This is a genomic window from Superficieibacter sp. 1612_C1, from assembly GCF_015234305.1.
Lineage (GTDB): Bacteria > Pseudomonadota > Gammaproteobacteria > Enterobacterales > Enterobacteriaceae > Superficieibacter.
The window spans coordinates 749,479-804,795 of the sequence record NZ_JADGMI010000002.1 but is presented as its reverse complement, the minus strand read 5'-3'; the positions used below and the strand labels follow the sequence as shown (position 1 = coordinate 804,795).

Genomic DNA, 55,317 nt, shown 5'->3' with positions numbered 1-55,317 from the left:
GTAATGTGCTGCTGCCGGGCATTTTAAAGCGCGATCTGCCGCATCGCGCGGCGAGCCTGACCGGGTTATATGCCCTGACCATGGGCCTTGCCGCCGCGCTGGGGTCGGCAGTCATGATCCCTCTGGCACAACCGCTTCACGCCGGGTGGCACCATGCGCTGCTGAGCACGTTACTGCTCCCGCTCATCGCATTAGCCGTCTGGCTACCGCAATTATCGTGTCATACGCCGCGGCCTGCGGCGCAGCACAGCGAGCATCGCCGTCACGCATCCGGGGTCTGGCGCGCGGCACTGGCCTGGCAGGTCTCCCTCTTTTTCGGCCTTAACTCGTTTATTTACTACATCATTGTTTCCTGGCTACCTGCGATGCTGGAAAACCTCGGCTTTAGTACGGCAGAAGCCGGATCGCTGCATGGCGTTCTGCAACTGGCGGCGGCCATCCCCGGCTTTTTTATCGGATCGCTGCTCGGCCGACTGCGAGATCAGCGCGTGCCGGGGGTAGGTTTTGCCCTGATCGGGGCGATCGGTCTGGGCGGGCTGCTGCTGGTGCCATCGCTGGCAACATTATGGGTGGTGCTGATTGGGATAAGCACCGGCGCAGGCGTAATCCTCGGCCTCGCCTTTATCAGCCTGCGATCCAGTAATGCGGTACAGGCGGCGACGCTCTCCGGGATGGCGCAGTGCGTGGGTTATCTGCTGGCAGCTGGCGGGCCGCCACTGGTGGGCCTGCTGCACGACAGTCTGGGTGGCTGGAAACTGCCGCTGACTGGCTGCACCGTGCTGGCACTGGTACTGGCGGTGCTCGGCTATCTGGCCGGCAGAGCGCGTCATCTGCCGCTTGTGGACGCGGTAACGCCTGAGCAACACGCGTAGTGCAATGTGAGTGGTTATAAGAGATGCGCGCACCGACGCCATCCATATGACTGATGTTTTGGGAGGTGCTCTGTTATCCGACTGGCTCTCCCTTTTTTCATGCTATACCCTTTCCCGCCGCTATTTTTGCTGCTGGCGGAAACGCGCAACTTTGGCCCGGTTGCCGCACAGCGCCATACTGCACCAGCGGCGGCGATGTGATTTGGTGCGATCGTAAAACCACAGCGTACAGTCGGGATGCTCGCAGGTCCTGATGAACTCAAAATCGGCTTCAGCGAGCAAAGAGGCCGCCAGTTCCGCCACTGGTCCCAGCAAATGCGCCGCACTGTGGCCAGGATAGATTTTCACTATCTCTACGCTATTACCGCTGCCGCTACGCAGTTGTTTACAGGCGGGGATCGCGGCCAGGAAATCATTTAAGCCCTCTGGCTGCAATGTTTCCCCTGCTTTCTTCTGCGCCACCAGAGTACGAATCGTCTCCCGTAGTCGTCGCGCCTGTTGCAGTAACTCTCCCGCGGTCCACGATGCTGTCTCAACCGGACTCGCCAGACCTGCACGGGTAAGCCAGGCCATCACATCCTCGTCTGACTGCCACATGTCCTGCGGCTGGCCGTTTACCTGCATGACCGTATTCAGAAAATCCAGCGCACCATGATCCGCCAGAAATAAAGGGGTGTGGTCAGAAGCCATAGAACACCTCAACGATAAAAACACTTTCACTCATGGTAGCTGAAACGTGCGCCGTTGTAACCATTAAAAAACAATTTGACTGGTTACTTATTTTGCGCATACTCACAGTGTGTAACCGATTAAGGTTATTTTAACAGTTACAGCCTGGAGGCATTGATGACTATCAACATTCATTATCCGGTTCGCTATCAATTTGCCGAGGCCGACGGCGTGCGCGTGTTTTACCGGGAAGCAGGCGATCCCTCGCTACCTGTGCTGCTGCTGGTCCACGGATTTGCCAGTTCTTCCCATCAGTTCCGCGAGCTGATCCCGCTGCTGGCCGATAAATTCCATCTGATAGCCCCCGACCTGCCGGGATTTGGTTTTACCGAGGTGCCGGATGAGCGCGATTATCCCTATTCCTTTGACTCCCTCGGCCAGACGTTGACCGCGTTTGTTGATGCGCTGGACCTGAAGCGTTATGCGCTTTACGTGTTTGATTACGGTGCGCCCGCCGGGCTGCGTCTGGCCCTGAATTATCCTGAGCGGGTCAGCGGTCTGATTTCGCAAAACGGTAACGCATATCTTGAAGGGCTGGGTGACGCGTGGGCTCCGGTACGCGCCTACTGGGACGATCCGTCGCAGGAGAATCGTCAGGTGGTTAACGATGCGGTGTTAAACATGGAAGGAATTCGCTGGCAGTATCTGCATGGCGTGCAGGATCCGCAGATGGTCGCGCCGGAAACCTGGCATCTGGACACGCTGCTGATGGAGCGGCCGGGCAACAGAGCGATCCAGCTGGATCTGTTCCTCGACTATGCCAACAACTTAACGCGCTACCCGGATTTTCAGGCCTTTTTCCGCGCCAGACAGTTGCCGACGCTGGTGATCTGGGGCAAACACGATCCGTTCTTCATTCCACCCGGCGCTAAAGCCTGGCAACGTGATAATCCGCATGCGGTGGTGGAGCTACTGGATACCGGTCATTTTGCGCTGGAAACGCATGTGGGCTATATCGCTAAACGCATTCGTGAAGTCATTGGCGAGGCGGTGCAATAAGATAAAACCGCCGCGCGATGATAGTGCGCGCGGCGGTTCTATTAATCCTGTGCCGGTGCGGTAGCGACATCAACCCGCACCCGCATTCCTGTCAGCGCTCCCGCGACCAGCATCACTACGCCCGCCGCAATAAAGACGCCGGTAATGCCGCTAAAGCTGAACATCATTCCGCCCCCGGCGGCACCGGCGGCAATGGCGGACTGTACCGATGCCACAACCATTCCGCCGGCACTCTCGGCCCGGTCAGGCACGGCGCGCGTTACCCAGTTTGACCAGGCCACCGGAATACCGCCGAACGCCAGCCCCCACAGCGCAACCAGCAAGGTCTGTACGGCCACGGAGTCAGGGAACATCACCAACGCCAGCGCCGCCAGACCCACCAGCGCGGGCATCAATGCCATCGTGCCGCGGGCGCTGCGTTCAAGCAGCCAACCCGCGAGCAGCGTCCCGCAAAAATTAGCCACCCCGAACCCCAGCAGCATAAGCGCTATACCATTACCGTCCATGCTGGTGGTGCTCTCCAGAAAAGGACGAATATAGGTAAACAAGGCAAAGTGACCGGCATGCGCCAGGATACAGGCGAACATCCCCATCGCAATGCCGGGACGCAGTAACACCTCAATAATGGTTCGCAGCCGCGCAGGCTTACCGGGCACCAGCGACGGTAAGGTGAAGAACTGAACCGCCAGCGTTATCGCGCCCACGGCGGCCGAGGCGATAAACGCGCTGCGCCAGCCGTACAATCCGCCCATATAACTGCCGAGCGGTACGGCGACGACGGTGCCTACCGCCACGCCGCTGAAGATGATGGATAGTGCGCGTGGCAGCAGTGCCGACGGCACCAGCCGCATCGCCACGGCCGCCGCCATGCTCCAGAAACCACCAAGGGCAATACCCAGCAGCACGCGCATCAGCAGCAGCACCGCCAGGCTGGAGGACCAGGCGACCAGCAGGTTTGAGGCGATCATCAGGGTGGTAAAAATCAGCAGCACCGTCCGGCGGTCAATGCCGCGGGTGAGCCCCGGCACCAGCAATCCGGCAAACAGCGCCACCGCGGCGGTGACGGTAACGGCCTGCCCCGCCAGCGCCTCAGAAACGCCAAGCTCCGCCGCCATCGGCGTTAATAAGCTGGCGGGCAGATACTCGGCGGTCAATAAACCAAATACCCCCATCGCCAGAGAAAATACCGCCATCCAGGCCGGTGTGGTGGGCGCAACGTGCTCGGGTGAAGGCGCGCGGCTATCGCAAACAGTGTGACTCATCGTAAACATCCTGAAAAAAGGGAGAGGTGAAATTCTGGAGACTAAACGCCGGATGGTCTATGATGACAAACCCGTTATTTTTGACCGAAACACCTGAAATGAGCCAATCTCCCTCTTTTGCCCTGTCTTCCGAACTCATTAGCGAATTGTTAACGGGGATGCGCCTGCGCGGCGTGCAGTACCGGCGCGTAGTGACCGGTCAGGCGTTCGGACTTCATTTCCCGGCCAAAACCGGACACGCATACTTCCATTTTCTCGCGGCCGGTTCCGTAGTGCTGCGCATGCAGGATGGTCAGCTGCACGCGCTACACGCAGGGAACGCGGTGTTTCTGCCCAAAGGATCGACGCACCAGCTTCTGTCGCATCCCGGGGCGTCGGTGCAGCGTCTGGAAAGTCTCGATGCCGCGCCGCTGGGCGAGACGGTGTGCGCGGTAAAGACCTGTGCAAAAGCTGACCCGGCATCGGGAGCCGTTTTCTTTTACGGCTGTATGGAGTTCGATCTGGGGGGCATGCAGGGGCTGGGTCCGCTGATGCCGGATCTTATGCTGGTTGATACCACTGGCGGCCGCTACCCCGGCCTGGTGCCGATTCTGGAGTCGATGCAGCGGGAGATGTGCTCCTCGCGCGTTGGCTTTGCCGGGATCCTCGCCCGGCTGGCCGATGTGGTGGCGGCAATGATTGTCCGTGGCTGGGTGGAGTGCGGCTGCGACAACGCCTCGGGGCTGGTGGCCGCCCTGCGCGATCCGCGGCTGGCGCGTGCCATTCTGGCGCTGCACCGTGAACCGGGCCGCGACTGGAGGGTGAGCGAGCTGGCAGCGGAATGCCATATTTCGCGCTCGGTGTTTGCCGACCGCTTCCAGACCACCATCGGCACCTCTCCGTTACGCTATGCGACCCAATTACGTATGCACCTTGCAAGCCAGTGGCTCACCGAACATCGTCTGCCGATTGATATCGTGGCACAGCGCCTGGGCTACACCTCGCAGGCCGCATTCAGTCGGGCGTTTAAACGGGTTACCGGGCAGCCGCCGGGAGCCAGCCGCCTGAAATCATCGCCGCTGGCTGCCGGAAGCGACTAGAAGCCAACCGCCTGCCCGTCGCGGCGGCTGTCGCTGGCGACCACGTAGCCTTCGCTGCGGTCATCGGACAGTCGCCATATAAACTGCCCGGAGCCGAAATCCATATACGGATCGTGGGTAGATTTAAACCTGTGTCCTCGCGCGGCCAACTCTTGCATTACGGCGGGATCAAATCGCGCTTCCAGATCCAGCGTAAAATCACGGTTAACCTTCCAGCGCGGCGCATCGCACGCGGCCTGCGGTTGCTGCTGATAATCAAGCATTCGTACCAACGTTTGCACATGCCCTTGCGGCTGCATATCGCCCCCCATTACGCCGAAGCTCATTTGTGGCTGCCCGTTTTTGGTCAGGAAGCCCGGAATAATGGTATGAAACGGACGCTTTCCTGGCGCAACGACATTCGCCGAACGCGGGTCGCTGGAGAAACCCGCGCCCCTGTTTTGCAAACTGATCCCAAACTCCGGCACCACTACGCCTGACCCAAATCCCATATAATTGGACTGGATAAACGAGACCATCATTCCGCTCTCGTCGGCAGTGGTCAGGTAAACGGTGCCTCCGCTGCGTGGCATTCCGGCCAGCGGCTGGCTGGCATGCCGCAGATCAATGAGTTTTGCCCGTTCACTCAGATAGCTATCGTCCAGCATCTGTTCTGGCGTTACATCCATTGACCGGGGGTCGGCAACGTAGCGGTAAACATCAGCAAATGCCAGTTTCATGGCTTCGATTTGCAAATGCTGAGAGGTGACGCTGTCACATTCATGGCTTTTGAGATCGAATTTTTCGAGAATGCCAAGCGCGATTAACGCCGCGATCCCCTGTCCGTTAGGCGGCAATTCATGAACCTCGTACCCCCGATAGTTACGCGAAACAGGGGTTACCCACTCTGGCTGATAGCGGGCAAAATCCTCCCCCGAGAGTGGGATGTCACTCTGCGCGGCAAAGCGCACGATAGCCCCGGCGATTTCTCCTTCATAAAAGGCGCGAGCGCCCTGGTCCGCCAGTAGTCGTAAGGTGCGTGCTGCCTCCGGCATCACAAATTTTTCCCCGACCACAGGAGCGCGGCCATGGGGCATAAAGGTGCGGGCAAAACCTGGCTGATCGTTGAGAATGGGCACCGCCGCCTGCCATTTTCGTGCCACCATCGGCGCTATTGTGACGCCGCGCTCGGCAATATCGATGGCGGTGTCCAGCAAGCGGGAAAAAGGTAATTTGCCAAAACGTTGATGCAGCGCCCCCCACGCGGCAACCGCGCCGGGAATGGTAACACTGTCCCAGCCGCGCTCCGGTCGCCGGGCATGGCCACGTTCATCAAGACCATACCGTCGGGCAAACCATCCGCTATCCCAGTGCGAAGGGGCTGTGCCCGAGGCATTCAGCCCGTGAAGCTGATGTCCGTCCCAGACCATCGCAAAGGCATCGCTGCCCAGGCCGTTAGAGACCGGCTCAACGACGGTTAATGTCGCTGCCGCCGCAATCGCCGCATCGACTGCATTTCCTCCGCTGATAAGGATCTGATTTCCCGCCTGCGCCGCCAGTGGATGCGAGGTTGCGACAGCATTACGGGCAAATAACGGCGTTCGGGTGGTTGGGTAAGGGTTCTCCCAGTTAAATGTCATGCGGCGTCTCCTGTGGTTTTTTCAGCAAGCGACTTTATGGCCTGCGCGCGTAACGCGTGGCGGTCGACTTTGTTGGTGCCCGCCAGAGGAAATCGCTCAACCAACCAGACAAACCGGGGATGCAAATAGGCCGGTCCGTGCTGTAGCGTCCAGGTTTTTATCGCCTTCGGGTCAGGAAAATGCCCCTCACGCGGGATCACCCAGGCTACCGGCTTACTGCCTTTGATCTCATCAGGTACTGCCACCACGCACGCCTGCTGGACGTCGGGATGTTGTTCAAGCAACCGCTCGACTTCGCCGGGATAAATATTCTCCCCGCCGCAAACAAACATATCGTCCCGTCGCCCGACAAAGGTATAAAAACCCTGCTCATCACGGTTAAAAACATCGCCACTGATGTAGTAGCCATCATCGGTAAACGGGCTGGCAACATCCGGTCGCTGGTGATATCCCTGCATCAGGGCCGGACTTTTGATCTCCAGCACGCCATGATCGCCAGGTTTCCCCTGTTCATCGCGCAGGCGCAGGGAGACCGCCGGATGCGCGTAACCATTCGACGATAACGGCGTCTCAAGTCCCTGCGGATGTGAACCAAAGACAATCGGCCCGCCTTCAGTCGTACCGTAGGCATTAATAATCCGTGCCTGCGGCCAAATCTGGCGGATCTGCTGGAACAAGCCCTCATTGACCGGTGCCGACCCCATCCGTACCACCCTTACCGAAGAAAGATCGTGTTGGGCGAGCAGCGTTTTTTCTTTCATCATCATGGCGATCATCGGCGGCACCGCGGTCAGCCAGGTACAACGGTAGCGAGCAATAGCCGCAACGTAGTCATGCACCTGAAACTGCGGCAGCAGTACGGTGGTTACGCCGCTGGCGAGGGTCAGCAGCGCCAGCGCGAGAGCGTTCATATGGTAAAACGGTGCGGCAATCAGTACCCGCTGGCCGGTTAATTCATCAGCGGCCAGACGCGTCTCCACTACCCAGCGATGGCTGGCGTGGGTCAGGCGCACGCCTTTTGGCATCCCGGTAGAGCCGGAGGTATATAGCAGCATCGCCAGGCTGTCTGCCTGTGGCTGAAAGACGGTGAAATCGGAGGCGGGAGGAAGCGCGTTTATGGTTTCAAACTCCCACTTTGGACCGGAAAATGCGAGGTTGTCCAGGTGCTCACGTTCGCCTGTCACCAGCCGGGCATCGCAATCGGCAAGCAGTTTATCCAGCATCGCTGGCGGAAATTTTATGCTCACCGGCACGGCCACCAGGCCAGCACGCAAGATACCTAAAAAGGCGGCCATATAGGCTATTGAGTTGCGTCCCAGCAGCGCCACGCGTTCGCCCGGTTGATAGCCCTGCTGACGTAACGCGGCCCCTACCGCATCGGCCTGGGCATCCAGCTCCGCAAAGGTAATAGTTTGCGCGCCGCCTTCTGTTGAATAGATAAATGCCGGTTGTGAATTGTGACGGGCCGTCAAGGGTAACGAACCAAGGTTGATAAGGGTCATAGCCTGAACTCAAGTAAAGTGTGGATCGCCGGAACGGCGATAAGTAACCGCTCCGCAGTATGAACGTGCGGCAACCCGGCATTTTCTGCGGCCTGGACAAGTGTCACCGGGTTACCGCCGCGAAAGGTCATTGCCGCAAACTGGCTGCGCCGCGTCTCATCCCGCCCCGGTAGCCCGGCGGAATAGCGGGACCACTGCTCCGGGGTGAGTATCCGGAGCACAAATCCGGGGGCCAGCGGGCCGAGACGCTGCCACGCCTGTTGCTCCTGTTCAGGGTTCTGCGCCACCAGCGTCAGGCTCTCAATCCCTTCCACGCCATTAGCATGCTGTAGCCATGGGTCACGCCATAACCACTGCGGGGTGTGATGCTGACAGAAATAGACTCTTCCAGCCGCGAAACTACCCGGAGCCAGGCGCACGGTGCTGAAACGCGCTTCGCCGCGCTCGCCGTCCGCTTCCACCTCGCGGGAGAAATGCTGCACCGGCTGTACGGAAAACCCTCGTTCTGCCAGTTGCCGGGCGGTGCTTTCCGCCTCGTTGCTGCGAAAGACCAGACCGTCAATGCCGCGCGGGCTGTCGAGCAGTTCCTGGCGAACCGTCGCGCTATGAGGTGGCAGGCCAATCAACTCCAGATAGTGATCGTTGAACATCACCAGTTGGTTCATCGATCCCAGAGAATGATGACTCTCCGGCGTCAGGGTAAATCCCATCGCGGCGAATAGCTCGCGGGTGGGCGTCAGATCAAAATGGTTGTTAATCACCAGGTGATCGAGAACCTGTGGCATGTTGATCTCCTCAGGCTGCGGGCATGGCGTACAGGCCGCGTCCGCTCGCCACGAGGCGGTTTTCCGCGTCATAGACCCAGGCTTCCGCACTGGAAACCTGTTTACCGACTTTGATGACTTTGCCTTTAACGCGCAGATCACCGCGCGCCGCACGATGGTAATCGACACGGATATCCAGCGTCGGCACGCCCTTGCCGGTCCAGGCCACCAGCGCCCAATCGGCGGTCAGATCCACCAGCGCGGCGAGGATACCGCCGTGAATGTAGCCGCCCGCCGGATTCACCACCCACTCGTCACGAAAGCGGGCGCGCAGGGTAATTTCCCCCTCAGCCACCGCCTCAACCTCCAGTCCGAGCCACTGGTGATACGGCCCTTTCAGTAGTTTTTCCTGCACCTCTGCGGCGTTTAATCGTGTTTCGCTCATCGCGGTCTCCTTAAGGGGTAACAATCACTTTGCCCAACACTTCCCGGTCTCGGATCAGGCGCAACCCTTCCGTTGCCTGTTCCAGCGGCACTTCCCGGTCAATCAACGGTACGATGTCGCCGTCGGCCACCAGGTGCAATAAGGCTTCAAGATCTTCCTGATAAAAACTATTGGAGCCTTTAATGTTCAGCTCAAAACTCCAGACGTAGCGCAGATCTTCCGCCGGGTCGTAGCCCGCCGTCGCCCCACAGACCAACAGGGTGCCGCCACGCTTCAGGCATTTCAGCGACGGACGCCAGGTGTCACCGCCGGTGAAGTTAATCACCACGTCCACGCCCCCCTCATAGGTTCGACGCTGCGGCTTGCCGTAGCGGTTAATAGCCCAGCGCGAGAAATCTTCCTCCCGGTAATTGACTACGTGATCTGCCCCCAGCGCGGCCAGGGCCTCACCTTTCTCCGCACTGCCTGCACAGGCGATCACTTCAGCCCCCAGTTTTTTTGCCAGTACGACGCAGGCGGTACCCACCCCGCCGCTGGCACCGAGGATCAGTACCCTGTCACCTTTCCTGATCGTGTTATGGGTAACCAGCATCCGGTGCGCGGTGCCGTAAGCGACCGGGAGCGCAGCAGCCTGGGAAAAACTCACCGCCTCCGGCAGCGGGATCAATTGCGTGGCGTCAACCAGTGCATATTCAGCCATGCCGCCGTCGGTCATTTCTCCCATCAGGCCCACGCCGGGTTTGAGTGGATTCACCAGTACGCGATCGCCCTTTTTCCAGCCCGTCACGTTATCCGCCACGTCATCGACGATCCCGGCTAAATCGAGACCCGGCACCACCGGCAGCGGCACTTTGATGCCCGGCATGCCGTTAACGGTGAATACGTCGTGGTAGTTAAAAGACGAGGCTTTGACGCGAATAATCACATGCCCGGCCTGCAACGTCGGACGTGGCTTATCCGTCACTACGGACAGATTGTCCAGGCTGCCGTGTTCGTTAAGCTGTAGCGCTTTCATGGTATGGCTCACGGTTATCTCCGGTTATTTGATGGATTGGGCCGCGCGGTACGCGGAATCGTTATACAGACTGTCGGGTACGTCGCCTTGTACCGTCCCGCTGGCGACAAACACCTGGTGCTGGCGCTTGAGGGTGGCGATATCAGCAGCCTCAAAGGTGATGCGGTTCATGCTGTCCCAACGGCTGAAATAGACTTCGGCGTCATGCTGCGGAAGATTGGCGTTTTTTTGCAGCAGCGAAATCACCTCCTGCGGGTGAGATTTCCCCCACGCCAGCGTGTCGCGCAGTGCGGCAATCACCCGGGCGACGGTCTCAGGATGCTCATCAATCAGTTGACTGCGTACCGCGCCGACGCCGATATACGGTACCGCGTCGCTGTGAGTCAGCTTTTTCCATTCGTCGGCAAAGCTGCCAAGCGGGGTCACTTTTAGTTCTTCAAGCTGTGCGATAGTCAACGAACGTAGCGCAGCCGCATCCACCTGTTTCTGCACCAGGAACTGTGCCAGACGCGACTCGTTACCGCCGATCAACTGGAACTCGTTCGCGCCGATGTGGTGATTGTTCTGCAACAGCGTAGAGGCGATCACCGCCACCGAGGATCCAGCAGGCGACATACCGATCTTCTTGCCTTTAAGCTGATCGAGCGAGGTGATCGGCGAGCCTTGCGGCACCACAAACTGCACGTCGGCAGGCTGAGTGGCAGCAAAGATTTTGATGGGCACGCCTTGTGCCGCACTGCTGAAGACGCCTGCCAGCGGTGCGCCAAAAGCAAGATCGATAGAGCCAGAAGCCAGCGCTTTAATCGGCGCGTTAACGTCCGGGAAGTGAACAAACTCAGCGTCAATGCCGCGTTTTGCTAAAAAGTCTTTATTTTCCAGCACGGTACCGTAGCCGAGGCTGACGCCACTGCTCCAGTAGCCGATGCGAACCTTTTCTGCCGCCGCCGTATGCAAGGCAAAGAGCGCCCCGGCAGCCAGGATGGCCGCCTTTAACCCGTTTTTCATACTGTTAGTCCTGTGTGAGTGATTTCCAGCGAAAAAGATGACGCTCCAGCGGCTTAAGTAGCCCACCCTCCAGCAGCAGCATCAATGAGACAAGCAGTAGCGTCCATGCAAAGACCTGATCGGTCTGTACTAAATCCCCGGCCTGACGCAGTCGGTAACCAATGCCGTCCGACGCGCCCAGAGTTTCCGCCACCAGTGACACGCGCCAGCCAAAGCCAAATGCCAGTCGCGCGCCGGAAAAGAAATACGGCAGGATGGTAGGCAGATAAATTTTGATTAGCGTTTGCAGGCGGCTCATGCGAAAACTGCGTGCCAGTTCAACGTATTGTCGCTCGACGGTTTGCGCCCCCTGCCAGACGTTGGTGAGGATCAACGGCATGGCGGTCATAAACACTACGAAAATGGTGGTGGCGTTAGAGATGCCAAACCAGATGATGGCGAAGATGGCCCAAATTGCAGAGGAGACGGTGTTAAATACCGCCAGCAACGGCTCAAAAAACTGCGCCAGTCGACGGCTTGCGCCCAGTGCTAACCCGGCGAGCGTCCCCACCAGCGTCGCCAGCAGAAATCCGCTGAATACACGCGAAAAGGTCACGCCGATATCCTGTAGCAGCGTTTGATTTCGCCATAGCGCCAGCACCGCCTGAAAGGTTTTTTCCGGCCCCGGCAGCACGAAGGCAGGCATATTGTGCGCGGCCAACAGCCACAGCAGGAAGAAGATCCCCAGCAGGATCAGCCGCTGAATAATCAGCGAGCCTTTTTTACGCAGCAAATGCATCTAGACCTCCAGTCGCAGCAGGCGAACTTTTTCCGCAACGTCCCGTCCGGTAGGCAGCCGCGGACGTGGCAGCGAGAGTGCCACGCTCTGTTTTATGCGTCCCGGATTGGGTTGTAAAATGACGATCCGGTCGGCGAGGATCACCGCCTCTTCGACGTCATGGGTCACAATTACCACCGTCATTTTTTTCAGCGCGCAGATGCGCAGCAGTTCACCATGCATCGCGCTGCGGGTTTGCGGATCGAGCCGTGAGAACGGTTCATCCATCAGCAATATTTGCGGTTCGGCGACCAGACTGCGGGCCAGCGCGATACGGCTGCGCATTCCGCCGGAAAGCTGGTGCGGCCATTTCGCAGCGACGTTTTCCATTCCCACCAGTTGCAGTGCGGATTCCACTCGTTGCTGCCGTTCCCGTCGCGTGAGCGACGTGTTTTCCAGCGCAAAGTTGACGTTCTGGCGCACCGTCCGCCACGGCAGCAGGCGGTCCTCCTGAAAGAGATACGCCACGTCGTGCCACTGGCTGAAGCGGGCGATATTCTCCCCCTGGAGGGTGATGTCGCCCCCATCAGCGGGCAACAGCCCGGAAATAATATTCAGCAGCGTGCTTTTCCCGCCGCCTGACGCTCCGAGCAGCGCCACAATTTCGCCAGGCCACACTTGCAGAGAGATATTCTCCAGCACGGTCTGACCTTCAAAGCGTTTGTTAACGCCTGCAAGCTGGATCACCGGCGCGACGGGAGTTGGTGACTCGTTTAACAGTGGTGCGCTCATCAGCCGGGACTCCTGTTCTGGATGGGCAGCAGCGTGCCGCCGGAGGTTAAGGTGGCGTAGATTTTTTCCAGGGTCATCGCCTGGAAGGTCTCAATATGCCGACGGGCGATAAATTCCACCCGCTTGCGGTCCTGATCTTCAAACGCCTGGATCATGGCGTTGTGATCGTGGCGAATTTCCGGCTTGGTTTGCTGAACATTAAAGCCCAGCGCCACCAGCCGCGACATTTCATCCATCAGCGTGGAGAGCGTGCGCAGCAGATGCTGATTCCCCGCCGCTTCAGCAATCGCCAGATGAAAACGTTTATTGGCATTCATAAAGACGTCGATCCGCGTGGAGAGCGGAGCGGCCACTTCGACCCGGCAGTCAGCTTCAAGTCGCTTAAGCAGGTCGATATTCACCTTCCCTACCGCCAGCCGTGCCGCCAGCGGTTCAAGCTGGGCGCGGAGGGTAAAGATCTCTTCCACATCCTGAAGGGTGATTGGTGCGATGCGATAGCCTTTGCGCGGCCGGGACTCGATCAGATACTCATGACTTAACCGCGCCAGCGCCAGACGGCAGGTGCTTTTCCCCAGCAAGTAGCGCTCCATCAGCTCAGATTCTGTTACCAGCGCGCCCGGCATCATTCGGCAGGTCAGAATGTCGCGGCGGATAGTCTGGTACGCCCGATCGCTCAATGATAAAGACTGCGTCATTCCTTCCCTCTCAGCGGATCACGTGGCATCTGTGGGCATCCCACCGCCTGACGTTGATGTTCTTAGTGGGGCCATTCTAGGATCGGTTTCGCGCGGAATTCTAATAACAAAAACAGCAATCGAATGCGCAAATTTGTCTGTTCTGGGATGCTCACTATCCTGGTGAGAGGGGTTCACTACAGACTGAAACGTCGGCTCAATAATGCATCCGTCCAGCATTGACGCAGGGTTGCAGCGAGAGGGGCGGCGAATCATTGATCGTGTGGTTTCACGGTAAAAGATGCGCCAAAAGACGGTTATGGGGTAAGCAGCTCAGTTGACACATTTTGCTCATATCAATAGCGAGAAATGTTCGTTCTGCTGAAGACAGGCATGCTCTAACCTGGCCGTTTTCACACGGTCAAGGATTTACCATGCGCTTAACCTCGTTGTTACTTACTGTCGGTGTTATCGGCGTCGCACACGCACAGACGCCGGATGACGTGACGGTGGCCTTAGCCATTCCTCCTGCTGTTCACGATGGCGCACCTTATGCGGCTGCGGAAGAGTTGGGACTGTTTAAAGAGCAGAATCTCGCCGTCAAGGTACTGGTTTTTCAGGGGGCGGGCGCGCTGCTGCCACAGGTTGCCAGTAAACGCGTGACGTTTGGCTATCCAGTGGCAGAGCCCGTTATCTCCAGCTATTTCAATGGCAAAAATCCGTTGCCGCTGCGCTATTTTTATAACGGAACGCCCGCTCAGACGATGGAATATACCGTACTGGCCGACTCGCCAGTTAAAACGCTGACCGATTTAAAAGGAAAAACCATCGGCGTAGGTGCCCTCACCTGGGGCACTTTGCCTGGCAGTCGTGCAGCGCTGCGAGTAGCCGGGCTGGAACCCGGCAAAAACGTGCAATTCGTCGCCGTCGGCGTGCTGGGTTCTGGCTTCCAGGCCTTACGCAGTCATCAGGTTGACGCCCTGAATTACAACAATAGCTGGGGCGATATCTTTGAACTCACCGGCACCAAAATTCGCCGCATCCCCTACCCTGATGTGTTCCAGGAAGCGCCGGGTAATGGTTTTATCGCCCATCAGGATACTTTCAAAGAACATCCCGACCTGATCCGCCGTTTTGGCCGTGCTTACACCGAGGCGCAGTACGTCTGCGAAATTAACCCCGGTTACTGCGTGCGCGCCTTCTGGCGACAGCATCCGGAAAGCAAACCAGCGGATGCCGACGGCAAAGGCTTTACCGAAGCCAAAACGCTGCTCACTAACCGCCTCCAGCGCACGCTCTACCGCGCGGACGGTACCCGCCGTCAGCCCGGCGAGTACGATCTGGCGGTGATCCGCAATGCCATCGCAGCAATGGCAAAGGCGGGAGAATTCCCCAGCGCTGAGGTGCCGGTCGAGAAAATTTTCTCTAATGACTTTGTCCCGGCATTTGACGATTTTGATAAACAAGCCCTGCGTGCCAGGGCGGAGGCAGCCAGGTGAGCCCGGTCATTAAGGTTGATGTAATCGACGGGTTAATAGACCAGCCGCGTCGTTTTCATGCCCACCAGTTAACCCCGGGCCTCGCCCGCCTGACGGCGTCGCTGGACCATCCTGACGGTAGCCGCTGGCAGAGTAGCGCCGCCTTTTTGGTGGGGGAAGACGGCACCCTGGATCCTGATACTGCGCTGCCGCTGGAGGGCGACTGGGCGGAAAGCGAGCCGATGGCACCGATCTGGGCGCTGCGCCGGATCACGCCACCGGTGGACCCGACCTTCAGTGATACTCTTCAGCCACGACACGTTACGCTGACCATCACTGACGCCGCAGGACAGACGGCGAATACAGTCATCATCCAGCGATTTCTGGCGGCGGGCGTCATCCGCCGCGAAGTGCGTGCTAACGGGCTCTCCGGTACGCTGTTTATTCCCTCAGGCGACGGCCCTCACCCGCTGGTGATCGTGTTAAACGGTTCCGGAGGGGGAACGCCCGAGCAGCGGGCGGCGCTGCTGGCGGCTCACGGCTATCTCGGTTTTGCGCTGGCATATTTTAAGGCCCCCGGTCGGCCGGAGACTATTTCCGCCACGCCGCTGGAATATTTCGCCACCGCGCTGGACTGGGCCTATGAAACGCTGCACCCCCGTCGTGGCTTTATCGCTGTGGCCGGACATTCGCGCGGCGGTGAACTGGCGCTGCTACTGGGAGCCACCTTCCCGGATCGCATTTCTGCGGTGATTGGCTACGTCCCCAGTGCGGTGATCCACGGCACGCTGCGGGCGGGCCGCCCGGATGAACCTCGTGATGCCACTGCCTGGACGTGGCGCGGTCAGCCGCTGCGCAATATCTGGCAGGATAACCCACATGCCGACTGGCACGCCTTCGATCACCCCGCACAGCCTGGCGTACATATTCGCCAGGCCCCGGCGTTTGTTAATGTCGAACGGGATGCGCACAGTCTGGCAGCGGCGCGTATTCCGGTGGAGCGTATTGCCGGGCCGGTACTGCTGATCTCCGGCACGGACGATGGCTTCTGGCCCTCTGACGTTTACTGCCAACGGATTAACGCAGAGCTGACCGCGCGCCAGCATCGCTGGCCGGTAATACATCAGCAAAACGATCGTAGCGGGCATGCCATCGGTTTTCCTTTTGTTCCCACTACCGAAATTGCCAGGGTCCATCCGGTCGCCGGCGTGGTCATTGACGGTGGCGGAACGCCGGTCGCTAATGCCCGTGCTAATCGCCAAAGCTGGGCGCAGGTACTCGACTTTCTCGCTGACGCCGTCGCTGCCCATCGGGAGGAAACATGAGTGCCGCCCTCGAACTGCGCGGGGTCGGCCTGACCTATGCGACCCGGCGGGGTGAAATCGATGCTCTTAATGGTGTGGATTTACAGGTGGGCGATGGGGAGTTTGTTGCGTTGCTGGGGCCTTCCGGCTGTGGGAAATCCACCGTGCTTAAGCTTGCCGCCGGGCTGATAAACGCCACCCGTGGCGAGGTGTTACTGGCCTCACAGCCCGTTAACGGTCCAGGCCGCGATGCGGGTGTGGTGTTTCAGAAACCTAACCTGCTGCCGTGGAAAAGCGTGCTGGATAACATTCTTCTTCCTGCACGCACGCTGGGAATGCCACTCAAACCGGCGAAAGTCCGCGCCCGCCAGCTGCTCGATCTGGTGGGGCTGGCCGAGTTTGCAGGGGATTACCCTTTTGAGTTGTCGGGCGGGATGCAGCAGCGGGTGGGCATAGCCCGAATGCTGCTACACGATCCGCAGCTTTTATTGATGGATGAACCTTTTGCCGCGCTGGATGCGCTCTCGCGGGAGGCGCTAACGCTGGAGCTACAGCGCATCTGGGGGCAGCAACGTAAATCCGTGCTGTTCATTACTCACAGCATTCAGGAGGCGGTATTTCTCGCCGACCGGGTGCTGGTGATGTCGCCACGCCCTGGACGCATCGTTGAGGAACTGACCGTTCCGCTGGCGCGCCCACGAACCCTTGAAACGCTGGCCGATCCGCAATTTATGGCCCTGTGCCAGCATTTACGGAGGTATTTTACCCATGCGTAGATTTCTGCCGCTGCTGTATCCTGTTATTAGCCTCGTCGTATTGCTGCTGATCTGGGATGGCTGCGTGCGTTTTTTCGCCATTCCGGATTATTTGTTGCCCTCTCCGGCGGCGGTCTGGCAGGCGCTGCTTAATGGCTTTCGCGACGGTAGCCTGTGGCCGCATATCGCCACCACGCTGGGTGAAACGCTGAGCGGCTATGTGATCGGCAGCCTGCTGGCAATTGTGCTTGGCGTGACGCTGGCGGAGTCCCGCACCTTTGAGCAATTTGTTTATCCGCTGCTGATTGCCCTTCAGGCCACCCCAAAAGTGGCGCTGGGGCCGATCATTCTGGTGTGGTTCGGCTTTGGCATGCTGTCGAAAATCGTGCTGGTAACGCTAGTCTGTTTCTTTCCGCTGTTTGTCAATACCGTGAACGGCATTCGTCGTGCCGATGTCGACCTGCTGGATGCCTGCCGCGCGTTTTCGGCGTCGCGCATTTATCTGCTGTTTCACGTTAAGCTTCCCTCAGCGGCGGGAGAGATTTTTGCCGGGCTACAGATTGGTGTGGCGCTGGCGTTAATCGGGGCGGTGGTGGCGGAATTTTTGTCGGCACAGAGCGGGCTCGGCTATCTGATCGCCTCAAGCTCGGTCAGTATGAGTCTGTCGACCATGTTTGCTGGCGTCGTATTGCTGGCACTGATTGGCTTATGCGGCGCACAGACGGTGCGCTGGCTTCAGCAGCGGGTCGTATTCTGGGAGAGTGGCGCGACGGTACGTCACCGGCGACGCAAAATGCCAGGTGGCGAATAGTTTTTAGCGCTATTTTGCGGCGCGAAAATGTCTGCTGCGCCGCAAAATGCCACATTCGTCGCCCGTATTGTCCGATATTCGTCTAAGGTTTTCAGATGGTTGATTGCAGCGGATCCGCTGATCGCCTGGCCTAAGGAGAATAATCGATGACAATACCTGCTACGCGCCGCCCTTCTGTGCTGGCGCTGAACATTGCCCTCGGCACGCTGCTGTTCGCTGCCGGATCCGCACTGGCGGATGATGCGGTCAAACAACCGCCAGATATCCTGCTCGGCCCGCTTTTTACCGATGTGCAGAGCGCCAAACTGTTCCCCGATCAGAAGACCTTTGCCGATGCGATACCGAAAGGCGATCCGCTGATGATCCTCGCCGATTACCGGATGCAGCGCAGCCAGAAAGGTTTTGATCTGCGCCACTTTGTAGACGTGAACTTTACGCTGCCGGGCGAAGGCGACAAGTACGTGCCGCCTGCGGGCCAGAGTCTGCGCGCACATATCGACGACCTGTGGCCAGTGCTGACCCGCACCACCGATCGCGCGAGCAAGTGGGATTCCCTGCTACCGCTGCCCAAATCCTATGTGGTCCCCGGCGGGCGCTTCCGCGAGGTCTATTACTGGGACAGCTACTTCACCATGCTGGGTCTGGCAGAGAGCGGTCACTGGGATAAAATCGAGGATATGATCGCCAACTTCGCTTATGAAATTGACAACTTCGGCCATATTCCGAACGGCAACCGCAGCTACTATCTCAGCCGCTCGCAGCCGCCGTTCTTTGCGTTTATGGTGGAGTTGCTGGCCGATCACAAAGGCGATGAGGTGTTAAAACAGTATCTGCCGCAGCTGGAAAAAGAGCACAACTACTGGATGGAAGGCGCGGATTCGCTGGCCGCCGGGCAAAGCAATAAACGGGTGGTTAAGCTGGACGATGGCGCAGTGCTCAATCGCTACTGGGATGAGCGCGACGCGCCGCGTACTGAATCGTGGCTCGACGATGTGACCACCGCGAAAAATACGCCGAATCGTCCGGCGACCGAGGTTTATCGCGATCTGCGTGCCGGGGCGGCTTCCGGCTGGGACTTCAGCTCCCGCTGGATGGACGATCCGAATAAGCTCGGCACCCTGCGCACCACCAGCATCGTGCCGGTGGATTTGAACTCGCTGATGTTCAAGATGGAGAAAGTACTGGCCCGTGCCAGTAAAGCCGCCGGCGATAGCGCCAAAGCCAGTCAGTATGACGCCGAGGCCAGCGCGCGCCAGCGGGCGATGGAAACTTACCTGTGGAACGATAAAGAGGGCTGGTACGCCGATTACGATCTGAAAACGAAGAAGGTGCGTAATCAGCTTACTGCCGCCGCCCTCTTCCCGCTGTACGTGAATGCGGCGGCGAACGATCGGGCGGATAAAGTTGCCACCGCCACCGCATCACAGTTGCTGAAACCCGGCGGTATTACCACCACCACCGTCAATACCGGACAGCAGTGGGATGCGCCGAACGGCTGGGCCCCGCTCCAGTGGGTTGCGACCGAAGGTCTGCAAAATTACGGTCATGAAAAAGTGGCGATGGATGTCACCTGGCGCTTCCTGACCAACGTTCAGCACACTTACGACAGGGAGAAGAAGCTGGTGGAAAAATATGATGTCAGCTCCACGGGTACTGGCGGTGGCGGTGGCGAGTATCCGCTTCAGGATGGCTTCGGCTGGACTAACGGCGTAACGCTGAAAATGCTCGACCTGGTCTGTCCAAAAGAAAAACCCTGCGACAACGTACCTTCCTCTCGTCCTCAGGCGGCAAATGACGATGCACTGACCCAAAAACAGGCGCAGTAATCGCTCTGGCCCACTACCTGTTCTGGTAGTGGGTCCTCTCTTGCGTCATTAAATTTCCTTTTCTGATACCGACTTAATGCTGAATCCCTTGATTTGGCAAGGCTTTCTGCGCCTAAAACGCTTGAATACAGAAACGATAACAATAATAATTCGCATTCCATTGTTACGATTTTACACAACCCCGGAATGTGCGATGACCCGATTGATTGCTAAACGCTCCACGCTGGCCTGCGCCCTGGCGCTGGCGCTGCCCCCTCTTGCGCTGGCGGAAGAAACGGTGGTGGTGACCGCCGCTCCCGTTGAGTCTGCCGTTGCGCCAACCAAAGGCTACACCGCGAAAACCTCGCGCGGCTCCACTAAAACGGATGAACCGCTGATTACCACCGCTCAGTCGGTCTCGGTGGTCACGCGTCAGCAGATGGACGATCAAGGTGCCAATACCATCAGTCAGGCACTCAATTATACGCCGGGGGTGTACTCCAATTTTAGCGGCGGCGCGACCCGCTTTGATACCGTATCACTGCGCGGCTTCCACGGCGGCGACGTGGATAACCTGTTCCTCGACGGCATGCGCCTGATGAGCGACGGCGGCAGCCATAACGTGATTCAGATCGACCCGTGGTTTATTGAGCGCGTGGATGTGGTGAAAGGCCCGTCGTCGGCGCTGTATGGCCAGAGCGTGCCGGGCGGGCTGGTGAATTTGACCTCTAAGCGCCCGCAGTTTACGTCAGAGGGCCATTTCCGCCTGAGCGGAGGCACGCAGAATACCAAAGGCGGCGCGTTTGATTATACCGATGCCATCAACGACCAGTGGGCATACCGCATTATCGGCATGACCCGCACCAGCGATACCCAGTACGACCATACTCGCGAAGAGCGTTATGCCATCTCGCCTTCCCTGCTGTGGCAGCCGGACACCGACACCAGCCTGCTGCTGCGTGCGTATCTGCAAAAAGATCCGTCCGCCGGCTATCACGGCTCGCTGCCGCTGGACGGTACGCGCTACGCGCACAACGGTCGCAAACTGTCGAACAGCACCAATGAAGGCGATCCGGGCGATGGCTATAAGCGCCGCGAGCAGATTTACAGCATGGAGTTTGACCACCAGTTTGATGATATCTGGTCGGTGCATTCCAGCGGCAGCTACACCCACTCCAACGTCTCGCTGGATCAGGTCTACCAGGTCGGCTGGATCGACGGTACAGACAATCTGGCGCGCGGTTACAGTGGCTCGCGCGGATCGCTGGACGCCTGGTCTACCGACAACCGTGTTCAGGCTGATTTCACCACCGGTGAGGTGGCACACACCGTCGTCCTCGGCGGAGAATATCACCGCTTCCGCAATGATTTGTGGACCGGCGCTGGCGACGCCGCCGCGCTGAACCCGTATACCGGCTATACGCCGCAAACCGGACACACCATTACCTACAGCGACTATAACAACCGCCGTTACTATCAGACCGGGGCGTATCTACAGGATGAGATGGTGTGGAACCGCTGGCATCTTGACTTATCCGGGCGCTTCGACCGCATCGTGTCTGAGCAGATCAGCGACAGCAACGGCACCAAAAGCCGTCGCTCGGACGATCATGTCAGCACGCGCGCATCACTGCTTTATGCCTTCGAAAACGGTTTATCACCGTATATCAGCTATAGCGAAGCCATCACCCCGGCAACGCTGGCGGGTGCCGACGGTACGCTGCTCAAACCCACGACCGCCGAGCAGTATGAAGCCGGTCTGAAGTTCCAGCCGCCGGGTACGTCCGATCTGTATAGCGTGGCGATTTATGATTTAACGCAGAAAGATGTGGCAACCCGCGATATTAACATCGCCACCGCGACCTTTATTCCGGCCGGTAAGGTGCATTCGCAGGGCGTGGAGCTGGAAGCACGTAATCAACTCACCCCTGAGCTGAGCACCATTGCGTCGTACACCTGGAACCGTCTGCGCTTCCAGGACTCACTCGACGGCAACGACGGGAATATGCCGCAGCTGACGCCGGATCAGATGGCCTCGTTCTGGGCGCACTATCAGTTTGCGGGCGGGATCAGTGTCGGCACCGGCGTGCGTTATATCGGTAAGCAGTGGGCCGACGATCAGAATACCGAGCGTCTGCCATCAACGACCCTGCTGGATGCGTCGGTGCGAGCCGATCTGGGCGCATGGACGCCATCCCTGAAAGGGGCGTTTGTCCAGGTCAACGCTAACAACCTGACCGATCGTGACTATGTTGCGGGCTGTTATGGTACGGGAAACTGCTATGTGGGAGCGGAACGTAGCGTGATTGCGACGGTAGGTTACGACTTTTGATGAATGTGCCGGGCAGCAGAAGCTGCCCGGCGAAAACGGCAATGCAGGTTATCGGCGTACCATACGGAAGATAGCCAGGACCACAATGGCACCCACCACCGCGACCATAAAGCTACCCAGGTTAAAGCCGCTTACCGGGCCACCAATACCAAACAGCGTACTCAGCCAGCCACCGACCACCGCACCAATAATCCCGAGGATACAGGTGAGGAAGAAACCACCACCATCGCGTCCCGGCATGATCAGTTTGGCAATAATACCTGCGATAAGTCCAAATACGATCCAGGCAATAATACCCATTAGTCCATCCTCCTGTAAGTCACACAAAATGCAGGTGTTGTTTCCCTGCGCTAACGTTTCAAGTATAGGTAGATCCTGATAAAAGTGCGGCGAAGGAGAAAATTTTTCTCACTGGCAAAAAAATAAATCGCTGCTATGAAGTTCTGCCGCCAGCCGCCGATACTTCAGCAAAGAAATATCATCAGGGAATTATTGAGCGTGACTCATCACAGTGAACAATTTCTTAAACAGAACCCGCTGGCGGTACTGGGCGTGCTGCGCGATCTGCATAAGCAGCAGATTCCGATCCGCGTGTGCTGGGCGTCCGGACAGTTTATCAGTCGCATTCTGGACGTGACGCAGGAACAGCTGATCATCGATTTCGGCAGCCAGGATTATGAAAATAGCGCCGTTCAGCGCGCGCAGAATATTGAGATCACCGCCGAAACCCAGGGCGCGAAGGTGGAATTTCACCTGCCCGCGCTGCGTAGCGCCGCCTGGCAGCAGCTTCCGGCGTTCGTCACCCCCCTGCCGCCGTCGCTGTGGTTTTTGCAGCGCCGGGAATATTTTCGCATCAGCGCACCGCTACATCCGGCCTATTTCTGTCACGCAAAACTTGCCGATAACAGTGTCATTCGCTTCCGTTTATACGATTTGTCGCTGGGCGGGATGGGCGCATTAATGGACAACGCGCCGCCGGACAGTTTGCAGCCAGGCGCGCGTCTGTCACAAATTGAACTGGATATGGGTGAATGGGGGCGTTTTCATTTTGATGTGCAGCTGATTGCCATTACCGAGCGCAAGGTGGTGGACGGCAAGAATGAAACCATCAGCACGCCGCGCCTGAGTTTTCGCTTCCTTAACGTCAACCCGGCGGCGGAACGCGAGCTCCAGCGGATTATTTTCTCGCTGGAGCGCGAGGCGCGCGAACGCGCCAAAAAAGTCCGCTGATTACATGGCGTCCATCGCTTTCTGTACCTTCCAGATGTAGCGCGGAGCCTGCGGCGATGGATGCTTGTCGGCAACGTGCTCAACAAATTCGTCCGGGCTTAAATCGTTAATCTCTTCAATCGCTTCTTTGCGATCGGACGAAAAGGTTCTGAGCAATGCGCCTGCCCCGTTGGCATACGCCACCACCAGCGCGTATTGCATGGTTTCCGGATTTTTGATGCCCGCCAGCGCGCCGTGTTCCAGAATGCTCAAATAGGCGGTGCCCATGGAGATATTGCGTTCCGGATTTTTCAGCTCGCTGGTGGACGGCTGCCCACTCCAGCCCATATGGCGATACACGTCACGCCCCGACGTTGAGGCTTTAAGCTGCATCAATCCTACGGCATTAGATTTGCTGACTACCGTCGGATTACCGCCGGATTCGATGGCGATAATCGCCGTAATCAGCCGCGGGCTGACACCCCACGCCTCACCCGCTTTCTGGCTTATCGGCATCCATTGCATTGCCCGTTTCACCGGCACTTCAGGGTTCCACGGCGGGTTGGTATAATCCTGTTTTGACGAACATCCGGCCAGTAATACAATCAAAAAAGCAAACCATCTTAATTTCACGCATCAATCCTTTTATACCTGCGATCCGCCGCTGCGGATGACAACGGTTGGGGTTAAATGCATGATAACCGTTTCATTCCCAGCAAGGAAATGCCATGTCTCTGATTCATCTTATTGCCCCCTCCGGCTATTGCATTAACCAGGCTGCTGCCGCACGCGGCGTTGAACGTCTCGAAGCCGCCGGGCATCAGGTGGAAAATCGTGAGGCTATTCTGCGCCGCGAGCAGCGTTTTGCTGGTACGGAGCAGGCCAGACTGGCGGATATTAACAGTCTGGCGACCCTTGAAGGGCAAAACCGGATCGTGATGGCGGTACGCGGTGGCTACGGGGCCAGCCGTCTGCTGGAGGATATCGACTGGTCAGCCCTGGTCGCACGCCAGCAGCAGGATCCGCTGTTGATTTGTGGCCACAGTGATTTCACCGCCATTCAGATGGGCCTGCTGGCGGCCGGTAACGTGATCACCTTCAGCGGCCCGATGCTGGCCGGCAATTTCGGGGCTGAAACGCTGGACGCGTTTACCGAATACCATTTCTGGCAGGCGCTGCGTAATCCTGTCTTTACGCTTGAGTGGAGCAGCGACGGCCCGGATTGTCAGGCGTCGGGTATACTGTGGGGCGGCAATCTGGCGATGCTGGTCTCACTTATCGGCACCCCCTGGCTGCCCACGATTGAAAATGGCATTCTGGTGGTCGAAGACATTAACGAACATCCGTTCCGCGTTGAGCGTATGCTGCTCCAGCTTCATTATGCGGGCGTCCTTAACCGCCAGCAGGCCATCGTGCTCGGCAGTTTTAGCGGCGTTGCCGCCAATGACTATGACGCCGGTTACGATCTCCAGAGTATGTGCCGCTATTTACGTTCGCGCCTTCGCGTGCCCGTCATTAGCGGTCTGGATTTTGGTCATGAGCCGCGCACCGTGACGTTACCGCTGGGGGCACAAGCGACGCTGGTTCAACACGGGGCAACCTCGACGCTGACGGTAAGCGGTCATCCGGTGCTAAATACCTAAAAAAAATCCATTCATGGCACGTATTAGTCTCATCGAATTCTTGCAAATATGGTAACTTTTTTGTAAAGACCATTCACGAAGATGAGGAGTACGTGAACTTTGGACGCCACGGCGATAATTAGTCTGTTCATTCTGGGTTCGGTGTTAATCACCAGTAGCATTTTATTGAGTTCATTTTCGTCGCGTCTTGGTATTCCTATCCTGGTTATCTTTCTGGCTATCGGCATGCTGGCAGGTGTCGATGGCATTGGCGGCATTCCCTTCGATAACTATCCGCTGGCCTATATGATCAGTAACCTGGCGCTGGCGGTGATCCTGCTTGATGGCGGGATGCGTACCCAGGCCAGTTCGTTTCGCGTGGCGCTGGGCCCGGCCATTTCGCTGGCGACGGTCGGCGTGTTGATCACCTCCGGGCTGACGGGCATGATGGCGGCGTGGCTGTTTCAGCTCAATATGATTGAAGGTCTGCTGATCGGCGCGATTGTCGGCTCGACCGATGCGGCGGCAGTGTTTTCGCTGCTTGGCGGTAAGGGGCTTAATGAGCGTGTGGGGTCGACGCTGGAGATTGAATCCGGCAGTAACGATCCGATGGCGGTGTTTTTAACCATCACTCTGATTGAGATGATCCAGCAGCATGAAACCGCGCTGAGCTGGATGTTCGTGGTGCATATTATTCAGCAGTTCGGGCTGGGTATTGTGATTGGGCTTTCCGGCGGTTATCTGTTACAGCAGATGATTAACCGTATTAGCCTGCCTGGCGGATTGTACCCGCTGCTGGCGCTGAGCGGCGGGATCCTGGTGTTTGCCCTGACCACCTCCCTTGACGGCAGCGGCATTCTGGCGGTGTATCTGTGCGGATTCTGGCTGGGGAATCGTCCTATCCGCAACCGCTTTGGCATTCTGCAAAACTTTGATGGTCTGGCCTGGCTGTCGCAGATTGGCATGTTCCTGGTGCTGGGCCTGCTGGTGACGCCATCGGATCTGCTGCCCATTGCCGTGCTGGCGCTGATTTTGTCGGCATGGATGATTTTCGTCGCTCGCCCGCTGTCGGTGTTCGCCTCCCTGCTGCCGTTTCGCGGGTTTAATCTGCGCGAGCGTATTTTTATCAGCTGGGTGGGCCTGCGCGGCGCGGTGCCGATTATTCTGGCCGTATTCCCGATGATGGCGGGTCTGGAAAACGCGCGGCTGTTTTTTAACGTCGCTTTCTTCGTGGTGCTGATTTCGCTGCTGTTACAGGGAACGTCGCTCGGCTGGGCCGCGAAAAAGGCCAAAGTGGTGGTGCCTCCCGTCGGCTGGCCGGAATCGCGTGTCGGGCTGGATATTCACCCGGATAATCCGTGGGAGCAGTTTATTTATCAACTTAGCGCCGATCAGTGGTGCGTCGGTGCCGCCCTGCGCGATCTGCATATGCCGCGTGAAACGCGCATCGCCGCGCTGTTTCGCGACAATGCGCTGCTGCATCCGACCGGCAGCACGCGGCTGCGGGAAAACGATGTGCTGTGCGTGATTGGCCGCGAGCGCGATCTCCCGGCGCTCGGTAAATTATTCAGCCATTCACCGCCGGTATCGCTCGATCAGCGTTTCTTTGGCGACTTTATCCTTGAAGCCAGCGCCAAATTCGCCGATGTGGCGATGATTTATGGGCTGGAAGGCGGGGAAGAGTTCCGTGATAGCCAGCAGTCGCTGGGTGAGATTGTGCAGCGTCTGCTCGGTGCTGCGCCGGTGGTGGGCGATCAGGTGGAATTTGCGGGGATGGTGTGGACGGTGGCGGAAAAAGAAGATAACGACGTGCGCAAAGTCGGCGTGCGCGTGGCGGAAGATGAATCGGTAGGATGACATGCCGCTAGCGGCCAGAGACACTGGCTATTGTGGGCGCTATGCCGGGAGGCGGCTTCGCCTTGCCCGGCCTACGGTAAAGGTTGATTCTGGCATTAAGAGCGTAGGCCCGGTAAGCGCAGCGCCACCGGGCATGAGGTACGGCGTTGGCTATTGTGGGCGTTATGCCGCGAGGCGGCTTCGCCTTGCCCGGCCTACGGTAAAGGTTGATTCTGGCATTAAGAGTGTAGGCCCGGTAAGCGCAGCGCCACCGGGCATGAGGTACGGTGTTGGCTATTGTGGGCGCTATGCCGGGAGGAGGCTTCGCCTTGCCCGGCCTACAGTAAAGGTTGATTCTGGCATTAAGATTGTAGGCCCGGTAAGCGCAGCGCCACCGGGCATGAGGTACGGCGTTGGCTATTGTGGGCATCATGCCGGGAGGCGGCTTCGCCTTGCCCGGCCTACGGTAAAGGTTGATTCTGGCATTAAGATTGTAGGCCCGGTAAGCGCAGCGCCACCGGGCAGGCGGCACAGGGTGAGCAAATTGGTTAATGATGAGAACCGGTTTCACTCTCAGGAATGCAGTTGCTTTAATTCTCGCTCACTCAAACCGGTGACTTCCAGAATGACGTCGTGTGATATACCCCGTTGCAATAAGTTACGGGCTATTTTCAGCGCTTCATTAATTCGCCCTTTTTCCATGCCTTTTTCAATCCCTTTCTCAATCCCTTTCTGTTCCAGTTGTTGTGCAATGGTCATGAGTTTATCTCCGTGCTGCGGCACACGCTGTGCCAGTTCGCGTAAAAAAGCGTCTGCGTCTGCCGATTCCCCTACCTGTATAATGTAGTTTACCAGCGATATTACCTGTTGTCCGGTATTGTAATCCGCCCGCAAAACCCGCCCCAGTTTGTCAATAAGTTCAATTAAATCGCGCTGATAAATGTGTTTTTGTAGCAGTGTGAGCGCCGCCATGCTGCGATTTTCCATGATCTCATCGTCCGGGATGACCGTGACATCCACCAGCGGAAAGGCATTATTATATAATTTTTCAGCCAACGCAGGGTTATCAAATTCCTGAAGCCAGCACGTAGAGTATGGATAAGGGCTGCGTTTTCCGGCATAAAACAGCACCGGGATCACCAACGGTAATTTTTGATGTCCGGCATCCAGATGGCGCTGCATCGCACCGATTGCATACCGCATCAGGCGAAATGCCATGTGGCTGTCGGGCCTGCTTTGATGCTCAATCAGTACATGAATGTAGCCCTTCCCCGTGGTGGTTTTAAGGCTGTACAGGACATCGCTATAATATGGGCGCAAATCATCTTCAAGAAACGATCCTGATTCCAGTTTCAGGGTATTTAAATCACAATGGCTGCGCAGCTCGGTGGGTAAATGCAGTTCCATAAAATCTCTGGCGGTGTCAGGATGCGCCAGAAACTGTTTAAACATCGCATCATGGGGAGTGGGTGTGGCCTGTTTTTTCTTCATGTTCGCGGTTCCTTTGCTTAACCACTGTATATTACCACAGTGCTTTATATCTTATAGAGTGTATTTTTCATTAAGGATGATGACGGTATGCAGAAAAAAATTGGCCTCCTGCCGGTACTGGCACTGCTGCTATCAGGCGGATACTGGCTCAATATTGCGCAGCGCCGGAGCGATCCGGCGCATAAAAAACAGGTTGTGGAGATTTATGCTGGTTTGCACGTCAATAACGCAGAATTCAGATTTGAAAACGGGCCTGCCAGAGAGCGAATTTCAGGCAGACCTGCACAGCGCGTCCAGGCAACAGTAAGCGAGTACATCACCAGCCAATAGCCCCCCAGCAAACGTTACACCGTCACAACGGGCACACGTGCTGCCAGGGCGCACATTAATTCATACCCGATAGTGCCAGCGGCGGCTGCAACCTCATCAATTTTAATCTCCTGCCCCCACAACTCAACCGAGGTGCCAATGCCTGCCTGGGGACAAGGCGTAAGATCCACCGCCAGCATATCCATTGATACCGCGCCAATCAGCCGGGTGCGCACGCCGTCTACCAGCACTGGCGTGCCGTCAGGTGCATGGCGCGGATAACCATCGGCATAGCCACAGGCGACAATCCCAATCCGCTGCTCTCCACCTGCGCGATAACGGCTACCGTAGCCGACCGTGTCTCCTGCTTTCAAATTCTGCACGCCGATGATTTCGCTGCGCAGCGTCATCACTGGCTTCAGGCCGCTGTCGGCGATATCCTGCCACTGTCCTGAAGGCGAGGCACCGTACAGCACAATACCTGGTCGTACCCAGTCAAAATGGGCTTCTGGATGCCATAACGTCGCCGCCGAATTAGACAGCGAGCGTGGCGCGTCAATTCCCTCGGCCCCCTGTTCAATACGCTGCATGGCATGGGTGATGCCGTCCGGTTTTTCCGCATCGGCAAAATGCGCCATCAGCGTCAGTCCGCCGACGTTGCGCAGGCCTCGCAGCTGCTGCCAGACCGTGTGAACGCGATCCGGCATAAAACCGAGACGGTTCATACCGCTGTTGATTTTCAAATAAACATCCAGCGGCGCATGCAGACGGGCGTTCTGAATCACTTTAATTTGCCAGTTGCTGTGTATGCTGGTCGTCAGACGGTACTTATCAAACAGCTCCAGCTCATCAGCGTGGAAGAACCCTTCCAGCATCAGGATCGGCCCTTTCCAGCCGCGCTCGCGTAACAGAATCGCCTCTTCCAGATTGAGCAGCGCAAAGCCATCGGTCGCACCCAGGGCGTTCCAGACGCGATCCAGTCCATGTCCGTACGCGTTCGCCTTCACGACCGACCAGATACGGGCATCAGGCGCGGCGCGGCGAACAATAAGCAAATTCTGCCGCAGCGCGCTGAGATCCAGCGTGGCAAGAACAGGTCGGGACATAACGGCTCCTTATGAGTGTGCACCGTGCAAATGCGTGGAAGATGACGGTCTGAAACCCGCCCCGTAGCGCGCCACGCCAAGATCGTCGAACGGAATGGCGGGCGTCCGCCCGGAGATAAGATCGCTGATAAGCTGGCCGGAACCGCAGGCCATGGTCCAGCCCAGCGTACCGTGGCCGGTATTCAGCCACAGATTTTTATATGCCGTGCGCCCGACGATTGGTGTGCCGTCCGGCGTCATTGGCCGCAGACCGGTCCAGAAGGTCGCCTGTTCAACCTGCCCGCCGCGTGGAAAGAGATCGCGAACCACCATTTCCAGCGTTTCCCGGCGCGGCTGTAATAGCTGGGTATTAAAGCCGACAATCTCCGCCATCCCGCCGACGCGAATACGCTGCTCAAAACGGGTAATGGCGATTTTGTAGGTTTCATCAAGGATAGTTGAAACGGGCGCACCATCCTCTTCGGCAATGGGAATGGTCAGCGAGTAGCCCTTCAGCGGATAGACCGGAATATCGACCAGCCCTTTGAGCATTGAGGTTGAGTACGAGCCAAAGGCCATCACGTAGGCATCGGCTTTGACAATCTCATCCCCGCATTTCACCGCGTAAATTTTGTTACTTTCATACAGTAGCCGATCCACCGGCGTGTTATAGCGGAAGACCACGCCGGCCTGCTGCGCCATTTCCGCCAGACGCTGACTGAAAAGCTGGCAGTCGCCGGTTTCGTCATTCGGCAGCCGCAGCCCGCCGGTAAGACGGTGCGAGACTTCCGCCAGCGCAGGCTCGGCTTCCGCCAGACGGCTGGCTTCCAGCAACTGATACGGCACGCCCGCCTCTTCCAGCACCGCAATATCCCGCGCGGCATTTTCATACTGCTGCGCGGTGCGGAATAACTGAAGCGTGCCGCCCTGCCGCCCTTCGTACTGGATGCCAGTCTCAGCACGCAGCGCCTTCAGGCAATCGCGACTATACTCGGCCAGACGCACCATTCGCCCTTTGTTTTCCATATAGTGCCGGGTGTCGCAGTTGCACAGCATTTGCCACATCCATTTAAGCTGAGACGGCGTGCCGTCGAGCGAGATGGCCAGCGGCGCGTGGCGCTGAAACATCCACTTAATAGCCTTGAGCGGCACACCGGGCGCGGCCCACGGTGCAGCATAGCCGGGGGAAATTTGTCCGGCGTTGGCGGCGCTGGTCTCCAGTGCCGGGCCGGATGCCCTGTCGATTACCGTTACGTCATGCCCTGCCTGACGTAAATACCAGGCGCTGGTCACGCCTACAACGCCACTTCCCAGTACGACAACGTGCATATCCACTCCATCATGAGTAAAAGAACAATCGTCTGATTACAAATTGATAACCCAGATGAAAATATTATTCAACATTCGACTTTTTTATGGTGAGCTACCTCACATCATGCCCGTCAGCTATGGAAAGCCTGCTTTTGGCATCTCCTGCTGGAGGTTATTTTTATCCAGCATAAAAAACCGCCAAACAACTATTTTTTATTACGTTGCGTGGGAAAGGCGGTAAAGAAAAGATTTCTCACCCTGCACGCATTTTATCCGGTGTTCTATGCTTGAAATGAGGCTCTCCAGACAGAGAGGGTCGCCAACAATGAGGGCGCGCTAATGGCAACGATTGATTCCATGAATAAGGACACGATACGTTTGAGCGATGGACCCGACTGGACGTTTGAGCTACTGGAAGTTTATCTCCAGGAGATCGATCGTGTCGCAAAACACTATCGGCTGGATACCTACCCGCACCAGATTGAAGTCATCACCTCAGAGCAGATGATGGACGCCTATTCCAGCGTCGGGATGCCGATTAACTATCCGCACTGGTCGTTCGGCAAAAAATTCATTGAGACGGAGCGCCTGTATAAGCACGGTCAGCAGGGGCTGGCGTATGAGATTGTGATCAATTCCAATCCCTGCATCGCCTATCTGATGGAAGAAAACACCATCACCATGCAGGCGCTGGTGATGGCGCACGCCTGCTACGGCCATAACTCCTTCTTTAAAAATAACTATCTGTTCCGTAGCTGGACCGATGCCAGTTCCATCGTCGATTATCTGATTTTCGCGCGTAACTACATTACCCAGTGCGAAGAACGCTACGGTGTGGATGAGGTCGAGAAGCTACTCGATTCCTGTCACGCTCTGATGAATTACGGTGTGGATCGCTACAAACGTCCGCAGAAAATCTCGCTCCAGGAGGAGAAGGCGCGGCAAAAAAGCCGTGAAGAGTATCTGCAAAGCCAGGTGAATACCCTGTGGCGCACGCTGCCTAAACGCGAAGAAGAACGAGCGGTGATTGAAGCGCGGCGCTATCCCTCCGAGCCGCAGGAGAATCTGCTCTATTTTATGGAGAAGAATGCGCCGCTACTGGAACCGTGGCAGCGTGAGATCCTGCGTATCGTGCGCAAGGTCAGCCAGTATTTTTATCCGCAAAAACAGACGCAGGTGATGAACGAAGGCTGGGCCACGTTCTGGCACTACACTATCCTCAACCATCTTTATGATGAAGGAAAAGTGACCGAGCGGTTTATGCTGGAGTTTTTGCACAGCCACACCAACGTGATTTTCCAGCCGCCGTATAACAGTCAGTGGTATAGCGGGATTAACCCTTATGCGCTGGGATTTGCAATGTTCCAGGACATCAAACGGATTTGCCAGTCGCCAACGGAAGAGGATAAATACTGGTTCCCGGATATTGCCGGTTCAGACTGGCTGGAAACGCTGCATTTCGCGATGCGTGATTTTAAAGACGAGAGTTTTATCAGCCAGTTCCTCTCACCGAAGGTCATGCGCGATTTCCGTCTGTTTAGCGTGGTGGATGACGATCATCACAACTATCTGGAGATCTCCGCCATTCACAATGAAGAGGGTTATCGCGAACTGCGCTCTCGCCTCTCCTCGCAGTACAACCTGAGCAACCTTGAGCCGAATATTCAGGTCTGGAATGTGGATTTGCGCGGAGACCGTTCACTGACCCTGCGTTATATTCCGCACAATCGCGTCCCGCTGGATAAGGGGCGGCGCGAGGTGTTGAAACACGTGCATCGTCTGTGGGGATTTGATGTGCAGCTGGAACAGCAGAATGCCGATGGCAGCGTTGAACTGCTGGAGCGCAGTTCGTCGAAGATGAGTTCGCTGTAAGACAGAAGTTGCGCCGGGTGAGCATCGTGCCTCACCCGGCCAGCCCGTTGATTACCGGCCCTGAATGGCTAAATCGCCCGGCAGCGTTTTTTGCATCCGATGCCAGATCTCACCGCTTTCACGTCCATAGCGACGGATCGTTTCATACACTTGCTCATGCAGGCTCTGCTCGCAAAGCTCCACCAGGCGATGATAAAACCCCAGCGCCAGGCTGCGGGCTTCAGGGTTGGCGAAGTAGTGGCGACCAATGCGCGTATACAATCCTTTCATGCCATTGAGGATCAGACCATAAATCGGATTGCCGGAGGCAAAGGCCAGCCCACGAAAGATGTTGTAATCCAGCTCAGCAAAGGCATCGGCATGATCTTCAATTGCCCTGGCGCTATTCAGCACCTCCAGCGCACGCTCCGGATGCTGACGGAAAGCGGTGCGGATAAAGATGGTTGAAATATTGGTGCGTACCGAGAGCAAATTGTCGATCAGTTGCGGGACGCTCTCGTGATCGAGGCGCGCCAGCGTTTCGAGGATATTCAGCCCGGACGTTTCCCAGAAATTATTCACTTTTGTCGGCTTACCGTGCTGAATGGTCAGCCAGCCATCACGTGCCAGGCGTTGCAATACTTCACGTAAAGTCGTGCGCGTTACGCCAATTAATTCAGAGAGTTCGCGTTCAGCAGGCAGAATAGATCCCGGAGGGAAACGGCTATTCCAGATGCTTTCAATAATGTACTCTTCAGCGAAACCCGCCGGGCTTTGCGCCTTAATTACCATAGTGATGTTTCCATTACTCAGCGTTGCAACGTTCACTCATCATACCAGAGCTCCCCCGAGGCAGATAGCACGGATAATCAATTAAAAAGGGATCGCCGTTTCATTTCTCAGCTTTTATTTCGTCGGCTGGCATATCGATTTCTTATCCTTCGCTGGCAGCATTATCGTTTGATTTGACTTTCTGCATAGTAAGTACGCATTTACGCAATATTTTCTGTGCTGCTAGTGGCGTCCTGAATGATTTCGTTTACACTGCGGTCTCTTAGCATGTTCCAGGGAAATGATTATGTTGCGATTTTTAAACCAGTGCTCACGCGGTCGCGGAGCATGGTTGTTGATGGCGCTGACCGCCTTTGCGCTGGAGATGGTCGCGCTGTGGTTCCAGCACGGTATGCTGCTCAAGCCCTGCGTGCTGTGTATTTACGAACGTAGCGCGCTGTTCGGTGTGATGGGCGCGGGTCTGGTCGGTGCGATAGCGCCTAAAACGCCGCTGCGCTACGTCGCGATCTTCATCTGGCTGTATAGCGCCTGGCGCGGTGTCCAACTGGCGTGGGAACACACCATGATCCAGCTGCATCCGTCGCCGTTCCAGACCTGTGACTTTGCTGCACGCTTCCCGAGCTGGCTGCCGCTGGACAAATGGCTGCCGCAGGTGTTCGTTGCCTCCGGTGACTGTGCCGAGCGTCAATGGTCGTTCCTGACGCTGGAAATGCCGCAATGGCTGCTCGGTATTTTTGCCGCTTACCTGGTTATCGCGGTTCTGGTGCTGATTGCTCAGCCCTTTAAGCCGAAAAAACGCGATCTGTTCGGCCGTTAATTCGGCGTTATCCACACAACTCGTTTGTAAGCCCGGTAAGCGCAGCGCTACCGGGCTTTTTGTTTATCGCAGGCGCACCCGCGGTAAATCAGAAAAGCGCGTGGTATAGCGCGGCGAGAGCATTTCACGCTTCATCTGCCACTGCTGCTCAATGCCCTGCCCGGCAAAAAATAGCGTTCCTCTCCCCTGTTTCTTATTCAGCGCATCCAGTACCGCCATCAGCGGCTCGCTATTGACGCGTGGCGCATTGCTGTCAAACAGGTTGAGCTGCGCAACCCCCTGGCTGAAAAAGTCGCTGAGCATAACGCCTGCTTTTTGATAGCGATGCCCTTCCCGCCAGATGGCGTCAAGGCACTTTATGGCTGCGTCGATAATGTCACGCGTATCCTGGGTGGGAACATGAAGGCGCAGGGAAGCGCTGTTGTCATAGCGCGCGGGATACGGATCGAAGGGCGAGGTTTTAATAAACACGGAAATAAAGCGGCAGTATTGATGCTGACCGCGCATTCTTTCAGCCGCCCGCGAAGCATACCAGCTTACCGCTTCACGCATGGGCTGATAATCGCTTAGACGCTCGCCAAAAGAGCGGGAGCACATGATCTCCTGCTTCTCGGGGATGAATTCGTCTATTTGCAGGCAGGATTCGCCGCGAAGTTCACGGACGGTTCTTTCCAGAATGACGCTAAAGTGCTTTCTGATAAAACGGATATCAGCATCGGCCAGTTGCAGCACATTTTCGATACCCATTATTGCCAGTTTTTTGGCGATCCGCCTGCCCACGCCCCACACCTCGTCAACCGGCAGATGGGCCATCAGTTTACGCTGGCGTTCAGGATTTGACAGGTCGACCACCCCTCTGGTTTGCGGCCATTTTTTAGCGGCATGGTTCGCCAGCTTAGCCAGCGTTTTCGTCGGTGCAATACCCACGCCGACGGTTAAATGGGTTCTCTGGCGCAGGATGCTCTGCACTTCCAGGCCAAACGCCGTCAGATCCCGGCAGTGATTAACCCCGGACAGATCGCAAAAAGCCTCATCGATACTGTACACCTCAATACCGGGCATGATCTCTTCCAGAATCGACATCACCCGCTGACTCATGTCGGCGTAAAGCTCATAATTGCTGCTGAAAACCGCTATCCGGTGCTGCTGAAAAAGCGCCCTTTGCTTAAAATACGGCTCTCCCATTTTGATCCCCAGCCGCGCGGCCTCGACGCTGCGGGCAATGACGCAACCGTCGTTATTCGACAGCACCACCACGGGCCACTCTTTTAAATCGGGTCGGAACACCTTTTCGCAGCTGGCATAAAAAGAATTCACATCTACCAGCGCAAACATGGTCAGCCCGTCGCTTTGACGATGTAAGTGACGACGCCGAATATCTCCAGCGCCTCGTCACGGCCGATCAGGATGGGAGCGTAGGCTTTATTGAGCGGGTTTAAGCGGATGACCGGACGTAACTGGAGCTGCTTTACCGTAAACTCCCCCTCTACCGAGGCGATAACGATGTCGCCATGTTCCGCCGTTCTTGAGCTATCGACGATAAGTAAATCCCCGTCGCTGATACCCCCTTCAATCATGGAGTCGCCGGAAGCGCGGACAAAATAGGTGGCGCTGGGATGGTGAATCATCAGTTCATTGAGGTCGATGCGCTGTTCGACATAGTCCTGCGCAGGCGAAGGAAAACCGCACTGGACCAGGTCGCTGAATAAGGGCAGCAAAACGACCGGACGCAGTTCCGCTGGTTGAATAAACATCAAAATGAACACCTCAATGAATTACTGTATATTTAAACAGTAATTTGAGTTGCCTTTGAGATCAAGACAGGGAATAACTATTAATTTCCGACACTGAAACAAACCACTCATGAGGGCGGCGAAAGGCCGTGCTTTTGACGTAATCCGTAGTGATCGCGCAGCGCTTTTTCGAGACCCGCACGCGATATGATCAGAAAAACGCGCTCGCCGGGCACGGTTAAGCGATACTCGCGCCCTTCGTATGCCTGCGAAATTTGATACTATCTGCCCAGGTAAAAAATCCAGTTCATGCCACTAATCTCGTTGAATTTATAAAAACCTTTTAAGGATATACGTAAAACCTATGGTCGGACTGGAGAGGCATCCCATTTTTACCAATTATTACTGGCAAAACATCGGCGTACTGTCAGCGATAGCAGATATTTAAAAATGGCACACAAAAAAGAGTAACCTGTAAGCAAAAGTAAGCAGCAGCACGTTTATAGCGCAAATTAAAACGCCGATAAAAATATCGTAGATAAAAAAATGGGTAATTTTCATATTGTTATAAATGAGCACTCCCTCAGCGAAGCGGTAATGTCCACTAAGCGAAACGGCAATAAAATTTTTATTATAATTTGACGGTCTGGCTTTTTAGACTAACTTTAAATACTGAAAGCAGTCGATATGCATCATAAGTATCGATTATATGTCTAACATACAGTGGAGATATATTATGGCTGAACATCGTGGTGGTTCCGGTAACTTTAAAGACGATCCGCAGAAAGCTTCTGAAGCCGGTAAGAAAGGCGGGCAAAGCAGCAGCGGCGGCGGCGGTAACTTCAAAGACGATCCGCAGAAAGCCTCTGAAGCCGGTAAAAAAGGCGGACAGAGCAGCGGTGGTAAAAAATAAGGCTGCTGAATAACGCTTGAAAGCAATGTAAAGTTACAACTGAAAATACATTATTTTTATAGCTGAATGGCGAGTCATTATTGGCTCGCCAGATTTATTATTCTTTCCTTGTTTATTACTCTTACCTTGCCGTAATTTCGCGCCATTAAGACTCGCTGATTTGAATAAAAACCAGCGATGAGTTGTCCATTTTTATTACGGTTATTCAACTTAATTCGGAGAGCGATCATGACTAATCAAGAAAATTATCATGACTGGTTGCGTGACGCGCATGCTATGGAAAAACAAGCAGAATCTATGCTTGAAGCCATGGCTAAAAGGATCGATAACTATCCCGATCTGAGAGCGCGTATTGAACAACATTTATCCGAAACTAAACACCAGATTACCCTGCTTGAAGGCGTAATCGAACGCAATAATATTTCCCGTTCGGTAGTCAAAGATTCGATGAGTAAAATGGCGGCGTTCGGCCAGTCTATTGGCGGGGTGTTTACCTCTGACGAAATTGTCAAAGGCGCAATCAGCAGTTATGTTTTCGAGCAGTTCGAAATTGCCTGCTATACATCGTTAATTGCCGCAGCCGAGCAGGCAGGCGATATCGAAGGGGTTTCCGTGTTTAAGACCATTCTTGCCGAGGAAGAAGCCATGGCAAAATGGGCGCTGGATCACCTTCCCGACGTCACGCAGCAGTTCCTTCTGCGTTCTGAAGCGCCCGGTGTCGAAGCCAAAAAGTAACCGCAACGGTCTTCTGCTTTTAAAAGAAAAGGTCACGCTCAGGCGTGACCTTTATTTATGTGTTTTCGTGGGCCTTAGAAAAAGCAACGCGACAGGAGCCACCGAGTGCATTACTTTAACGCCCACGAAAACAACTCTGCCGCCTGGTGTTGGCGTTCCAGCAGAGTCAGCGGAAATTTTACGCGCATAAAAATATTTATCAATCAAAACAAGCATATTGATCGTCACAAACGATCAACAGTATAAAAAACAATCACCTCAAAACGCTTCAACCGGACTCAAAAATGGTTTCTCCGCGTTATCATGATCGATTAAAAATATTTCTTTGCTTACCATTTTGCACTATATGATTAGCAATCTGTGTTAAAGCAAGAAAATATTCTTCTACGTCTTCACTCACCTTAGAAAGCTCTGAAGTCGTCGGCTGGATAAAATAAAAGACAAAAAGAGAAGCCACGCGCATTTTCTTTCTGCGGGCGGACTAGCGTAAAGATCCCCTCAGGAGGACAGGCTCATGAAAAAGTTACTAATATGTTGCATTTATGGCGCGACAGCAGGCTTACTGGCGAAAAAAATGCAGGCTGCGGTTGGCCAGCGCGACTACGCTCTGGAGCGTATGCCAGAAATGGCAGAATAATAGCTGACTGGCTGGATAATGCGCAGATTCAAGGCATCATCTGACCACGACTTATATAAAAAGGATAAGAATTAAACAATCAGGAAAGGCAATAACTCTGGGATCTCATTGAGGGTAAAACAGCCTAAGAAGGTTATATAGATCAAGCGATTCAAAAAGAAATGAGATGGACTGACCCCGCGGAATATTCCAACTAGCTACCAATCCATGGCGACGAGGTCAGTGCGCAGGATAATATACAGTCCATTACTATTCTTTTTAGCTCTGCGTGCTTAGCTAAGATAAATCTTAACAATCAATAAAAAAAGGATAAATTATGTAAAAAGTCATTCAGCTATCTGGCCGAATAATCATCGATTTTTTGTGATGAGAGTTAAGACATTCCATTATATATAAGAATAAGCCGGTAAAGACACCCTCAGGTCTTTCTTATGCTGACCTGAGGATGAGGGTTTACTTATCTTTATAAGGGTCTTCTTTGTGATCTTTACTGCTATCACGCGTGCGCGGGATCTCACCGTGCTCTTTTGGGCTACCGGTGACCGGACGGTCGTCTTCTTTTTTGCGATCGCGGTCGGCATCGTGCTGGCTCATTTCACTTCCTCCATTTAGCTTGTTGTCAGTAAAGCCTGGAAGAAAAAACACGTTTTAACAAGAAATTATCATTATACTGAAGGCCGATTCTGACCTTTGACAATCGTAACCGACTAAATACAACGCCCTGCTGGTTTATGCTTTTTCTTTACCACGTCAATGTCCTGCGTTTCCATACGGTGATATTTTTCTTTTTTTCCTGCGCCAGCAATGTGTTGTAAACCGAAAACCATGCCGCCAGTGATAACAATACACAGATTGCCGCCACCAGCCACACCCGCTCGGTAAAAAAGAGCGACAGCAAAAACACAGCGACAGGAACAGCCGCTGCAATACCGGCCAGCATTCGTATTTTTATGCGGGCTTCGCGCGAGACATAGTTATTTATTTTATGGGCGTGGCAATGCTCACAAACCTCAGCTTCGCTGGGGATAAGCTCATTGCATGAAGGGCAATGAGTATAGGCTGTGTGTGTTTCTGTCATATTTCTCTCCCGATGCGATGAGTTACTTTTCAATTTTTAAATTGGAACTCAATACTACATTTTTTTTACCGCGTTTTTTTTAGAAGCGCACGAAAGGTAAATAAACGTAGTTCATTGCAAGAGCACGACAATTGCTGGTGCAAACGAAATAATGTTTCCATAACAAAGAGTTAATCACTAGTTTCGTTATAAAAAGCGGATACCAGCGCGCCATTTTTTAAGAAAATTCTACCAATTCAAGGTGTTATTCCCTCAGACTTCACGGCGACTAATATCAAATGCATTGTAAATTGATTTCCCCATAAACGTCCAACACCTTTTAAATCGCAGCCGCACTTTTCCTACCACAAATGGTGGATGAATACATTTACCCTTTCACTCGAAGGCGGGTAACGGCTATAAAGGGTCAGGCAGCGCAGCTAACAGAAGCAAAGCGCATATAGCCTAAAAGAAGATACATATAGATTAGTCTTATATTCAAAGTTATAGTGACATCTTCCGGCGGTGTCGTCAGAGGATGAAACATCAGGCAGTATTTCATTCAGGAGAGAATAATGTCCACGTTTGCTATCATCGCGATACCCTTTTTTGTCGTTTCGGTCGTTTTTCTCTTGTTAGCCTTCCGGCAGAGACAAAAGGTCTGGTTTATCCTCGGCGGCGTATTTATGGCGTCTTCGCTGATTAATGCGGTGATAGGGATGGCGGTACAACGTTAACATTTATTACAGGGGATTTATGAGATTAGGCATTGCTTTTCCAGTGGTCATCTTTTTTGTTGCTGTGGCTTTTCTGACGTGGTTTGTCGTTGGCGGCTATGCCACTCCAGGCTCATAACGCCATGCCGCTAACCAGCACGCGTTTACTGTTAAGACCATTAGCTATCGGGGACGCCGACGATCTTTATCGTATCTACGGCGATCCTGAAACAAATACGTTTAACCCCGCCGGACCTTATCCCAGCCTTCATTATGCGCAACAACGGCTCGCCGTGTGGATGGCCGAATACGAGCGATACGGTTATGGCAACTGGGCCATCGCGTTGCGTGAAACGCCGGCACGGATCGTGGGTTTTGCCGGGATAACGGTCAGGGAACTTGAGGGCGCGTTGACGCATAATCTGGGTTATCGTTTCTCGCCTGAGACATGGGGAAAAGGGATAGCCAGCGAATTTTGCCATTTCGCTCTGGGTTACGCGTTTAATACTCTTGATTTGCACGAGGTCACCGCCGTGGTCAGACCCGCACATCTGGCCTCACAGCGGGTGCTGGAAAAAGCGGGCATGATAAAAACCGCGACGGTAAATGATGTCCCGAATGCGGACCCCAGCCTGGTCTATCGCCTGACCTCGTTACAATGGCGTGACCATGATTCACGTCGGTCTGGCGAAAGCTAACAGCCGATCCGCCAGATTATTTCTGCTCTCCCAGCGCCTGCCCCGCCAGGCGCGCAATCTCCCGCAAACGTTGCGGACTATACCCCGCCCGCGATTTGGCTGAAAGACCGGCCATAATGGTTCCCACGAAGTCGGTAAGCCGCTCTGCATCCTCCGGGTGACGTTCTTCGATATAACGGCGGATAAGCGCCTCCGCAGCGGAGTGAAAACCGCAGGCGGCTTCACGGGCAGAAGGATCGTCGCAGTGTGTCCCTTCCAGCACCAGGCAGCCAGCAGCATCAGGATTGGCCGCATAAAGCGTGGCGGCCTCTTCCAGCACGCGAGCCAGGCATTCCGCGACCGGCCTGTCGGCGCGCAAGAGAGTCTGCAACGGGATCGCGCCAGTACAGGCATAGCGATCCAGTACCCGCGTATACAACCCCATTTTGCTACCAAATGCCGCGTAAAAGCTCGGCGGCTTAATGCCGAACGCGTCGGTGAGATCCGCAATGCTGACCGCATCGTAGCCGCGTGAATGAAATAGCCGTTGCGCCGTCGCGATCGCCTCTTCGGGATCAAAGCGACGGGGGCGGCCCGGGGGGCGACCTAATTTTTTAGTCATCGATACATAATTCCTTGACAGGCTTCTTCTCTGAATCATATTGTAACGGTCACTACAATATGATTCAAGGAAACGCGCATGTCTGTATTTCAACATAAATCGGTTCTGGTGCTCGGCGGTAGCCGGGGTATTGGCGCAGCCATCGTACAGCGTTTTGCCGCTGAAGGCGCTTCTGTGACCTTCAGTTATGCCGGCTCGCGCGACGCGGCAGCGCAGCTGGCGAAAGAAACGGGCAGTACCGCTATCCAGGCGGACAGCGCTGACAGAGAGGCCATCATTAACCTGGTACGCGACGCCGGGCCGCTGGATATTCTGGTGGTCAACGCCGGAATCGCCCTCTTTGGCGATTCGCTGGAGCAGGATCCTGATGCAATAGACCGCCTGTTCCGGATCAATATCCACGCGCCGTACCATGCCTCGGTGGAAGCGGCGCGTCAGATGCCGGAAGGCGGACGGATTATCATCATCGGTTCAGTCAACGGCGACCGGATGCCCATTCCGGGTATGGCGTCTTATGCCGTCAGCAAATCAGCGTTGCAAGGCTTAGCGCGCGGACTGGCGCGTGATTTCGGCCCGCGCGGGATCACGATCAATATTGTGCAACCCGGCCCGATTGATACGGATGCCAACCCGGCAGAGGGGCCGATGAAAGAGTTGATGCACAGCTTTATGGCGATCAAACGTCACGGACGTCCTGAAGAGGTGGCGGGAATGGTCGCCTGGCTTGCCGGACCGGAAGCGTCATTTGTGACCGGCGCGATGCATACCATTGATGGGGCGTTTGGCGCATAAAATCGATTAAACCTGCGTCAGACCGCCATCTATGCAAATTTCTGCGCCTGCAATATAGCGGCTTTCATCGCTGGCAAGGAACAACGCGACATTAGCAATTTCTTCTGGTTTACCCATTCTTCCCAGGGGAATGGCTTTGATTATTTCTGCGCGCATCTCATCAGAAGCGGCAGCCATCATATCCGTGTCGACAGGTCCGGGCGCGACGACGTTAACACGGATGCCACGCGTGGACAGCTCTCGTGTCCAGGTTCTTGCGAAGGAGCGAAGCGCTGCCTTACTCGCACCATAAACCCCATAGCCCGGGGTACCAATCACATCGGCAATGGAACCAATTAATACCACGCTGGCCCCGGGTTTTAGCAATGGCAGAGCTGCCTGTAGAGCGAACACGGGGGCGCGTACATTTATGTCAAAGATCTGATCAAAGTGCGACGGGTTTATCTCATCAATTGTCGCATAATCAGCCATCCCTGCATTAATAACTAACACATCGATCTGGTCAGTGCTGGCGCTGATGGTCTGCATAATGCGGGTTAATTCTGTTTGCTGGCTGACATCTGCGCGCAGTGGCCGAAAGGTGCCTGACATTTTGCTACTGGCCGCCGCTAACTCTTCATCACGGCGCGAAGTAAACCAGGTGGTAGCGGCTTCATTTGCAAAGCGCTGGCTAATCGCCAGTCCAATCCCTTTTGCACCGCCCAGTACGACGGCCACTTTATTCTCAAGTCTGTTCATTTGTTATCTCCGGTTTGGATGGAAAACAAATGATATAAACTTTATACTTAATATCAATTACGCACTTTATATATACCAGATATCACGGAGTATATCGCTATGGCAGAAAATCACGTTAACTGCTTGAGAGACGTAGGAAAAACGCGCCCGGTGCTGGAGCACATTACTAATAAGTGGTCGATATTAATTCTTACCGTGCTCTGTACCAGGCCGTCCCGCTTCAACGAGATCCGTCGGCGTTTAGATGGTATTACCCATAAAGCCCTGGCAGACGCGTTGAAGAGACTGGAACGAAATGGGCTGGTACACCGCGAAGTGCTGCCTGTTTCACCCATAGGCGTAGAGTACAGCATCACTCCGCTGGCGCAGACATTACAGCAGCCGTTTTTGGCGCTTTATGACTGGGCGCTTGAATATGGACCGGCTCTTGAGCAGGCCCAGGCCGCGTACGATCTTAACCAGGCGGATAAGCAGGATTATCCGTCTGATAATCGGGCATGATTGTGAATAGGCTGGCTTGAGGAAGAATAGCGCGCTTCACTGCGCCCAGTCAGGTTTGTTGAGGATGTGATCCTGCCAGTCATGTACTTCGGACTCACGCACGGCGATGTGGCGTACGGAAATGCGCTCGCCGTGCATTGCCGCCTTCGAGCCAGTCAACAGCGGGTGCCAGTGCGGCAAGTCTTTACCTTCAGCCAGCAATCGATAGGCGCAGGTATGCGGCAACCATTCAAAGGTTGGCAGGTTTTCGCGCGTTAATTTAATGCAGTCCGGCTCATAGTCAAAACGACGCTCATAGTTGCGACACTGGCAGGTCTTGATGTTGAGCTGGCGGCAGGCAACATTGGTGAAGTAGATCTCATCGCTGTCTTCATCCATCAGCTTATGCAAACAGCACTGTCCGCAGCCATCACACAGTGATTCCCACTCTGCGTCGGACATCTCGTCGAGGGTTTTGCTCTGCCAGAAGGGTAAATTGCTCATAAAAACGTCCACGATTAAGATCCAGGGTGCACCTTATAACCACTCTGGCACCCTGATGCAAGTTTTGCCGCCGGAAACGACGGCAAGAGAGCGTTACAGTACGCGGGTGGTCAGCGAATTGCCGTTAAAACTCACCTCAAGCTCGTCGCCGCTTTGTAGCGGGCCAACGCCATCCGGCGTGCCGGTTAATATCACATCCCCTGCTTTCAGGGTAAAGAAGCGGCTCATATAGGCAATCAGCGGAACGATTTTATGGATCATGTCCGCAGTAGTGCCCTGCTGGCGAACCTGGCCGTTCACTTTCAGGCCCAGCGGCGTGGCCTGCGGGTCGCCGCTAAATTCCGCCGCCGGAATAAAACCTGATAGCGGACACGAATTATCAAAGCCTTTGGCTTTTTCCCATGGCTGCCCCGCCTTCTTCATTTTCCCCTGCACGTCGCGCAGGGTAAGATCGAGCGCCACGCCGTAACCAGCAATCGCTTTAGCGACGTGTTCTTCCGATGCCTGACGCAGCGTTGCCCCAATCAGCACCGCCAGTTCCACTTCGTGATGCACCGAGCCATAGCCCTGAAGCAGCACCAGCGGCTGACGGATGTCGCACAACGCCGTTTCCGGCTTGATAAACAGCACCGGCTCTTCCGGCACGTCACTGCCCATCTCTTTTATATGCTTCGCGTAATTACTACCAACACAGACCACTTTGCTAACCGGGTAATCCAGCAGAGCGCCCTGCCAGTTATGATGCTGATACATATTTTCCCCTACAGTTAATCAAATGTTCGATTGACGTTATTTTTTGTCTGCCGACGCCAGATGCTGCTTGAGTAAATTTTCCGGCGGTGGCGGAAGTTGTAAATAATAGCCCTGCTCCGTTAATGCCTGCTTCACTTTATCCAGATCCGCACCGGCTAATTTTTTGCGACCGTCGAGCGGCAGGAGCATCGTGAGTTGCGGCTTGCCAAAACCCTCTATCAGTTCAGGCGGCACGCGCGAGAAATCGTCCTTTTTTTCAACATACAAATAGGTTTGTTCGCGTCGGGAACTTCTGTAGATCACACAAAACATACTTTTACTCTGAATTAAGGGAGAGGTGACTTGCCTCAATATAATAGTGACTATAACATGCCAGAGAGTCTTCGGAATATCATCCCACATCGGTGATGGTAAAAAGCAAATTGAGTAAGGCCAGGATGTCAAACACGCCAATCGAACTTAAAGGAAGTAGTTTCACCTTATCAGTGGTTCATTTGCATGAGGCAAAGCCGGAAGTTATTCGTCAGGCGTTAGAAGACAAAATCGCTCAGGCACCGGCGTTTTTACGTCATGCCCCGGTTGTGGTTAACGTAAGTACGCTGGAGGCTCCCTTCGACTGGTTGCCCATTCAGAAAGCAATAGCTGCAACAGGTTTGCGTATCATCGGTGTGAGCGGCTGTAAGGACCCTGCACTTAAGGCAGAAATCGACAGAGCGGGTTTTCCTCTCCTGACTGAAGGTAAGGAGCAAGTGGTCCGGTCTGCCCCTGTTGAAGCGCAGACGCCACCGCCAGCGGCGGTTACTCCCATTGCAAAAACACGACTGATTGACGTTCCGGTGCGTTCTGGCCAGCGCGTCTACGCCCCACAGTGTGATTTGATTGTCACAAGTCATGTCAGTGCGGGTGCAGAATTGATTGCCGATGGAAATATCCACGTGTATGGCATGATGAGAGGACGTGTTCTCGCAGGTGCCAGCGGTGACAGAAATGCACAAATATTTTGTACGCACCTGACGGCGGAATTAATTTCCATCGCCGGGCAGTACTGGCTGAGCGATCAAATACCAGCCGAATTTTATGGCAAAGCCGCGCGTTTACGTCTGACGAATGATGCTTTGTCGATCGAACCCTTAGAGTAATCCCTTTTAACAAGGAATTTTTATGGCACGCATTATTGTAGTTACTTCGGGTAAAGGGGGCGTTGGCAAGACCACCTCCAGCGCGGCCATCGCTACAGGTTTAGCCCAGAAGGGTAAAAAAACCATCGTTATCGATTTCGATATCGGCCTGCGTAACCTGGATTTAATCATGGGTTGTGAGCGTCGTGTGGTATATGATTTCGTTAACGTGATTCAGGGCGATGCCACGCTGAATCAGGCCATGATTAAAGATAAGCGCACGGATAATCTCTATATTCTTCCCGCGTCGCAAACGCGTGACAAAGACGCATTGACCCGTGAAGGCGTAGAGAAAGTGCTGGAAGAGTTGAAAGGGATGGATTTTGATTTCATCGTCTGCGACTCCCCTGCCGGTATTGAAACCGGTGCGCTGATGGCACTCTATTTTGCTGACGAAGCGATCATCACCACCAACCCGGAAGTCTCTTCGGTTCGCGACTCCGACCGTATTCTGGGTATTCTGGCCTCTAAATCCCGCCGGGCAGAAAATGGCGAAAATCCGATTAAAGAACATCTGTTATTGACCCGCTACAACCCAGGGCGCGTGAACAGAGGTGATATGTTAAGCATGGAAGACGTACTGGAAATCCTGCGCATCAAGTTAGTTGGTGTGATCCCGGAAGACCAGTCTGTCCTGCGCGCTTCCAACCAGGGGGAACCTGTTATTCTGGATACTATTTCAGATGCGGGTAAAGCGTACGCCGATACGGTGGATCGCCTGTTGGGAGAAGAACGCCCTTTCCGCTTCGTTGAAGAAGAGAAGAAAGGTTTCCTCAAGCGCCTGTTCGGAGGATAAGTTATGGCATTACTCGACTTTTTTCTGTCACGGAAAAAGAATACGGCTAACATCGCTAAAGAGCGATTACAGATTATTGTGGCGGAACGTCGTCGTAGCGACGCCGAGCCGCACTACTTGCCGCAGCTGAAACGCGATATTCTGGAAGTGATTTGCCGCTATGTGCAGATCGACCCTGAAATGGTCACCGTGCAACTGGAACAGAAAGGGGATGATATCTCTATTCTGGAACTGAACGTCACTCTGCCTGAAGCGGAAGAGTCAAAGTAGCCGCACACTACCGGGCGGTCAGATCCGCCCGGTATCCTTTCCTGATTTAACTACGCGGATAGTCCGCCAGTAGCGCCAGTAATGGCTCGCTCATCAGTTCCCCACGCCAGCCGGAAATTAGTTCAGGTAACAACGCCGACGTTTTAAGTTTCCAGTGCCAGTTAAGTAGCTGGTTAATCTGACGACGAGACGCCAGCAGCTCAGCGCTCAGCCCTTTTGCCACGCTAATGTCCTGGACCATCGTCTTAATGTCTTTGAAGACTTTTCGATAACCGGGCATATCCATCAGGTTCAGTAGCGGCTCCGGCAGCGCTTCTTCCGCGATGGCCTGTGCTTTTTCAACCAGGCTCAGCAGCGTTTTGCCATGGAAGCGAATTTCGCTGCCTGACAGACCCAGGCTGTCCAGCTCGCCAAGGCTACCCGGCATATAGCGCGCCACGGCCCACAGGTGTTCTTCACGAACCACGAAATTAACCGCCATATCACGGTCACGCGCTTTGCGTAAACGCCACGCCGCCAGCAGTTGCAGACAGGCTAACTGGCGAGGACGCAGCTGCCAGGCATTAGTAATGTCACGCCACGCCTCGTCAGGGTCAAGAATGTCCTGGCGACGATTTTTCATCAATTCACATTCGTCCAGCGCGGCGGACAGCCAGCCAGCGCGGTCGGTTTCGGCCAGCAGTTGATGGGCAACAGGCAGTAAATACCAGACGTCGGCCGCCGCGTAATCACACTGGCGTTCGGTCAGCGGACGGGCCAGCCAGTCGGTGCGCGACTCGCTTTTATCCAGCTTCAGGCCGGTAAACTCTTCGACCATGGCGGCAAAGCCCCACGATCCGGGACGGCCACAAAATGACGCCAGGATCTGCGTATCAATGAACGGTTGCGGCATCACGCCATATTCATGGAGGAATACTTCCAGATCTTCGCTGCCCGCGTGGAGGTATTTGGTCACTTCGCCGTTCTGTAATAGCGCCCGCATCGGCGACCAGTCGGTAATGCCGAGCGGGTCGATCAACGCCACGCGCTGTCCATCAAACAGCTGAAGTAAACCCAGCTGCGGATAGTAGGTACGCGTACGCACAAACTCGGTGTCCAGCGCGATAGCCGGGGCATTGCGCGCCTCTTCACACAGGGCGAGTAGCGCGTTATTGGTGGTGATCATCTGGTAATTCAAATCATATTCTCTTAACTTGCGCCCATAAAAAACGCCGGATTAACCGGCGTCTGGCGAGGTGATCGTGGCTCAGGCTTTATTGTCCACTTTACTGCGCGCTTCGTCACGCAGTTCTCGTCGCAAAATCTTGCCGACGTTGGATTTTGGCAGCTCGGTACGAAACTCTACCTGTTTCGGCACTTTATAGCCAGTCAGTTGACGGCGGCAGAAGGCGACCAGAGAATCTTCGCTGAGCGTGTCGTCTTTCTTGACCACAAAAATTTTCACCGCCTCGCCGCTGCTGCCGGACGGTACACCGACCGCCGCCACTTCCAGCACGCCCGGATGCTGCATCACCACATCTTCAATTTCATTCGGATAGACGTTAAAGCCGGAGACGAGGATCATATCTTTCTTACGGTCGACGATGCGCAGGAAACCTTCATCATCCATTACCGCGATATCACCCGTGTGCAGCCAGCCGTCTTTGATGATTTCATCCGTCGCATCCGGACGCTGCCAGTAGCCCAGCATCACCTGTGGACCTTTGATGCACAGCTCACCCGGATCGCCAGGTGCCACCTCGTTATCGTCATCATCCACCAGCTTCACTTCGGTGGACGGTACCGGCAGGCCAATGCTGCCGCTGTGGTAATCGATATCGTGCGGGTTGACGCTCACCAGCGGCGAACACTCGGTCAGACCATAGCCCTCCAGCAGATATTGCCCGGTGAGCTTCACCCAACGGTCGGCTACCGCCTGCTGAACCGGCATCCCGCCACCCGCAGAGAGATGCAGCGTAGAAAAGTCGAGCTGCTGGAACTCTTTGTTATTAAGCAGCGCGTTAAACAGCGTGTTAACGCCGGTCATCGCGGTGAAGGGATATTTCGCCAGCTCTTTCACCAGCCCCGGAATGTCACGCGGGTTGGTGATCAACACGTTTTGCCCGCCCAGTTCAATAAACAGCAGGCAGTTCATGGTCAGGGCAAAAATGTGGTACAGCGGCAGCGCGGTGATCACCAGCTCGGTGCCGCGGTGCAGAAGCGGCCCGTAGGTAGCGTTGACCTGCTCCAGGTTCGCCAGCATGTTGCGGTGGGTCAGCATCGCGCCCTTTGCCACGCCGGTCGTGCCGCCGGTATATTGCAGGAAGGCCAGATCCTCGGGCACCAGTTCCGGCTTAACGTACTGCATCCGGTAACCGTTGTGCAGGGCGCTGCGAAATGAAATCGCATCCGGCAGGTGATATTTCGGCACCAGCCGCTTGACGTATTTGACGACAAAGTTCACCAGCGTGCCTTTGGTAGCCGAAAGCTGGTCGCCCATGCGGGTCAGAATAACGTGCTTAACCTGGGTTCTATCAACCACTTTTTCCAGGGTATGCGCAAAGTTTGAGACGATAACAATCGCCGTCGCGCCGCTGTCATTAAGCTGATGCTCAAGCTCGCGTGGCGTATATAGCGGGTTAACGTTCACCACCGTCATCCCGGCACGTAAAATGCCGAACAGCGCCAACGGATATTGCAGCAGGTTGGGCATCATCAGCGCAACGCGGTCGCCCTTTTTCATCCCCAGCCCCTGCTGTAGCCAGGCGGCAAATGCCCGGCTACGCTCCTCCAGCTTGCGGAAGGTCATCACCTCCCCCATGTTGACGAAGGCGGGCTGGTCAGCGTAGCGGTTTGCTGAATGTTCAAACAGTTCGATCAGGGAATGATAACGGTCAGGATTGATCTCCGCGGGTACGTCCGCGGGATAACGGTTTAGCCAAACCTTTTTCAATGCATCACCTCTAAAACCAGAATTTGTCGTCATCACAACCCCAGATAATAAACAAGCCGTTAACATTATATTAACTCAGCGTACCAGTTTATTAATCAACCAGAATTCAGGTTGCGAAGCGCGTCACTATTTATTTTTATTGTTCAGGTTAAGCATAAAGAAGCAGCGGACCGGCCGCTGCTTCTTTGCTTTATATTACAGTGAGTTACTCGGTAACCACGCTCTGTACCTGCGCAGGGCCAGGGTTATACCAACCGCCATAGCCCCACCCCCACGGGTGCGGCCCCGGTCCCCAGAACCAGGGATCAATCGGCTGCGGCGGCAGCATAACCTGCTGCGTCACCCGCCAGCGTTTGTAACCGTTAACCTGCATGACCATAAATTTGTAAGGCGTGTTGCCGACCTTACCTTCTGCCGTGCCGGTAATCGGTCCTACGACGGTAACAAGCTGGTTGCGGAAATCGACCGGGTCGAGAAAACCGCTGACGTCCGCGTAAATCCGGCCACGAGAAGGCTCACCCAGCACCGGACGCGCGCCGTCATCCAGTGAAACCGTCGCAATTTCCAGCCGGGTTTTGCCCTGCTGGTTTTCAATACCGACGACTTTCCCGCCGAAGCGTGCCTCCTGGCCCACGTAAAGCTGTGGCGCATTCATTACCCGAACCAGATCCTGCTGTGGAGTGGGACTGGAGCCTTTAATGGCATCAGGAATAGTGACACATCCGCTTAATGCCATGGTCAGCGCACCCGCGGCTATCCAGCGTACAATCTGTTTTTGAACCGCCATGATACAACCTCTTTTACTGAGTCTCTGTTACTGAGATTCATTCCCGGCCAGGAAGTTTCTTCCATGCGACTTCATTACGTAAATAGATCGGTTCCGCCGCTTCCACCGCGACGGTTTGCTGACGAGCCAGTCGCTGACAGGCCAGCGGCAGCATATCTTCGGCAGCCGGCAGCAGGATCTCGCCATCGGTCAGCGTCAGCCCGCTATCCTGAGCTAAATCAGGCCATGCAGGCCAGCCAGTGCCTACGGTAGCCCAGTTACCGCTCAGGTTTTTCAATCGCGCGTTAACCGCTTCTGGTTTGAGAACGGATTCGGTCTCTTCGCCGTGCCAGACGCCCTCTTCATCGCGCTGATATTCCGCCCAGTAGACCTCGCCCATCCGGGCATCAATGGCTGCCAGCACGCGAATGGCCCCGGTTTTGCGCCAGGCTCCCTGCGCCATCGTCATTAACGTCGAGACGCCGATCATCGGCAGGTCGGCACCCAGCGCCAGCCCTTGTGCGATACCAATGCCAATACGCACGCCGGTAAAGCTACCCGGCCCGCGCCCAAACGCCAGCGCGTCGAGATCCGCCAGCGTGACGCCGCCGTCGCTCAGTTGCTGCTGCACTAAGGGCAAAATACGTTGGGTATGTTCTCGCGGACACAGTTCAAAATGAGCACCGGTTTTACCGTCATTCCACAGGGCAACGGAACAAGCCTCGGTGGCGGTATCAATAGCCAGAATTCGCATGGGGATCGCGTCTTACACTCCAGATCAGTAAATTGGGCTTATTTTATCACAGCCGCGCGTGAATTACCGCGCTGGCGGAACGGCCAGAAAACGCACGGCGCGGCTAATGTCGCGGGTACGCGGCGTCGGCGGCAGGCTGGCGAGAAAAACCGCGCCGTAGGGACGCATCACCAGGCGGTTGTCGCAGATCACCAGCACGCCGCGATCGTCGACGTCGCGGATCAGACGCCCCACGCCCTGCTTGAGGGTGATCACCGCGTCCGGAAGCTGGACCTCATCAAACGGATCGCCACCGCGCAGACGGCAATCTTCCATTCGCGCTTTTAACAGCGGATCTTCCGGCGAGGTAAACGGCAGTTTATCGATAATCACCAGCGACAGCGTGTCGCCGCGCACGTCCACGCCTTCCCAGAAACTGCTGGTGGCTACCAGCAACGCGTTTCCGGCGCTGACGAACTGCTGCAAAAGTTGCCCCTTGCTGGTTTCACCCTGAAGCAAAACCGGCAGCGTCATGGTGGCGCGGAACTGCTCGGCCAGATCGCGCATCATGGCGTGCGAGGTACAGAGCATAAAGCAGCGACCGTTGTTGGCTTCAATCATTGGTTTGAGCATCGCCGCCAGTTGACGCGCTGCGCCGGGCTGGTTGGCAGTGGGTAAATTACGCGGTACGCACAGCAGGGCCTGATTCGCGTAGTCAAACGGGCTTGGCAGTAGTAGCGAATGGGCCTCATCAATGCCGAGACGGGAGGTAAAATGGTGAAGGTCGTCGTTTACCGACAGCGTGGCAGAGGTAAAAATCCAGCTGCCGGGCTTCTGCGCCATCACTTCTTTGAATTTGTCCGCCACCGTCAGCGGGGTGAGCGCGAGGGTAAAATGGCGCGAGTTACATTCATACCAGTAGCTGTAGCCTGGCTGGTTAATCTCTTTAAGACGTTTTAGCCGGGCGCGGTACAGCGTGGCGCGTTCAAAGGCGGCATCCAGCAGGGCCGAGCGGCCCAGCGAGAGTTTCGCCACGTCGTAACACAGTTCGAGTGCATCATCCAGCAGCAGCAATGCGCGCTGGATATTGGCATCCGCTAAAAGCTCACGCAGGTTGCCGCGATAGCCAGGCTCGCCCAGTTGCAGACGAAAATCCTGCGCGCTTTGCGCCAGCCGGTCGGCGCATTTTTGCAGCTGTTGAGTATCTTTAACTTCGGTCCGGTAGGCGATGCTGATGTCCTTCGCCAGATCCAACAGCTGACGGCTGGAGAGCGACTGCCCAAAATACTGACTGGCGATATCCGGAAGCTGGTGGGCTTCGTCGAAGATCATCACATCCGCCTCGGGGATCAACTCACCGAAGCCGCTGTCTTTAACCACCATATCGGCGAGGAAAAGATGGTGGTTCACCACCACCACATCAGCATCCATCGCTTTCTTACGCGCCTTCACCACAAAACAGTCTTTATAGAGCGGACAGTCGCTGCCCAGACAGTTGTCGTTGGTGCTGGTGACCAGCGGCCAGGCCTGGGAATCTTCCGCCACGCTGGCGCAGGTGCTGATATCGCCGTCAATGGTATTGTTAGCCCACGAGCGCAGGAGGATCACGTCGCTGAGCGTCTGTACCGGCAGGTCACCGCCTGCCAGCGCCTGCTGCTCCAGACGTTCGAGACATAAATAGTTAGAGCGCCCTTTCAGCAGCGCCAGCCTGCCGGTAAATTCCAGCGCTTTCGAAACGGTAGGCAGATCGCGACTGTAGAGCTGATCCTGCAACGCTTTTGAGCCGGTGGAGATGATGACTTTTTTCCCCGCGCGCAAGGCAGGCGCAAGATAAGCGTAGGTTTTCCCGGTCCCGGTCCCCGCCTCCACCACCAGCGGCTGCGTTTTCTCAATCGCCTCCGTCACCGCCACCGCCATCTGGCGCTGTGGTTCTCGCGGCTTAAAGCCCGGTATGGCTTTGGCTAACTGGCCGTCTGTTGCAAAATCGTCCGTCACGCTACCCCCTGGTTAAATCGCCAGTGATTATGTCAGGGCACAGCCGCTTTAGCCAGCCGAAGAGATGACGAAACGCAGACAATATGGCAGTCTTAAGCACTATCTATGAGAATTTAAAAAGGAAAATCCCATGACCATTACCCGTATCGACGCCGAAGCCCGCTGGTCTGATGTCGTTATCCATAATCAGACGCTGTACTACACCGGCGTACCGGAAAATCTTGATGCCGATGCCTTCGAGCAAACGGCCAACACGCTGGCGCAGATTGATGCGGTGCTGGTGAAGCAAGGCAGCGATAAGACTAAAATTCTGGATGCTACGATTTTTCTCGCTAATGCCGATGATTTCGCAGCGATGAATAAAGCGTGGGACGCATGGGTAGTGGCAGGCCATGCCCCGGTGCGCTGTACCGTACAGGCGACGCTGATGAAGCCACAGTATAAGGTTGAGATTAAGATTATTGCGGCGGTGTAATGCTGCTTCTGTCATAGCAGCGTCTGCTGCTATGACAGCGAACTAATAAACCGGAACAACCCTCATTCCATATCCAGAAAATCATCATATTCGCTGTAGTGGTTCAGCGCCCTGATAATTTCACCTGAACTTGCCGCTGGCTTTTGCTCAACGGCTAATTCCACTACGCTGCGAAACTGATCCCCGGCATAGGCATAATGCAGCGTAACGCCGTTAACCTGAAAGGGCAGCGGATCGTCCTCTCCCGTTTCAGGGCAGGCTATATAAACCTGCGCGCCCGCCTGAAAAGGCTCGTCGCTGGCAGAATAAATATCGTAGTCAATGTCCGTTTCCTGCCCGCCTTTAACGCAGTCGATCAGTTCTTCCAGAGTAAAGAATGCATCAAGCTGAAAGGTTTTCAGGCGCGGACCGTCGGGCTGAAATTCCACGCTCGCGCCGAGTGCGGCAAGCGCCTCTTCCAGCGGGCGCAGACGGATATGAAAATCCTCACCGGCAACGATTGGCGGTTGGGCGACAAACGCCATCACCTCAGAGAGGGAAAGGTTCAGCGTTTTGCGCAGGAGATGAATAACCTTAAGTTTTTGCGGGCCTGGCGCGGTAATAATAAGACGCCCCTGCTGCCACGCCGCCGGATCGGGTGGCGTGGAGTGGTCTTCTTCCTCTTCACGCGCCAGCCTTTCGCTGCGGACGTCGGACCAGAACGGCGACTGCGCTTCGGGAAGTGTATCGAGGTAATGCAAAAACGCGGCGTCATCGTCGGCCGCATCGCGCAGGGCCAGCAGCCGCTCGCTAAAGCTGGCAAGCGTCGGCGCGATGCGTTCGGCACTCCAGCGCCCCGCGCCGTGTGGCGCATAATAGACCGGGAAGCCCTGAGCGGACTCACTGATATCGATAAAAAAAGGATCGTCAAAACCGTTAAGCGCGATGACATACCATCCGGGTTGCCACTCTCCCGCGCGGCTGGCAGTCAGGTCCTCTCCCGTAATGCCGTGCACGCGAAAACCACGCTGCTGCTCCGCCCACCGCTCAGGCGTTGAGTAGTGAAAAGGCAGCGTCATCTCGTCGGGCGTCAAAGCAGTATCAAGAAACGCGCGGACGGCATCGGGTAAAGCAGCGGCAGACATACGCTTCCTCTGTGAATTACTCGTCTTCATCCTCAAAGCGCGCGACGATCCGCTCGCCGGTGTGCGTTGCACGCAGTTCGTTCGCCACCTGTGAAATGGCCTGACCGCTGCTCATGCCCTGCGCCATCAGTTCCTGGATACGCTCGACCGCTTTCTGTTGCTGCTCATGGCTGAGCGAAGGTAAACCTGCAAACATGACATACTCCTGCTACATTATTGGCGCTTATTATTTCATGCTGCCCGGCGTATAGCCAGCAGGACAGCAAAGAGTCAGGTACGATGAACACGCATTCTCCCACCGTTATCGCTTTACCGTGGCGTCCGGACGCCGCCGAACGTTATTTCTCCGCGATTAGCCATCTGCCGTGG

General features: G+C 55.5%; 61 protein-coding genes (2 of these 61 cut by a window edge). 28 read left to right on the top strand and 33 right to left on the bottom strand.

The genetic code is table 11. The features are described from left to right. Window positions 1-872 carry the 3' portion of an MFS transporter gene (locus tag INT84_RS10095; protein ID WP_194206675.1) on the top strand. 340 nt of this gene lie to the left of the window's left edge, so the window shows 872 of its 1,212 coding nt (coding positions 341-1,212); its start codon lies beyond the left edge, outside the window; the stop codon is at window positions 870-872. Between the two features lie 120 nt (window positions 873-992). Here the strand turns inward: INT84_RS10095 and INT84_RS10090 are convergent, their stop codons facing one another. Next, window positions 993-1,562 carry an ABATE domain-containing protein gene (locus INT84_RS10090; protein ID WP_194206674.1) on the bottom strand — a complete coding sequence of 190 codons (570 nt, stop codon included), beginning with the start codon at window positions 1,560-1,562 and terminating at the stop codon, window positions 993-995. Window positions 1,563-1,718: 156 nt separating this feature from the next. On the opposite strand from INT84_RS10090, the gene INT84_RS10085 reads away from it, so the two are divergent. After that, window positions 1,719-2,600, top strand: coding sequence for an alpha/beta fold hydrolase (locus tag INT84_RS10085; RefSeq protein ID WP_194206673.1), 882 nt, complete (start codon window positions 1,719-1,721; stop codon window positions 2,598-2,600). A 41-nt stretch (window positions 2,601-2,641) separates the two neighbouring features. Here the strand turns inward: INT84_RS10085 and INT84_RS10080 are convergent, their stop codons facing one another. Next, window positions 2,642-3,862, bottom strand: coding sequence for an MFS transporter (locus INT84_RS10080; RefSeq protein ID WP_194206672.1), 1,221 nt, complete (start codon window positions 3,860-3,862; stop codon window positions 2,642-2,644). A 59-nt stretch (window positions 3,863-3,921) separates the two neighbouring features. Between INT84_RS10080 and INT84_RS10075 the strand changes: the two genes are divergently transcribed. Continuing rightward, entirely contained in the window at window positions 3,922-4,941 is a 1,020-nt protein-coding gene (locus tag INT84_RS10075; RefSeq protein ID WP_194206671.1) for an AraC family transcriptional regulator, read from the top strand. On the opposite strand, the gene INT84_RS10070 is transcribed toward INT84_RS10075, so the two are convergent. The 9 genes from INT84_RS10070 to INT84_RS10030 are packed head-to-tail and all read right to left on the bottom strand — an operon-like array spanning window position 4,938 to window position 13,535. Next, complete coding sequence (locus INT84_RS10070; RefSeq protein ID WP_194206670.1) at window positions 4,938-6,560, bottom strand: gamma-glutamyltransferase family protein; 1,623 nt, start codon at window positions 6,558-6,560, stop codon at window positions 4,938-4,940. The genes INT84_RS10075 and INT84_RS10070 overlap by 4 nt on opposite strands. Further along, the gene (locus INT84_RS10065) at window positions 6,557-8,062 is read right to left on the bottom strand and encodes a class I adenylate-forming enzyme family protein (RefSeq protein WP_194206669.1); all 1,506 of its coding nucleotides are present in this window, start codon (window positions 8,060-8,062) and stop codon (window positions 6,557-6,559) included. Before INT84_RS10065 ends, INT84_RS10070 begins: the two co-directional genes overlap by 4 nt. Then, window positions 8,059-8,847 carry a VOC family protein gene (locus INT84_RS10060; protein WP_194206668.1) on the bottom strand — a complete coding sequence of 263 codons (789 nt, stop codon included), beginning with the start codon at window positions 8,845-8,847 and terminating at the stop codon, window positions 8,059-8,061. Before INT84_RS10060 ends, INT84_RS10065 begins: the two co-directional genes overlap by 4 nt. A 10-nt stretch (window positions 8,848-8,857) precedes the next feature. Then, entirely contained in the window at window positions 8,858-9,271 is a 414-nt protein-coding gene (locus INT84_RS10055) for a PaaI family thioesterase (RefSeq protein WP_194206667.1), read from the bottom strand. Window positions 9,272-9,281: 10 nt separating this feature from the next. Next, window positions 9,282-10,298, bottom strand: coding sequence for a zinc-binding alcohol dehydrogenase family protein (locus tag INT84_RS10050; RefSeq protein ID WP_370529654.1), 1,017 nt, complete (start codon window positions 10,296-10,298; stop codon window positions 9,282-9,284). A 12-nt stretch (window positions 10,299-10,310) separates the two neighbouring features. Then, complete coding sequence (locus INT84_RS10045; RefSeq protein ID WP_194206666.1) at window positions 10,311-11,291, bottom strand: ABC transporter substrate-binding protein; 981 nt, start codon at window positions 11,289-11,291, stop codon at window positions 10,311-10,313. Window positions 11,292-11,295: 4 nt separating this feature from the next. Continuing rightward, window positions 11,296-12,069: an ABC transporter permease gene (locus INT84_RS10040; RefSeq protein WP_194206665.1), complete on the bottom strand. Its 774-nt coding sequence runs from the start codon at window positions 12,067-12,069 to the stop codon at window positions 11,296-11,298. Beyond that, on the bottom strand, window positions 12,070-12,840 hold the full coding sequence (locus INT84_RS10035) for an ABC transporter ATP-binding protein (protein ID WP_194206664.1): 771 nt from the start codon (window positions 12,838-12,840) through the stop codon (window positions 12,070-12,072). Then, window positions 12,840-13,535, bottom strand: a complete 696-nt coding sequence (locus INT84_RS10030; RefSeq protein ID WP_194206663.1) for a GntR family transcriptional regulator — start codon at window positions 13,533-13,535, stop codon at window positions 12,840-12,842. Before INT84_RS10030 ends, INT84_RS10035 begins: the two co-directional genes overlap by 1 nt. A 413-nt stretch (window positions 13,536-13,948) precedes the next feature. Between INT84_RS10030 and INT84_RS10025 the strand changes: the two genes are divergently transcribed. From INT84_RS10025 to INT84_RS10000, 6 genes are all read left to right on the top strand, one after another. Further along, window positions 13,949-15,013: an ABC transporter substrate-binding protein gene (locus INT84_RS10025; RefSeq protein ID WP_194206662.1), complete on the top strand. Its 1,065-nt coding sequence runs from the start codon at window positions 13,949-13,951 to the stop codon at window positions 15,011-15,013. Further along, window positions 15,010-16,317 carry an acyl-CoA thioester hydrolase/BAAT C-terminal domain-containing protein gene (locus INT84_RS10020; RefSeq protein WP_194206661.1) on the top strand — a complete coding sequence of 436 codons (1,308 nt, stop codon included), beginning with the start codon at window positions 15,010-15,012 and terminating at the stop codon, window positions 16,315-16,317. The genes INT84_RS10025 and INT84_RS10020 overlap by 4 nt, the downstream gene beginning before the upstream one ends. Further along, window positions 16,314-17,072: an ABC transporter ATP-binding protein gene (locus tag INT84_RS10015; protein WP_194206660.1), complete on the top strand. Its 759-nt coding sequence runs from the start codon at window positions 16,314-16,316 to the stop codon at window positions 17,070-17,072. The genes INT84_RS10020 and INT84_RS10015 overlap by 4 nt, the downstream gene beginning before the upstream one ends. After that, window positions 17,065-17,862 (top strand): ABC transporter permease, encoded by a 798-nt coding sequence (locus INT84_RS10010; RefSeq protein WP_194206659.1) that lies wholly within the window; start codon window positions 17,065-17,067, stop codon window positions 17,860-17,862. Before INT84_RS10015 ends, INT84_RS10010 begins: the two co-directional genes overlap by 8 nt. A 146-nt stretch (window positions 17,863-18,008) precedes the next feature. After that, the gene (locus INT84_RS10005) at window positions 18,009-19,688 is read left to right on the top strand and encodes an alpha,alpha-trehalase (protein WP_194206658.1); all 1,680 of its coding nucleotides are present in this window, start codon (window positions 18,009-18,011) and stop codon (window positions 19,686-19,688) included. Between the two features lie 193 nt (window positions 19,689-19,881). Beyond that, window positions 19,882-21,999, top strand: coding sequence for a TonB-dependent siderophore receptor (locus INT84_RS10000; protein WP_194206657.1), 2,118 nt, complete (start codon window positions 19,882-19,884; stop codon window positions 21,997-21,999). A gap of 48 nt (window positions 22,000-22,047) precedes the next feature. Here the strand turns inward: INT84_RS10000 and INT84_RS09995 are convergent, their stop codons facing one another. Further along, window positions 22,048-22,299 carry a GlsB/YeaQ/YmgE family stress response membrane protein gene (locus tag INT84_RS09995; RefSeq protein ID WP_176917839.1) on the bottom strand — a complete coding sequence of 84 codons (252 nt, stop codon included), beginning with the start codon at window positions 22,297-22,299 and terminating at the stop codon, window positions 22,048-22,050. A gap of 198 nt (window positions 22,300-22,497) precedes the next feature. On the opposite strand from INT84_RS09995, the gene INT84_RS09990 reads away from it, so the two are divergent. Then, entirely contained in the window at window positions 22,498-23,229 is a 732-nt protein-coding gene (locus INT84_RS09990) for a flagellar brake protein (protein WP_194206656.1), read from the top strand. Here the strand turns inward: INT84_RS09990 and emtA are convergent, their stop codons facing one another. Further along, entirely contained in the window at window positions 23,230-23,841 is a 612-nt protein-coding gene (gene emtA, locus INT84_RS09985) for a membrane-bound lytic murein transglycosylase EmtA (RefSeq protein WP_103674742.1), read from the bottom strand. Between the two features lie 95 nt (window positions 23,842-23,936). On the opposite strand from emtA, the gene ldcA reads away from it, so the two are divergent. Together ldcA and INT84_RS09975 are read left to right on the top strand one after the other, a co-directional pair. After that, window positions 23,937-24,851 (top strand): muramoyltetrapeptide carboxypeptidase, encoded by a 915-nt coding sequence (ldcA, locus tag INT84_RS09980; protein ID WP_194206655.1) that lies wholly within the window; start codon window positions 23,937-23,939, stop codon window positions 24,849-24,851. 99 nt (window positions 24,852-24,950) lie between these two features. Then, complete coding sequence (locus tag INT84_RS09975) at window positions 24,951-26,687, top strand: potassium/proton antiporter (RefSeq protein ID WP_194206654.1); 1,737 nt, start codon at window positions 24,951-24,953, stop codon at window positions 26,685-26,687. A gap of 552 nt (window positions 26,688-27,239) precedes the next feature. Here the strand turns inward: INT84_RS09975 and INT84_RS09970 are convergent. Then, a complete protein-coding gene (locus INT84_RS09970) occupies window positions 27,240-28,157 on the bottom strand; it encodes an Rpn family recombination-promoting nuclease/putative transposase (protein WP_194206653.1) in 918 nt (305 codons plus the stop codon). An 87-nt stretch (window positions 28,158-28,244) separates the two neighbouring features. On the opposite strand from INT84_RS09970, the gene INT84_RS09965 reads away from it, so the two are divergent. Beyond that, on the top strand, window positions 28,245-28,487 hold the full coding sequence (locus INT84_RS09965) for a hypothetical protein (RefSeq protein WP_194206652.1): 243 nt from the start codon (window positions 28,245-28,247) through the stop codon (window positions 28,485-28,487). A gap of 14 nt (window positions 28,488-28,501) precedes the next feature. Here the strand turns inward: INT84_RS09965 and dadX are convergent, their stop codons facing one another. Beyond that, entirely contained in the window at window positions 28,502-29,572 is a 1,071-nt protein-coding gene (gene dadX / locus INT84_RS09960) for a catabolic alanine racemase DadX (protein WP_194206651.1), read from the bottom strand. A gap of 9 nt (window positions 29,573-29,581) precedes the next feature. Beyond that, the gene (locus tag INT84_RS09955; protein ID WP_194206650.1) at window positions 29,582-30,880 is read right to left on the bottom strand and encodes a D-amino acid dehydrogenase; all 1,299 of its coding nucleotides are present in this window, start codon (window positions 30,878-30,880) and stop codon (window positions 29,582-29,584) included. A gap of 321 nt (window positions 30,881-31,201) precedes the next feature. On the opposite strand from INT84_RS09955, the gene INT84_RS09950 reads away from it, so the two are divergent. Next, window positions 31,202-32,734 (top strand): SpoVR family protein, encoded by a 1,533-nt coding sequence (locus INT84_RS09950; RefSeq protein ID WP_194206649.1) that lies wholly within the window; start codon window positions 31,202-31,204, stop codon window positions 32,732-32,734. Window positions 32,735-32,785: 51 nt separating this feature from the next. Here the strand turns inward: INT84_RS09950 and fadR are convergent, their stop codons facing one another. Beyond that, a complete protein-coding gene (gene fadR, locus INT84_RS09945; RefSeq protein WP_176918810.1) occupies window positions 32,786-33,505 on the bottom strand; it encodes a fatty acid metabolism transcriptional regulator FadR in 720 nt (239 codons plus the stop codon). A 286-nt stretch (window positions 33,506-33,791) separates the two neighbouring features. Here fadR and dsbB point away from each other — a divergent pair, with 286 nt between their 5' ends. Then, a complete protein-coding gene (gene dsbB / locus INT84_RS09940) occupies window positions 33,792-34,322 on the top strand; it encodes a disulfide bond formation protein DsbB (protein WP_194206648.1) in 531 nt (176 codons plus the stop codon). Between the two features lie 63 nt (window positions 34,323-34,385). Here dsbB and umuC read toward each other — a convergent pair whose 3' ends face one another. Next, the gene (gene umuC, locus INT84_RS09935; protein ID WP_194206647.1) at window positions 34,386-35,657 is read right to left on the bottom strand and encodes a translesion error-prone DNA polymerase V subunit UmuC; all 1,272 of its coding nucleotides are present in this window, start codon (window positions 35,655-35,657) and stop codon (window positions 34,386-34,388) included. 2 nt (window positions 35,658-35,659) lie between these two features. After that, window positions 35,660-36,079: a translesion error-prone DNA polymerase V autoproteolytic subunit gene (locus INT84_RS09930; protein ID WP_176918813.1), complete on the bottom strand. Its 420-nt coding sequence runs from the start codon at window positions 36,077-36,079 to the stop codon at window positions 35,660-35,662. Between the two features lie 712 nt (window positions 36,080-36,791). On the opposite strand from INT84_RS09930, the gene INT84_RS09925 reads away from it, so the two are divergent. The 3 genes from INT84_RS09925 to INT84_RS24335 all read left to right on the top strand — a co-directional run bounded on the left by INT84_RS09925 (window position 36,792) and on the right by INT84_RS24335 (window position 38,340). Then, window positions 36,792-36,968, top strand: a complete 177-nt coding sequence (locus tag INT84_RS09925) for a KGG domain-containing protein (protein WP_194206646.1) — start codon at window positions 36,792-36,794, stop codon at window positions 36,966-36,968. Window positions 36,969-37,196: 228 nt separating this feature from the next. Continuing rightward, window positions 37,197-37,703 carry a ferritin-like domain-containing protein gene (locus tag INT84_RS09920; protein ID WP_176918816.1) on the top strand — a complete coding sequence of 169 codons (507 nt, stop codon included), beginning with the start codon at window positions 37,197-37,199 and terminating at the stop codon, window positions 37,701-37,703. A gap of 514 nt (window positions 37,704-38,217) precedes the next feature. Beyond that, entirely contained in the window at window positions 38,218-38,340 is a 123-nt protein-coding gene (locus INT84_RS24335) for a hypothetical protein (protein WP_255515970.1), read from the top strand. 453 nt (window positions 38,341-38,793) lie between these two features. Here the strand turns inward: INT84_RS24335 and INT84_RS09915 are convergent, their stop codons facing one another. Both INT84_RS09915 and INT84_RS09910 read right to left on the bottom strand, forming a co-directional pair. Then, window positions 38,794-38,934 (bottom strand): hypothetical protein, encoded by a 141-nt coding sequence (locus INT84_RS09915; protein ID WP_176918818.1) that lies wholly within the window; start codon window positions 38,932-38,934, stop codon window positions 38,794-38,796. Window positions 38,935-39,082: 148 nt separating this feature from the next. After that, window positions 39,083-39,418, bottom strand: coding sequence for a hypothetical protein (locus tag INT84_RS09910; protein ID WP_194206645.1), 336 nt, complete (start codon window positions 39,416-39,418; stop codon window positions 39,083-39,085). Between the two features lie 554 nt (window positions 39,419-39,972). On the opposite strand from INT84_RS09910, the gene INT84_RS09905 reads away from it, so the two are divergent. From INT84_RS09905 to INT84_RS09895, 3 genes are read left to right on the top strand one after another with little or no spacing between them, the layout of a single operon-like run. Beyond that, window positions 39,973-40,134: a hypothetical protein gene (locus tag INT84_RS09905; protein WP_194206644.1), complete on the top strand. Its 162-nt coding sequence runs from the start codon at window positions 39,973-39,975 to the stop codon at window positions 40,132-40,134. A 19-nt stretch (window positions 40,135-40,153) separates the two neighbouring features. After that, entirely contained in the window at window positions 40,154-40,252 is a 99-nt protein-coding gene (locus tag INT84_RS09900; protein ID WP_103675988.1) for a YoaK family small membrane protein, read from the top strand. Between the two features lie 4 nt (window positions 40,253-40,256). After that, window positions 40,257-40,811: a GNAT family N-acetyltransferase gene (locus INT84_RS09895; RefSeq protein ID WP_194206643.1), complete on the top strand. Its 555-nt coding sequence runs from the start codon at window positions 40,257-40,259 to the stop codon at window positions 40,809-40,811. A 16-nt stretch (window positions 40,812-40,827) separates the two neighbouring features. Here the strand turns inward: INT84_RS09895 and INT84_RS09890 are convergent, their stop codons facing one another. Then, window positions 40,828-41,412: a TetR/AcrR family transcriptional regulator gene (locus tag INT84_RS09890; RefSeq protein ID WP_194206642.1), complete on the bottom strand. Its 585-nt coding sequence runs from the start codon at window positions 41,410-41,412 to the stop codon at window positions 40,828-40,830. Window positions 41,413-41,490: 78 nt separating this feature from the next. Between INT84_RS09890 and bdcA the strand changes: the two genes are divergently transcribed. Then, window positions 41,491-42,204: an SDR family oxidoreductase gene (bdcA, locus tag INT84_RS09885; protein ID WP_194206641.1), complete on the top strand. Its 714-nt coding sequence runs from the start codon at window positions 41,491-41,493 to the stop codon at window positions 42,202-42,204. A 6-nt stretch (window positions 42,205-42,210) separates the two neighbouring features. Here bdcA and INT84_RS09880 read toward each other — a convergent pair whose 3' ends face one another. Then, window positions 42,211-42,942 (bottom strand): SDR family NAD(P)-dependent oxidoreductase, encoded by a 732-nt coding sequence (locus INT84_RS09880; protein WP_194206640.1) that lies wholly within the window; start codon window positions 42,940-42,942, stop codon window positions 42,211-42,213. Between the two features lie 99 nt (window positions 42,943-43,041). Here INT84_RS09880 and INT84_RS09875 point away from each other — a divergent pair, with 99 nt between their 5' ends. Further along, window positions 43,042-43,443, top strand: coding sequence for a helix-turn-helix domain-containing protein (locus tag INT84_RS09875; RefSeq protein ID WP_194206639.1), 402 nt, complete (start codon window positions 43,042-43,044; stop codon window positions 43,441-43,443). A 36-nt stretch (window positions 43,444-43,479) separates the two neighbouring features. On the opposite strand, the gene INT84_RS09870 is transcribed toward INT84_RS09875, so the two are convergent. The 3 genes from INT84_RS09870 to INT84_RS09860 all read right to left on the bottom strand — a co-directional run bounded on the left by INT84_RS09870 (window position 43,480) and on the right by INT84_RS09860 (window position 44,991). Then, the gene (locus INT84_RS09870) at window positions 43,480-43,926 is read right to left on the bottom strand and encodes a YcgN family cysteine cluster protein (protein WP_228066015.1); all 447 of its coding nucleotides are present in this window, start codon (window positions 43,924-43,926) and stop codon (window positions 43,480-43,482) included. Between the two features lie 93 nt (window positions 43,927-44,019). Next, the gene (locus INT84_RS09865) at window positions 44,020-44,679 is read right to left on the bottom strand and encodes a fumarylacetoacetate hydrolase family protein (RefSeq protein WP_176918824.1); all 660 of its coding nucleotides are present in this window, start codon (window positions 44,677-44,679) and stop codon (window positions 44,020-44,022) included. A 36-nt stretch (window positions 44,680-44,715) separates the two neighbouring features. Continuing rightward, window positions 44,716-44,991: a YcgL domain-containing protein gene (locus INT84_RS09860; protein WP_194206638.1), complete on the bottom strand. Its 276-nt coding sequence runs from the start codon at window positions 44,989-44,991 to the stop codon at window positions 44,716-44,718. A 125-nt stretch (window positions 44,992-45,116) separates the two neighbouring features. On the opposite strand from INT84_RS09860, the gene minC reads away from it, so the two are divergent. Genes minC through minE form a run of 3 tightly spaced genes read left to right on the top strand, consistent with a single transcriptional unit; the run spans window position 45,117 to window position 46,923 of the window. Next, window positions 45,117-45,818, top strand: coding sequence for a septum site-determining protein MinC (minC, locus tag INT84_RS09855; RefSeq protein WP_194206637.1), 702 nt, complete (start codon window positions 45,117-45,119; stop codon window positions 45,816-45,818). A 22-nt stretch (window positions 45,819-45,840) separates the two neighbouring features. Continuing rightward, a complete protein-coding gene (gene minD / locus INT84_RS09850; protein ID WP_194206636.1) occupies window positions 45,841-46,653 on the top strand; it encodes a septum site-determining protein MinD in 813 nt (270 codons plus the stop codon). Window positions 46,654-46,656: 3 nt separating this feature from the next. After that, complete coding sequence (gene minE / locus INT84_RS09845; protein ID WP_049840897.1) at window positions 46,657-46,923, top strand: cell division topological specificity factor MinE; 267 nt, start codon at window positions 46,657-46,659, stop codon at window positions 46,921-46,923. Between the two features lie 46 nt (window positions 46,924-46,969). Here minE and rnd read toward each other — a convergent pair whose 3' ends face one another. From rnd to INT84_RS09820, 5 genes are all read right to left on the bottom strand, one after another. Continuing rightward, window positions 46,970-48,088 carry a ribonuclease D gene (gene rnd, locus INT84_RS09840; RefSeq protein ID WP_194206841.1) on the bottom strand — a complete coding sequence of 373 codons (1,119 nt, stop codon included), beginning with the start codon at window positions 48,086-48,088 and terminating at the stop codon, window positions 46,970-46,972. A gap of 81 nt (window positions 48,089-48,169) precedes the next feature. Then, entirely contained in the window at window positions 48,170-49,855 is a 1,686-nt protein-coding gene (gene fadD / locus INT84_RS09835; RefSeq protein WP_194206635.1) for a long-chain-fatty-acid--CoA ligase FadD, read from the bottom strand. A 205-nt stretch (window positions 49,856-50,060) separates the two neighbouring features. Further along, window positions 50,061-50,642 (bottom strand): Slp/YeaY family lipoprotein, encoded by a 582-nt coding sequence (locus INT84_RS09830; protein ID WP_194206634.1) that lies wholly within the window; start codon window positions 50,640-50,642, stop codon window positions 50,061-50,063. 37 nt (window positions 50,643-50,679) lie between these two features. Further along, the gene (tsaB, locus tag INT84_RS09825) at window positions 50,680-51,375 is read right to left on the bottom strand and encodes a tRNA (adenosine(37)-N6)-threonylcarbamoyltransferase complex dimerization subunit type 1 TsaB (protein WP_194206633.1); all 696 of its coding nucleotides are present in this window, start codon (window positions 51,373-51,375) and stop codon (window positions 50,680-50,682) included. A gap of 63 nt (window positions 51,376-51,438) precedes the next feature. After that, complete coding sequence (locus INT84_RS09820; RefSeq protein ID WP_176918831.1) at window positions 51,439-53,349, bottom strand: ATP-dependent DNA helicase; 1,911 nt, start codon at window positions 53,347-53,349, stop codon at window positions 51,439-51,441. A gap of 130 nt (window positions 53,350-53,479) precedes the next feature. Between INT84_RS09820 and INT84_RS09815 the strand changes: the two genes are divergently transcribed. After that, window positions 53,480-53,824, top strand: a complete 345-nt coding sequence (locus tag INT84_RS09815) for a RidA family protein (RefSeq protein WP_194206632.1) — start codon at window positions 53,480-53,482, stop codon at window positions 53,822-53,824. Between the two features lie 62 nt (window positions 53,825-53,886). On the opposite strand, the gene INT84_RS09810 is transcribed toward INT84_RS09815, so the two are convergent. After that, a complete protein-coding gene (locus tag INT84_RS09810; RefSeq protein WP_194206631.1) occupies window positions 53,887-54,948 on the bottom strand; it encodes an SMI1/KNR4 family protein in 1,062 nt (353 codons plus the stop codon). A gap of 16 nt (window positions 54,949-54,964) precedes the next feature. Next, a complete protein-coding gene (locus tag INT84_RS09805; protein WP_176918835.1) occupies window positions 54,965-55,144 on the bottom strand; it encodes a YoaH family protein in 180 nt (59 codons plus the stop codon). An 83-nt stretch (window positions 55,145-55,227) separates the two neighbouring features. Here INT84_RS09805 and pabB point away from each other — a divergent pair, with 83 nt between their 5' ends. Next, window positions 55,228-55,317, top strand: partial view of an aminodeoxychorismate synthase component 1 gene (gene pabB / locus INT84_RS09800; protein ID WP_194206630.1) — the 5' portion only. The gene runs 1,272 nt beyond the window's last position; only the first 90 of its 1,362 coding nucleotides appear in the window; it begins with the start codon at window positions 55,228-55,230; its stop codon lies off the right edge, out of view.

Excerpts from the sequence above, each read along its gene's own strand:
- INT84_RS10090 (WP_194206674.1), bottom strand. The coding sequence starts at position 1,562 with ATGGCTTCTGACCACACCCCTTTATTTCTGGCGGATCATGGTGCGCTG.
- INT84_RS10085 (WP_194206673.1), top strand. The coding sequence starts at position 1,719 with ATGACTATCAACATTCATTATCCGGTTCGCTATCAATTTGCCGAGGCC.
- INT84_RS10080 (WP_194206672.1), bottom strand. The coding sequence starts at position 3,862 with ATGAGTCACACTGTTTGCGATAGCCGCGCGCCTTCACCCGAGCACGTT.
- INT84_RS10075 (WP_194206671.1), top strand. The coding sequence starts at position 3,922 with ATGATGACAAACCCGTTATTTTTGACCGAAACACCTGAAATGAGCCAA.
- INT84_RS10070 (WP_194206670.1), bottom strand. The coding sequence starts at position 6,560 with ATGACATTTAACTGGGAGAACCCTTACCCAACCACCCGAACGCCGTTA.
- INT84_RS10065 (WP_194206669.1), bottom strand. The coding sequence starts at position 8,062 with ATGACCCTTATCAACCTTGGTTCGTTACCCTTGACGGCCCGTCACAAT.
- INT84_RS10060 (WP_194206668.1), bottom strand. The coding sequence starts at position 8,847 with ATGCCACAGGTTCTCGATCACCTGGTGATTAACAACCATTTTGATCTG.
- INT84_RS10055 (WP_194206667.1), bottom strand. The coding sequence starts at position 9,271 with ATGAGCGAAACACGATTAAACGCCGCAGAGGTGCAGGAAAAACTACTG.
- INT84_RS10045 (WP_194206666.1), bottom strand. The coding sequence starts at position 11,291 with ATGAAAAACGGGTTAAAGGCGGCCATCCTGGCTGCCGGGGCGCTCTTT.
- INT84_RS10040 (WP_194206665.1), bottom strand. The coding sequence starts at position 12,069 with ATGCATTTGCTGCGTAAAAAAGGCTCGCTGATTATTCAGCGGCTGATC.
- INT84_RS10035 (WP_194206664.1), bottom strand. The coding sequence starts at position 12,840 with ATGAGCGCACCACTGTTAAACGAGTCACCAACTCCCGTCGCGCCGGTG.
- INT84_RS10030 (WP_194206663.1), bottom strand. The coding sequence starts at position 13,535 with ATGACGCAGTCTTTATCATTGAGCGATCGGGCGTACCAGACTATCCGC.
- INT84_RS10025 (WP_194206662.1), top strand. The coding sequence starts at position 13,949 with ATGCGCTTAACCTCGTTGTTACTTACTGTCGGTGTTATCGGCGTCGCA.
- INT84_RS10015 (WP_194206660.1), top strand. The coding sequence starts at position 16,314 with ATGAGTGCCGCCCTCGAACTGCGCGGGGTCGGCCTGACCTATGCGACC.
- INT84_RS10010 (WP_194206659.1), top strand. The coding sequence starts at position 17,065 with ATGCGTAGATTTCTGCCGCTGCTGTATCCTGTTATTAGCCTCGTCGTA.
- INT84_RS10005 (WP_194206658.1), top strand. The coding sequence starts at position 18,009 with ATGACAATACCTGCTACGCGCCGCCCTTCTGTGCTGGCGCTGAACATT.
- INT84_RS10000 (WP_194206657.1), top strand. The coding sequence starts at position 19,882 with ATGACCCGATTGATTGCTAAACGCTCCACGCTGGCCTGCGCCCTGGCG.
- INT84_RS09995 (WP_176917839.1), bottom strand. The coding sequence starts at position 22,299 with ATGGGTATTATTGCCTGGATCGTATTTGGACTTATCGCAGGTATTATT.
- ldcA (WP_194206655.1), top strand. The coding sequence starts at position 23,937 with ATGTCTCTGATTCATCTTATTGCCCCCTCCGGCTATTGCATTAACCAG.
- INT84_RS09970 (WP_194206653.1), bottom strand. The coding sequence starts at position 28,157 with ATGAAGAAAAAACAGGCCACACCCACTCCCCATGATGCGATGTTTAAA.
- INT84_RS09965 (WP_194206652.1), top strand. The coding sequence starts at position 28,245 with ATGCAGAAAAAAATTGGCCTCCTGCCGGTACTGGCACTGCTGCTATCA.
- dadX (WP_194206651.1), bottom strand. The coding sequence starts at position 29,572 with ATGTCCCGACCTGTTCTTGCCACGCTGGATCTCAGCGCGCTGCGGCAG.
- INT84_RS09955 (WP_194206650.1), bottom strand. The coding sequence starts at position 30,880 with ATGCACGTTGTCGTACTGGGAAGTGGCGTTGTAGGCGTGACCAGCGCC.
- INT84_RS09950 (WP_194206649.1), top strand. The coding sequence starts at position 31,202 with ATGGCAACGATTGATTCCATGAATAAGGACACGATACGTTTGAGCGAT.
- fadR (WP_176918810.1), bottom strand. The coding sequence starts at position 33,505 with ATGGTAATTAAGGCGCAAAGCCCGGCGGGTTTCGCTGAAGAGTACATT.
- dsbB (WP_194206648.1), top strand. The coding sequence starts at position 33,792 with ATGTTGCGATTTTTAAACCAGTGCTCACGCGGTCGCGGAGCATGGTTG.
- umuC (WP_194206647.1), bottom strand. The coding sequence starts at position 35,657 with ATGTTTGCGCTGGTAGATGTGAATTCTTTTTATGCCAGCTGCGAAAAG.
- INT84_RS09925 (WP_194206646.1), top strand. The coding sequence starts at position 36,792 with ATGGCTGAACATCGTGGTGGTTCCGGTAACTTTAAAGACGATCCGCAG.
- INT84_RS09920 (WP_176918816.1), top strand. The coding sequence starts at position 37,197 with ATGACTAATCAAGAAAATTATCATGACTGGTTGCGTGACGCGCATGCT.
- INT84_RS24335 (WP_255515970.1), top strand. The coding sequence starts at position 38,218 with ATGAAAAAGTTACTAATATGTTGCATTTATGGCGCGACAGCAGGCTTA.
- INT84_RS09915 (WP_176918818.1), bottom strand. The coding sequence starts at position 38,934 with ATGAGCCAGCACGATGCCGACCGCGATCGCAAAAAAGAAGACGACCGT.
- INT84_RS09910 (WP_194206645.1), bottom strand. The coding sequence starts at position 39,418 with ATGACAGAAACACACACAGCCTATACTCATTGCCCTTCATGCAATGAG.
- INT84_RS09905 (WP_194206644.1), top strand. The coding sequence starts at position 39,973 with ATGTCCACGTTTGCTATCATCGCGATACCCTTTTTTGTCGTTTCGGTC.
- INT84_RS09900 (WP_103675988.1), top strand. The coding sequence starts at position 40,154 with ATGAGATTAGGCATTGCTTTTCCAGTGGTCATCTTTTTTGTTGCTGTG.
- INT84_RS09895 (WP_194206643.1), top strand. The coding sequence starts at position 40,257 with ATGCCGCTAACCAGCACGCGTTTACTGTTAAGACCATTAGCTATCGGG.
- INT84_RS09890 (WP_194206642.1), bottom strand. The coding sequence starts at position 41,412 with ATGACTAAAAAATTAGGTCGCCCCCCGGGCCGCCCCCGTCGCTTTGAT.
- bdcA (WP_194206641.1), top strand. The coding sequence starts at position 41,491 with ATGTCTGTATTTCAACATAAATCGGTTCTGGTGCTCGGCGGTAGCCGG.
- INT84_RS09880 (WP_194206640.1), bottom strand. The coding sequence starts at position 42,942 with ATGAACAGACTTGAGAATAAAGTGGCCGTCGTACTGGGCGGTGCAAAA.
- INT84_RS09875 (WP_194206639.1), top strand. The coding sequence starts at position 43,042 with ATGGCAGAAAATCACGTTAACTGCTTGAGAGACGTAGGAAAAACGCGC.
- INT84_RS09870 (WP_228066015.1), bottom strand. The coding sequence starts at position 43,926 with ATGAGCAATTTACCCTTCTGGCAGAGCAAAACCCTCGACGAGATGTCC.
- INT84_RS09865 (WP_176918824.1), bottom strand. The coding sequence starts at position 44,679 with ATGTATCAGCATCATAACTGGCAGGGCGCTCTGCTGGATTACCCGGTT.
- INT84_RS09860 (WP_194206638.1), bottom strand. The coding sequence starts at position 44,991 with ATGTTTTGTGTGATCTACAGAAGTTCCCGACGCGAACAAACCTATTTG.
- minC (WP_194206637.1), top strand. The coding sequence starts at position 45,117 with ATGTCAAACACGCCAATCGAACTTAAAGGAAGTAGTTTCACCTTATCA.
- minD (WP_194206636.1), top strand. The coding sequence starts at position 45,841 with ATGGCACGCATTATTGTAGTTACTTCGGGTAAAGGGGGCGTTGGCAAG.
- minE (WP_049840897.1), top strand. The coding sequence starts at position 46,657 with ATGGCATTACTCGACTTTTTTCTGTCACGGAAAAAGAATACGGCTAAC.
- rnd (WP_194206841.1), bottom strand. The coding sequence starts at position 48,088 with ATGATCACCACCAATAACGCGCTACTCGCCCTGTGTGAAGAGGCGCGC.
- INT84_RS09830 (WP_194206634.1), bottom strand. The coding sequence starts at position 50,642 with ATGGCGGTTCAAAAACAGATTGTACGCTGGATAGCCGCGGGTGCGCTG.
- tsaB (WP_194206633.1), bottom strand. The coding sequence starts at position 51,375 with ATGCGAATTCTGGCTATTGATACCGCCACCGAGGCTTGTTCCGTTGCC.
- INT84_RS09815 (WP_194206632.1), top strand. The coding sequence starts at position 53,480 with ATGACCATTACCCGTATCGACGCCGAAGCCCGCTGGTCTGATGTCGTT.
- INT84_RS09810 (WP_194206631.1), bottom strand. The coding sequence starts at position 54,948 with ATGTCTGCCGCTGCTTTACCCGATGCCGTCCGCGCGTTTCTTGATACT.
- INT84_RS09805 (WP_176918835.1), bottom strand. The coding sequence starts at position 55,144 with ATGTTTGCAGGTTTACCTTCGCTCAGCCATGAGCAGCAACAGAAAGCG.